Raw genomic sequence first — 56,744 nt, forward strand, 5'->3', positions numbered from 1 at the left:
TCCGAGCGCATGCCCTCGCTCAGCGGCGGGACGCTCCCGCGCGAAGCGTGCACGATCCCCATCGAGTCCTCGACGGTGACGAACTGTTCGCGTCCCCCGGGGGCGTCGATGTCAGTGCGGCCGAGCGCCGGCAGGATGAGCGCCCGCGCCCCCGTCACCACGTGCGACCGGTTGAGCTTGGTCGAGACGTGCACCGTCAGGCGGCAGCCGCGCATGGCCGCCTCAGTCGCGGCGGTGTCGGGCGTCGCCGCGACGAAGTTGCCGCCCATCGCGAAGAACACCCGCACCCGGCCGTCGCGCATCGCTCGGATCGTCCCCACGGTGTCGAGGCCGTGGTCGCGGGGCGGCGCGAAGTCGAACTCCGTGCCGAGGGCGTCGAGGAACCGGTCGGGCATGCGTTCCCAGATGCCCATCGTCCGGTCGCCCTGCACGTTCGAGTGCCCGCGCACCGGGCACACGCCAGCGCCCGGGCGCCCGATGTTGCCGCGCAGGAGCAGGAACGCGACGATCTCGCGGATCGTGGGCACGGCGTGCTTGTGCTGCGTCAGGCCCATCGCCCAGCACACCACGATCTTGTCCGCGGCCAGGACCATCGCGAGGAGCCGCCGGATCTCGGCCGCCGGGAGGCCGGTGCGCTCGACCGCGTCGGCCAGCGCGGCGTCGTCGCCCGTGGGGTCGTCGATGCCGTGGTGGGCGGCGAACGCCGCGAAACCGTGCGTGTGCGCGTCGATGAAGTCGCGGTCGATGGCGGCGGGGTCACTGGCGGCGGCGCGCAGGAGCATGCGGTTGAGGATGCTGAAGAGGGCGAGGTCGCCGCCGACCTTGATCTGCAGGAACAGGTCGGTGAGCGGGGTGCCGCGTCCGGTGAGGCCGCGGGCGGTCTGGGGGTTCTTGAAGCGCTGCATGCCGGCTTCGGGGAGGGGGTTGACGGTGGCGATGCGTGCGCCGGCGCGTTTGGCCTTCTCGAGGGCGGTGAGCATGCGGGGATGGTTGGTGCCGGGGTTCTGGCCGGCCACGATGATGAGGTCGGCTTGGTGGAGGTCGTCGAGGGTGACGCTGCCTTTGCCGATGCCGATGGTCTCCGCGAGGGCGGAGCCGGAGGACTCATGGCACATGTTGGAGCAGTCGGGGAGGTTGTTGGTGCCGAGTCGGCGGGCGAAGAGCTGGTAGAGGAACGCGGCTTCGTTGCTGGTGCGGCCGGAGGTGTAGAACGCGGCGGCGTCGGGGGTGTCGAGGTCGGCGAGTTCGGCGGCGATGAGGGCGAAGGCGTCGTCCCAGGTGATGGGCTCGTAGTGGGTGCCGTGCTCGGCGAGGTGGACGGGCTGGGTGAGGCGGCCCTGCTGGCCGAGCCAGTAGCCGGATTTCTCGGCGAGGTCGGCGACTGCGTGGGTGGCGAAGAAGTCGGGGTCGACGCGGCGGCGGGTGCCTTCTTCGGCGACGGCTTTGGCGCCGTTCTCGCAGAATTCGGCGGGGTGGCGGTGGAGGGGTTCGGGCCAGGCGCAGCCGGGGCAGTCGAAGCCGCCGGTCTGGTTGACGTCGCGCAGGAGGGGCAGGCCGCGTTTGGCGCCGGCTTGGGCGCCGACGACGCGGATCGAGTTGGCCACGGCGGGCAGGCCGACGGCGTGCTGCTGGGGGCGGCGGACGTCGGGTGCGTCCTGGGCGGGGTCGAGTTCGGGCGCCTTGCTCATTGCTGCAGTGTAGGGCGGCGCGATGCAGTGCCGGGCCGGGAACACTCGGTTGCGGGCGGGGTGCGGGATTCGTTCCCGGCGGGTGGGTTTTCCGGATGAAATGCCAGCTCTTGGTGGCAGAGCAGGGGGTATCGGGGCGAATCGGCGCGGACCGTTCGGGCGGGTCGGTCCGGGTACGCTGGACGACGCGGACCGGTGCGGGTCCACCGTCCCGGTCCCGCGGCGCGGTCCTGTGCGGAAGGCGGTGGTGATGGACGATGCTGGTGGCGCGCTTGGCGATTCGCCGGGTCGGCGTGGTCGTCTCCACGGCCGCCTGCTGCAGGTCCTGGGCGCGGTGTCGGTGTTCGCGGCGCTGATCGCCTTGTGGCAGTGGGGGGTGTTCGGCGACGATCCCGACCGTGATCCGGTGAGCGTCCTCGAAGGCCTGGAAACACTGTCCATTCCGGACGGTCCAAGTCCGTCGGGCACGGTCGCTTCGGTCCATGCTTCGAGTTCGGCGATCGAGTCGCCTTCGGAGCCGAGTGCTTCGGCGACCAGCGATGCGCCGACGAGTGCGAGCCCGTCGCCGTCGCCTTCGGAGGCCGCCACTTCGAGTGCGGAGGAGTCCTCCTCGGCGTCGTGCACGGCGAGCCTCACCGTCAATCAGGAGTGGGACGACTCGGTCGAGGTCCAGATCGAAGTGGTCAACACTGGCAGCGTCACGTTGGGGGCGTGGGAGATCGACCTCGGTCTGCGGGATGTGGAGATCTACAACCACTGGAACATGCGCGAGCTCGACCACGGCTGGTACGGCAGTGAGGACTGGAACGGCCGCCTCGATCCGGAGGAGGACGCGGTCGCGGGCTTCCAGGCGGAGATCGATGACCGCGCCGAGATTCCCGGCTCGGTGACCTGCACGGCCGTGGTCTGAGAGCGGGCCGGCCTGAGCGCGGGCCGGCCTGAGAACGGGTCTCAGGCAGTGAGGAGTTTCGCGGCGGTGGCGGCACCGTCGGTGCGGATCATCGCAGCAGTTGCGGTCGCGCGTTCGCGGGTTTCGGCGGTGAGGGCGGTGGCGATCGCGGCGGCGAGTGATCGGGTGGTGAGGCTCGGGCCCGGGTGGGCCGCACCGATGCCGAGTTCGGCGACGCGGCGGGCCCAGTAGGGCTGGTCGACGATCTGCGGGACCACCACTTGGGGCGTGCCGGCGATCGCGGCGGTGGCGGTGGTGCCGGCGCCGCCGTGGTGTACGACGGCGGACACTCGCGGGAACAGCGCCTGCTGGTTGACATCGTCGACGGCGAGGCAGTCCTCAAGATCATCGACGGGGGCGAGGCCTGCCCAGCCGCTGGCGAGGATCACGCGGAGGCCGTGCCTGCGGGCGGCACCGATGGCCACGCGGGCGAAGTTTTCCCTGGGGCGCAAGGGGATACTGCCGAATCCGATATAGACCGGTGTTGGCCCGGCGTCGAGGAAGGCCTCCAGTTCGGGGGTGAGCGCGCGTTTGTCGGGGAGGATCCACGCGCCGGTCTGCACGACCTCGAAATCATCGGGGCCACGGGGGCTGAGCACGGGGTCGGTCGCGAGCCAGGGTTGCGCGGTGTGGACATGGTCGCGCACGTTCACCAAGGGCGCCAGGCCGTTCGCGGCCCTGAGCCGGTTGACCGACTCGCCGTAGAGGGCGTGCATGCTGGCGGCGTCATGGGCCCAGAGCTCCCGGTTGCCGGTGACGCCGGGCGGGAGCGGTCGGCCGGGCCGCTCGGGCGGCGGGTGGTGCAGTGACGGCAGGAGCGTCGGCTGGAGGCTGACGTGGTGGTAGCGGAGGCCGAGCACGTCGGCGGCGGTCCGCGCAGCGGCGGCGACGGGGAACATCCCCGTGGCGACGATCGCATCGCATCCCGCTGCGGCCGTATAGATTCGGTCGAACTGTCCGGTGAGGACCGCGACAGTGCGCGCCGTGAAGTCCGTCAACTGCGGAGGCCCGGTGCCGGTGACCAGCGGTCGCACGGCGTCCCCGGCGGGGACCATCGGCACGTCGGCGTCCGCGAGCAGCCGCGCGAACTCGGGGTCGGGCGGCGCGCACACCGACGCCGTCGCGCCCAGTGCGCGCAGGCGCACCGCCAGGGCCGCCATGGGCTCGACGTCGCCGCGCGAACCGTAGGTCGAGAGCAGGACGCGCATCGGTACCCCGTTCGGACGGTTGAACGGACCATTCTGCGGCGCGGATGCAAGGGACCGGTGCCCAGGCGCACAAGCGGATGCGAGAAGATCGCCTGAGCCGCCCTCTCGGTGGGCGGCTTCGAGGGTCGGGAGGCCGCCGATGCACGACGAGAACGCTTCGAAACCGCAGGTCATCGTGTTCACCGGCTTGCCGGGGACCGGCAAGTCGACGCTCTCAGAACGACTCAGCCGCGCGACCGGCGTCCCGGTGTTCGCCGCGGACTGGCTGATGGGCTCGCTGGTACCGCACGGGGTCCTGAACGACCTGGCATTCGAGAAGTACCTGGCGCTCCACGACGGCCTCATGGAGACGCTGATCGTGCGCCAGCTCCGGCTCGAGCAGTCGGCGATCACCGACTGCGTCGTCGACGACGCGACCGCCAAGCGGTGGGAGGGCATCGCCGCCGAGTACGGGGCGCGGCTGCGCGTCGTCGAGTGCACCTGCAGCGACACAGCACTGCACCGCAGCCGGGTCGAGGGCCGCGTTCGCGGCATCCCCGGCTGGCACGAGATCGACTGGGCGCACGTCGAGCACATGCGCACCGAACTGCCGCCCTTCACGCTGGAGCGGCTCACGGTCGACGCCGTCGACCCGCTCGAGGCCAATATGGACAAGATCCGCGACTACTTGTCGCGCTGATTCGGCGGCAGGTCGCAGCGAGCGGCACCGCCTGGGAACAGTACGCTCGCAGTCCTCTGCGGACGAGGACTCGTCGCCGAGCAGCGCGGAAAGGGAACATGATGGCCGGCAGCCGGATCGCGATCGTATGGAATCCATCGAAGACATCCCGAGAAGACCTCGAGCGGGCACTGCCCGCGAGCGCCGCTGACGCGGAGGTCTCATGGCACGAGACCAGCCCGGACGACCCCGGACAGGGCGCGGCGGGCGAAGCGCTCGCGGCGGGGGCCGCAGTGGTGGTCGCGGCCGGAGGCGACGGGACCGTGCGGGCGGTCGCCGAGCGCCTGGCGCAGGATGACGCCGCCGAGCTCGCAATCGTGCCGCTGGGCACGGGCAACCTCCTCGCGCGCAACCTGGGCGTGCCGATCAACGACCTCCGGGGCGCGCTCACCCGGGCGTTCGAAGGACCGTCGCGCGCACTGGACCTCGGCTGGATCACCACCGAAGTGGACGGTGCGGCCACGCGTCAGGCCTTCGCCGTCCTCGCGGGCATCGGCATCGATGCGCACATGATCGTGGAGACCGACGACGACCTCAAGAGCAAGGTCGGTTGGCTGGCCTATGTGGAGTCGCTCGGGCGAGCGCTGCGCGCCACCGAGGTCGTGCAGATGGCGATCGCCCTCGACGGCGCGACACCCGAACAAGCGGAGGGGCACACGCTCATCGTCGGCAATTGCGGCACGCTCCAGGGCGGTATCGCGCTCCTGCCGGACGCGGACCCGTCGGACGGCGAACTGGACCTGCTCCTGCTCAGCGCGGAAGGAATCGGCCAGTGGCTCGACACGCTCCGGTCGTTCATATGGGACAACGGCATCCGGCGGCTCTTCAGCCGGCACGAGCGCGCTGAGAGCGCCGACACCGCGACCCACGCCAGGGTCGGCCGCGTCTCGGTCGAACTGTCAGAGCCGCGCGTGCTGGAAGTCGACGGCGACGACCTGGGCGAGACGTCGAGTTTCACGGTCGAAGTCCAGCCCGCCGCCGTGCGGGTGCGCTGAGTTCAATACGTCGCGGTGACGGTCCGCGCCTCGCCGTCGACTCGGACCGTGCCGCCGTAGGGAATCACGAACTGCGGGTCGGTATGTCCGAAGTCGACACCGAGGACCGCGGGCGTGCCGGGCGCATACTCGTGGAGCACGCGGAGCACCGATTCCCGCTGCTCCGAACGGAACCGGTCGGCGTCGGACGCGTCCAGGCGCCGGTCCTCGCTCGAGGACTTGGGCCGCCCCATCAGGAACGCGGCGCACCGTTCCAGCCATCCGCGTTCACCGATCGAACGCAGGATCCGGTACACGTCGGCCGCGCTCGGCATCTCCTCGGAGGTCTCGAAGAACAGCACGGCGCCATCGATCCGCTCGGTTGAGGGAATGCACCGGTCGGCCATGAGCAGCCAGGACACCACCTCGAGGCAGCCGCCCCAGGCCATGCCCTCCACCGCCGGTCCCGGGTTGCGCCATTCCCAGGGTGCGGCGTCGCGCATGGCGGGCGGGCGCTCGAACGTGGCCGGGTCCGCCCAGTCCCCTGAGGACTCACCGAACTCACCGGGTTCGGCCAGCACGAACGGGCCCGGTGTGAAGAGCGCCGCCCGCAGTGACGCTGCAGTCGCCGGATGCATCGCGCCGGGCCGGCCGAACGCCGTCATGACCGCGCCGCCGTGGTAGCCGACGATGCCGCTCTCGGCGAGGAACGCGAGCAGATTCGTGCAGTCGCTGAACCCGAAGAACGGCTTGGGATTCGCGGCGATCAGCTCACGGTCGAGATACGGGAGCACCGTGATCTGGTCGTCCCCGCCGATGCTGGAGATGACGGCCTTCACCGACGGGTCGGCGAACGCCGCATGCAGGTCCGCCGCACGATCGGCAGGGCTCGCATGCATCCTCCGCGTGGTCGGGTATTCGACCGGGACAAGCCCGAACGACTCGGTCAGGCGATGCAGCCCGAGCTCGAACGGCAGCGGCAGCACTGCGGGCAGTCCAGAGGACGGCGAGACGATCGCGACCCGGTCGCCCGGCACCGGCTTCGGCGGATACAGCGGCATCACGACAGGCTACCGATGCCGCGGCGCGGTGCGCCGCGCAATCGGTATGGCCAAGGGCGGCGATCGTGCAGTAGATTGACGCCCATGATGTTCAACGAAACGAGCACCCAAGGTTCATGACGCGGTCCGGCGAGCGCAATGCGCTCGAACCCGACCTCGTCCCTGTCCTCCAGCGCGTCCGCGACCTCTGCGGCCGCTTCCCCGAAGGCCCGCTTCCCGCAGCGGAACTCAAGGCCCTTCGGGACTCCATTGAGGAGCTCCGGCCGGGCACTCGTGAACTGCTGCCAAGGCGGCGCCCGCGGATTCGCGAGAGCTTCGAAGAGCGCAAACGCAACTACAAGGCCGCCGTGGCGGTGCTGGCCGATGTCGTGCGGTCCGCCTCCTCATGCTCCGACGCCGATCTCGAGCGGCTGAGCGAACAGCTCCGCGGGTTCCGGGACGACCAGCGCCTGCGGCTCGATCCGAAGTCGGTCGACCTCGGGCTGCCCGCCGAGCGGGTCCGCGGGATCGCACTCCACCTGCTGCACACCGGTGTCACCAGCACCGAAGTCCTCATGGGCCTCCAACTCATGGAGCGAGCGGCAGTACCGGAAGACATCGACCTCGTCACCACCTTCGCGCTCATCGGCGGGAACTTCGGGTTCAGCGCCTTCATGTCGCTCAAACAGCTTGAGCTGCCCGCACCAGGACTGTTCGCGATCGCCAAGCGGGTGCCCCGCGAGGGGCGGTCTACATTCTCCGCGGCGCTGGGCGCATCACCGGGTGGCGAGATCGACGCGCTCCTGGCGACGCTCTCAGTCGGCGAAGCGATCGTGCTGTTGCGCACGGTCGACGACTACCGGGGCACGCCGAAGTGGATCGAGGGGAACGAACGGCTCGCCGCCGCGGTGGTGGCCGCCGCTGAGAACCCGCTCCTTATGGGCGACGGCGCGGACACGCCGTTCTCGATGGCGTGGCTGCGCGACGAAATCCGGTACGGCCCCGCCGCGCTCCTCGGCTACTCCCCCGGCCAGCGCATGAAAGCAGTCGAGAAGCTCAACGCGTGGCTCGGCTCGCCGCGAGCGCTGCAGGCGGTCGAGAACGTGCTGGCGCGGCGTCCGCAGGACAGCCGGGAGATCTGGCTGCACCGTCAGGTCCTCGATGCGCAGCTGGATCGCTCCGCGGGCTTCCCTGCGGGGCTGGCGATCCGCATCGCGGTCCCGCCACCGGGTTCGGGCGACGTGCGCACGCACCTGCTCGTCGACGGCGTGCCGCTCCTACCGCGTGTGTTCGGCCCCGATGAGCCCCGCAATCCTGGACGGCTCCTCCACTACGAGGACGGGCTGCGGGCGACCTCGCAAGCGCGAGAAGTCGTGCTAGCGGAGCCCGAGTGCACCGAAGGCTGCTGCGGCGCGCTGCGGGTCGACATCAGGCGCGATGACGCCAACGGTCGCGTCGCGTGGGAGATCTGGCGGAGCTCCGGCGACGAGCATCGGGAGCGGTTCGAGTTCGATGCCGCTGCCTATGACGCCGAAATCGCCCGCGCCGAAGCCGATTTCGGGTGGGAGTGGCCTGCGCGGCGCGCAGCCAGGCTCCTGCAGGGACGGTTCAAGGCCGAACCGGACCTCCTCTCCCGGTGGGAGTGTCGATTCGGTTCGGTCAGTTCGTGGAACTTCGCGCGGTCCCTGGTGTCGCTGCATTTCACCTATCCGGCGGCGCGCGCCCCCGGATCGGGGGAGCCTGGGCTCATCTTCACGTACGAGGTCGAGGTGCCCGATGCGGCGACTGTCGATGACGAGGCGGTCGATGCGCTGGTCGAGCAGACGGTGCAGCGGTTCAGGGACGAGGACCCGAAGCGGTGCTCCCGATTGCTGGGCGGCTCACGGGAACTCGCGGACTCCCTCGGGATCCCCTGGCCGAAACAGTGAACTAGTCCGGTTCGGGCACGAACCGCGGGCGCCGGCCGGTGTACGCACCGCTGGCGTCCGCCGGGCCGATCACTCGCCGTTCCACCAGGTCGACGGCCTGGTAGGCGCGGTAGTCCGCCCATTCGCCGAGCCCGTCGGCGGCCCAGTCGGGGGTGCCTTCCTCGATCTCGCCGGTCTCGCCTTTGAACTCGACGAGCGCCGTCTTGTCGTCCAGGTACCGGCCGTCCCATAGGAAGATCGTCTCGATCTGGTCGGTCTCGAGGTCGAACCCGAAGTCCTCCAAGGGGATCTGCCATTGCACGGCCCCGGAGGGGAAGTCGAGGAAGGTGACCGCGGTGAGGGCGACCGACATGTCTTCGTGCTCGAAGGCCATGACCTGGCGGCCGTCAGGTGAGAGGGCCACGATGCGCTGGTCGCTCTGGTTGGGGTCCTCGGCGACCGGCCACGGGGCCCATTCCATGGCGCCCTGGGAAATCCGCCCCTTGAAGAGGTAGCAGCCGTCCTGGCCGCAGCCGACTTCGAGGAGGACGTGCTCGCCGTCAGGGTGCACGACGTGGTGGCCGCCGTGGCCGCCGACCGTGGGCAGGGCCGCGTCGCCGAGGACCGCGCCGGTCGCGGCGTCGAGCGCGAACCAGCGGTCGGACTCGCCGTGCCCGGAGTACATGTCGGGGCGGTAGAGCCACACGACCGTGCCGTCGAACGAGAAGCGGCAGTTGGTCCGGGCGCTGCCCGGCGCGTCCTCGCGCGGCCCGAAGTCGAAGCGCCACAGTTCGGTCCCGGCCCGGTCGAGGCAGACGAGGAAGTCGCCGGTGGATATCGCGATGCGGTCGCCGGACGCGTCCCGCGACTGCGCGTCGAAGCCGAAATCCGGTCGCTCCACTGTGTCTGCCATAGCTCCTCTTCACTGCCGTCGGACGGCCCGATCGTAGTCGGCGCAGGCAAACTCAGGCGGGTTCGGGGCGGCCGAAGCGCACCGCGACGCCCGGCGAGCAGAGGACGCTCATCGGCTCGCCGGTGACGTGCAGGCCCGCCGCGGCGAGCAGGTTCTCGTCGCACTCGAGGAGCTCCGCGCGATGCAGGGGCCAGCGCGGGTGGGCGTTCGGGAGGTATTGGAGCCGCCCCGCGACCGAGTGGTGGAGGCCCCAGCGGGCGGTCAGGAAGTGCTCGAGCGGCGTTGGGGCCGTGAGGGGTTCACCGACGCGGAGGGTGATGCGGCAGTGGGCCGGGCGGGGGCCGGGCCAGCGGCGGCTGCTGGTGTAGGCGAGGGTGCCGCGGTCGGCGCGCAGGGACATGCGGGACCAGACGTAGGGAATGCGGAAGCCGATGCGGGCGGTGAGCACGGGGACGAGTCGGGAGGCGTCGAGGGAGCGGAAGACGACGCCGCGGCGGCCGTGCTGGTCCACCGAGTAGAGGCGGACGTTGATCTCGGGGAAGGTGCCGAGGTAGGGGATGCCGGGGAGGCCGAACCATCCGACGCGGTGCATGCGGAAGGGGACGAGGCCGACGTAGGTCCTGCCGTCGAACGTGTCGGGCACGGTTCCGGCCGGGAGGAGGCCGGCCGCGGTCTCCGGGGGGACTTCCCAGTGGAGGAAGGCGAGGTCGAGCCAGGACTGGGTGAGCAGCGGGCGCGTGATGCGTGCGCGCGGCTCGGGCGTGACGGGTTCCGGCGTCGGGTGCATGGTCTCAGCATCGCAGGGCCGGGCGGGTGTTCGCTGGGGGTTGGCGCTTCGACCCGCTGGTACCTCAAGGGGCGGGCCGCGATCGCCTACAAGGAGGCGGTCAGCGGCAGCCCGCTCAAGTTCTTCCGGTCGCGCCGTGCCATCCCGGCCCGCCTGACCGGTCGGACCGGCGGGCGCCGCAACCGCCTTGCGGCATAACGCCTTCGCCCGACCTTCGCTCACATGGAGCACGGCGTCGGCGCCTTCGATGATCACTCGGTTGAGCGGGGACGGGCCCTGCGGCGAGGTGATGTCGGTCCGCTCGGCCGCGTCGGGAACGTCGGCGGCGGCGGTCAGGCCCCACGTGTCGAACCGCTCCTGGAGCCGGCCCTCGTACGTGCCCGGTTCGGGCGCGGGCAGCCCGATGCCCGCGCTGCGGCCGAGGCTGCCGACGATGCACGCGTACCGGGGGCCGAGGAGGGACGCGAGGATCGCGCCGGTGCCGGACCAGGTGAGGTCCATGCCGCCCATGGACATCCGGCTCGGGTTCCGTTGGAGGTGGAGGTTGTGTCCGGAGAGGAGGGTCGGGCCGCGGTCGGCTTCACGGTTGCGAATGTCGAGCACGTTCTGGGCCATGATCGCGTCGCGGACGCCGCCGAGGCGGCTCCACCGCCGGCCGTCCTCGCCGGGCCGGGCGGCCTCGCGGTGGTAGCGCAGGAGGCCCAGCGCGGTGGTGACGTGGATGCGGGCCCGGTCCCACCGGGCGCGTGCGGCTCCGGCGGCGAGTTCGGGAGCGCGGGCGTACAACTCGGTGAGCAGGTCGTCGGCCATCGCGCGCAGCCGCATGGCCTCCGGGGAGTCGCCGGGCGAGCGGGCCGGGTCGGTGACGGCCTCCATGCTCGCCCACTGCTCGTCATCGCCCGCGATGGCCCGTACGTCGAGGTCGAGACCGAGGTAGTCGACGGCGTGCTCGAGGTAGCGGCGCGGGCTCTCCGCGGTGAACTCGAGCGGCGCGTCGATGCCGTGGAACGCGAGGCGGTCCGCCATGGGGCGCTCGGCGTTGTACTCGCGCATCCAGGCGACGAGCGCGCGGTTGGCGGCGAAGGCGCCGAAGCCGTGCGAGAAGCCCTGGGCCATGGCCGCGTCGAGGGTGCCGACCCCGTGCCGGACGTAGTCGTCCACCGCCAGGGCGGCCACCCGGTCGGATTCGAGGGCGAAGGAGCGGAAGCCGCGCTCGGCAAGGTGGGCGAACAGCTCGTTGCGGATCTCTCCGAACGCGGGCTCCCGGTGGTCGGGCTCACCGAGGGCCAGGAGGTCGTGGGAGTCGGTGACGAAGTCGCGAATGTCCTGAGTCATGGCCGCAAACGTATCCTTGAAAGATCGGTTGATACTTTCAATGGGTCAGACCTTGCAGCCAGCCTGCAGAGTCTCAATCATCGTTGCGTCCTGACTCTGGCGCGTTCGAACATCGGGCGCGGTTTTTCGTCGGACGTCTGCTTTAGGGTCGGGGGATGACAGTGCAATGGCCTGAGGCGATCCTCGGGCAACTCGAGTTCTACTGGGATTTCCACCTGCGGCCGCGGCTGGAGGGGCTCCACGACGACGAGTACCTGTGGGAGCCGGCCGACGACTGCTGGAGCCTGCGGCCCGGCGCTGACGGCGCGCTCGAGATGGAGACCGCCGACCCCGCCCCCGAACCGCCGCCGGTGACGACGATCGCGTGGCGGATGGTCCACATCGGACGTGACGTGCTCGGCGTCCGCGCCCGCGCGTTCTTCGGACCCCATGAGGGCCTTGAGGACGCGGACATGTGGGACCTGCGGCTGTGGCCCGACGCGCTGCCCGGCACCGCCGATGAAGCGGTCGCGATGCTCGAGGCCGCCTACGCGCACTGGCGCGACGGCGTGCGCGCCCTCGACGCCGAGGCGATCGAGCGGCCGCTCGGACCCAAGGGCGCGTGGTTCGCGGACGACTCGATGGCCGCCCTCGTCCTCCACCTCAACCGCGAGGTCATGGCCCACGGCGCGGAGATCTGCCTCCTTCGCGACCTCTACCGCGCCTCGGGCTTCCGGGCCCGCTGAGCCTCAGACGGCGGTCTGGAGGCCGAACCCGAAGGGGTACAACGGGTCGTAGGCGGCATCGCCGACGTTCATCGGCTCCTGGTCGTTCGCGCGCGGCCAAGTGACCGGGAGGCGGCCGCCGTACGGCGTCAGGCCGAAGAGCGGGTCGGCGACGCCCGCGCCTTCGCTGCCCGGCAGCCAGGCCGCGACGAGCGCGTCGACCTCGGCGAGGTGCGAGGTGATCTCGATCGGGCGGCCCGAGACGACGATGACCACGCAGTCGACTGCGGCGCAGACCGTGGCGATGGCGGCGGCGTCCGCATCGGACACCCGCATGTCGTGCTCCCCCGCGCCCGCGTCGCCGACGCCCTCGGCGTACGGGTCCTCCGCGACCACGACGACCCCGACGGAGGCGTCGCCGATCGGCTCGGAGGCGTTCTCGCTGTAGGTGATCGCCGCATCGGGCGCGACCTCCTGCATCCCGGCGAGGATGCTGGTGCCCTTGGTGACCGCCTCGATGGAGCCCTGCCAGGAGGCGGTCCAGCCGCCCATCTGGCGCCCGAGCGAGTCCGCGCCCGAACCGGCGACGTAGATCGACTCGTCGCCGGCGAGCGGCAGGATCGCGTTGTCGTTGCGCAGCAGCGTCTGCGACGCGGCGGCGGCCCGGCGGGCCGCCTCGCGGTGCTCGGCCGAGCCGATGTCGGCGGCGCCGGTCGTGTCGGCGAACGGCCGCTCGAACAGGCCGAGCGCGAACTTCTGCGTGAGGATGCGGCCGACCGCGTCGTCGATGCGCTCCTCGCTCACCCCGCCCGAGTCCACTTCGGCCACGAGCGTGTCGATGAACCGGCGGTACTCGAACGGCACCATGACCATGTCGATGCCGGCGTTGATCGAGAGGCGCACCGCCTCGGCGTAGTCGTCGCTCACCTGGTCGACGCCCTGCCAGTCGGAGACGACGAAGCCGTCGAAGCCGAGCTCGCCCTTGAGGACGTCATTGATGAGGTACCCGTCGGCGTGGGCCTTCAGCGGGCCGTCGCCGAGGTCGGTCGAGGAGAACGAGGCCATGACCGAGCCGACGCCCGCGTCCACCGCGGCCTTGAAGGGCGCCAAGTGGATCGCGCGCAGCTCCTCCTCGGTGATGGTCATGACGCCCTGGTCGATCAGGTACGTGGAGCCGGGCGGGAGCAGGTCGTTCGGGGTGGTCGAGGTGCCGAAGGCGGTGCCGCCGTCGCCCACGAAGTGCTTGGCCGTGGCCAGGACGCTCGTGTTCGCGGCCAGGTCCTGGCCCTGGAGTCCCTGCACGACGGGCCCGGCGTACTCGACGGCCAGGCCCGGGTCCTCGCCGAACGACTCGTAGGTGCGGCCCCAGCGGCTGTCGCGGGCGACGCACACGCACGGCGCGAAGGTCCAGTGCACGCCCGCGGCGCGGGTCTCGGCCGCGGTGATCGCGGCGGCCTGCGCGGCGAGGTCGGGGTCGTGCGCGGCGCCGAGGCCGATGTTGTGCGGGAAGATCACGGCCCCGGGGAGGGCGCCGTTGCCGTGGACGGCGTCGATGCCGTAGACGAGGGGGATGCTCAGGCGCGAGTCCATCGCCTCGGCCTGGAAGCCGTCGATCATCGCGGCCCAGCCCTCGGGCGTGTCGTGGAGGGCGTCGGCGCCGCCGTTGAGGAGCGAGCCTATGCCGAGCTCGGCGATGTCCTCCGGGGCGCCCTCGATGGCGGGCACGGCGACCTGCGTCATCTGGCCGACCTTCTCCGCGACGGTCATGCGGCCGAGGAGGTCGGCGACGCGGTCTGCGACCGGCGCGTCGGGGTCGAGGTAGGAGGCCTCGCTCGCGTCGTCGGGGACGACCACGAGCACGGTGACCACCGCGGCGGCGAGCGCCGCGATCAGGGCGGTCCAGAGGACGGCGGGACGACGGAGAACTGCGGGCAGGTGTGCGCCCATGCGGCGGGCTCCTTGAGGCGTGCGCGATCGACTACGGCCCCAACCTGGTTCGACCCTAGTGGAAGAGCGCTCCCATGTCCAGGGGCCGACCCGGCGGAGCGTGACGCCGCTCAGTCGCCATAGGCGGATGGAAATATTTTCGGTCCCGTGTTGCCTGCGCGACCCGCCCCTGTTATGTTGGGTCTCCCAACTAACGCTTCGGCCGCCCTTACGCCGAATCCCTGCCCCTAGGAGCACCAGTGCGACGACGCACTTTCGCCGCCTCCCTCGGCGCGGCCGCCGTGGCCGCCACCGCCGTGCCCGCGGCCGCCCACGCGAAGACCTCCGGCCGCTGCGACGACGCCTACACCTGGCGCACCGCCGTGGTCAACGGCGGCGGCTACGTCCCCGGCATCGTCTTCAACGAGACCGAAGCCGACCTCGCCTACGCCCGCACCGACATCGGCGGCCTCTACCGCTGGCAGGAGGCCACCCAGACCTGGCTGCCGCTCCTCGACTGGCTCGGCTGGGACCAGTGGGGCTGGACCGGCGTCGTCTCCGTCGCCACCGACCCCGTCGAGACCAACCGGGTCTACGCCGCCGTCGGCACTTACACGAACGACTGGGACCCGAGCCCCGGCGCGGTGCTCCACTCCGACGACTACGGCGCGACCTGGGGCATCGCCGAACTGCCGTTCAAGCAGGGCGGCAACATGCCCGGCCGCGGCATGGGCGAGCGGCTCGCCGTCGACCCCGCCGACAACGCGGTCGTCTACCTCGGCACCCCGAACGGCAACGGCCTCTGGCGCTCCGGCGACCACGGCCGCACCTGGGCGAAGGTCGAGGCGTTCCCGAACCCCGGCAACTTCGTGCAGGACCCCTCCAGCGACTACTCCGACGACAACCAGGGCGTCATCTGGGTCGAGTTCGACCAGGCCGGCCGGATCTTCGTCGGCGTCGCCGACCCCGACGACCCCCTCTACGTCTCCGAGGACCGCGGGCAGAGCTGGTCCCCCGTGCCCGGCGCCACCGCCATCGGCACCGTGGACGGCAACCGCACCATCCCCAAGCAGGCCGCGATCGACCACGTCAACGGCCACCTCTTCATCGTCACCAGCTGGGACCCGGGCCCCTACAACGGCGCCCCGGCCTCCGGCAAGGGCGGCGCGATCTGGCGGCTCGACCTCGCGAGCGGCGCATGGACCGACGTCACCCCGACCTACAGCCCGGTCGGCAAGACCCCCGGCTTCGGCGGCATCACCGTCGACCGCCAGCGCCCCGGCACCCTCATGGCCGCGACGCAGAACAACTGGTACCCGGACGAGGTCATCTACCGCTCCCGGGACTCGGGCGCGACCTGGGAGACCAGCTGGGACTACGCCTTCGACGCGAACTGGTCGTGGCCGCCCGAGCGCGCCGACCGGTTCACCATGGACGCGTCCGGCAGCGAGTGGCTGTCGTTCGGCGGCACCGACGACGGCCCGGCCTACGCGGTCAAGCACGGGTGGATGATCGACGCGCTCGCGATCGACCCGCACAACTCGGACCGCATCATGTGGGGCACCGGCGCGACGATCTGGGGCACCGAGCGGCTGACGGCCTGGGACGAGCAGGGGCCGCTCGTCGGCTGGGACGAGGCGGCGGGCCACCAGGTGGCGCTGCCGGTGGAGCAGTTCACCGTCGCGGTGCGCGTGGAAGGCCTGGAAGAGACCGCGGTGCAGGACATCGCGGCGCTCGGCGGCACGCTGGTGCAGGCGACGGGCGACCTCGGCGGGTTCGTGCAGAACGATCTGGGCAAGGCGGGCACGCAGATCCGGCGCCCGGACTGGTCGTCGGGGCGGAGCGTGGACTTCGCGGGGCTGCGGCCGGAGGTCGTGGTCGGCTCCGGTGACGTGCACGGCGACGTGGACGGCCATGTGGCCGTCTCGGTGGACCGGGGCGCGACCTGGCTGACGACGAAGCGGCTCGAAGGCGTTGCCGGCGGTGCGAACGGCGGCACCGTGGCGGTGAGCGCGGACGGCGAGGTGATCGTGTGGACGCCGGGCGACGGCGCGACCGCGCCGGTGTTCAGCACCGACCTGGGCCAGTCGTGGACCCCGGTCGAGGGCCTGCCGGCCGGGGCGAAGGTGCGCGCCGACCGCGTGGACCCGAACCGGCTGTACGCGTTCGCCGCAGGGAAGGTGTACGCGAGCGTGAACGGCGGACTGTCGTTCGCGGCGACGCGCGCCTCGGGGCTGCCGACCGAGGGCGACGTGGACCTGCGGGCGGTGCCGGGCAAGCGCAGGCAGCTGTGGCTCGTCGGCGGCAAGGCCGATGCGGTGTACGGGATGTGGCGCTCGACGGACGGCGGTTCGTCGTGGAAGCGGATCCGGGACTTCGAGGAGGCCGACGCGGTCGGGTTCGGCAAGGGACGCGGGCGGCGCGGCTACCCGGCGATCTACACGTCCGCGAAGGCGGGCGGGCAGCGCGGGATCTGGCGTTCGACCGATGAGGGCCTGAGCTGGCAGCGGATCAACGACGACGCGCACCAGTGGGCGTGGACCGGGAAGTCGATCACGGGCGACCCGCAGGTGTACGGCCGCGTCTACATCGCGACGAACGGCCGCGGACTGATCTACGGCGACATCGCGGACTGAGGTTCGCTCAACCCCCTGTGAAGCGCTCTGGAGAGCGGCCGCGCCGGCCGCGGGACCACCGTTCGGTCCCGCGGCCGGCGCGCTGTCGTTGTCGCGGTGCCGTCGTTTGCGGTGATCTCGTGTCGCGGTGCGCTCGGGGCGGATGGTCTGGGTCGAACGCGAATACCTCCATTTTGGACTCCAGCGGGGCGGTGTCGAGGCGGGGCGAGTCGGACGGTGACGCCGGGGCGGCGGCCGGGACGGCGGCGACGGCGAGCGCCAGGGCGGCCGCGGTGAGGATTCGGGTGCGCACGTGCCGACATTGAGGCCGCATTGACCTGGGGCGCAATGCGAAAGGCCGGATGCGGCGCAAGAAGTGCGCAGGCGGGAACGCCTCCGGCACCGGCAGCCGTACCCCGCGGCCGATGCGCGAGGGCGCGCTTCCACGGTGAGACCCGTTCGCCGGCATGAACTGTCGGTAATGCCCAATACGAACGCCTGAATGGCAACGGTATGGTAATCGCGTGAATCGCCCTGTATAGGAAGGACTACCCCTGGTGCCCGACGCGCCTTCCACTCGTCTGGTCTACGACGCCCTCCTGATCACCTCGCTCGACGACGCGTACAAGCCCGCCACCGGCCCTCGCGTGACCGGTCTGGGGATCGGCGCGGCGCTCCTGGCCGAGCTCGTGCTCTCGCAGCACCTGGTCGTCTGGGCCACCAAGGGCGTCGACCTCCTGTGCTTCGACGAGCGGTTCCGGCCGCCGCAGGACTCCCTGGCCCTGTGGCTGGTCGAGCACATCCGCGCCGAGCCCACCAGCCTCAGCGTGCGCGACTGGCTCGAGTTCCTCTCCGCCGCAGACGTGTACACCAAGACCGCCGAGCACATGGCGATGCTCGGCCTCATGGTCCGCCACGAGTACCGCTCGCGGTGGACCCGGCGCGTGGAGTCCGGCTACGAGCCGAGCGACGCGCTCTTCGCGAACGCCGTGTTCTCGCGGCTGCGCCGCCAACTGTCCCTTTCGGAGCAACAGATCTCCGTCCAGGACGTCTACCTGCTCGGCCTCACTGAAGCGGTCGGCCTCTCCAAGCCGCTCTACTACCAGCTTCCCTCCGGCGCACGCGTGTACGCCGGGAAGCAGCGGCAGTCGCTGCCCGCGCCGCTCCGCGCCCTCCTGGCGCACCTCGCGGCGGCGGTGGCGGACATCGCCATCACCGGCGGCCGCTGACACCACTCGCCACCCGAAGAAGGAGACACCGCCCCCATGTCCACTCCGCCCTCCACTCCGAGCGCGGTGCAGGCCGCACTGGCCCGCAACCGGCTCGGCACCCTCAGCCTGCTGCACTTCTCGCTCACCGCCGCGACACCGCTGACGGTGATCGCCGGCGGCGTCGTCGTCATGTTCGCCCTGGCCGGGCAGATCGGCATCCCGCTGGGGTACCTCATCATCGCCGCCTGCCTGTGGCTCTTCAGCGTCGGCTACACGACGATGTCGCGGCACATCACGAACGCCGGCGCGTTCTACGCGTTCATCGCCCGGGGCATCGGCCGCATCCCCGGGGTCGGCGCCGCGTGGGTCGCCGCGACCGCCTACTGCGCCATGCAGATCAGCCTCTTCGGCCTGCTCGGACTCACGGCCGAGAGCGTCATGGCCCGCATGGGCTTCGACGCGTCGTGGTGGGCCTGCGCACTCGTCGCGTGGCTCCTCATCGGACTCCTCGGCACGCGCGCGGTCGACATCAACGCGAAGGTGCTCGCGATCCTCCTGGCCGTCGAGATCGCCGTGATCCTGCTGTTCAGCGCCTCGAACTTCGTGCACGCCACCGATGGCCTCCCGCTCGCGGCCATGTCGCCGTCCACACTCGGCGGCGAGGCGGCCGGGGCCATGCTGGCGCTGGCGGTCACCGGCTTCATCGGGTTCGAATCGCCCACCGTCTACGGCGAGGAGGCGAAGGACCGGCGCCGCACGGTCGCCCGGGCCACCCTCGCCACCGTCGGCATCCTCGCGTTCATCTACATCGCCTCGTCGTGGTCGATCATCGCCGCCGTCGGCGCGGACGACGTCGTGGCGGCCGCGGTCGCGGACCCCTCGCTCATGTTCACCCTCGCCGGCGACCAGCTCGGCGCCCCGTGGGCGGTCATCGGCGAGGTCATGCTGCTGACCTCGGTCACCGCCGCCGCCCTGAGCTTCCACAACACGACCGCGCGCTACCTGTTCGCGCTCGGCCGCGAGCGCGTCGCACCCGCGTGGCTGGGCCGCACCTCGCCGCGAACGTCCTCCCCCGCGGCCGCCTCGCTCACCCAGACCGTCGTCAGCGGCGTGGTCATCATCGCCTGGGCGGTCATGGACCTCGACCCGCTCGTGCACCTCTTCTACTACATGAGCACGTCGGCCGGGATCGGCCTGCTCGCCCTGATCGCCACGTGCGCCGTCGCGGTCGTCGTGTACTTCGCGCGCGACCAGCGCGGCGAATCGGTCTGGGCCACGCGCATCGCGCCGACGCTCTCGGTGATCGCGCTGCTGTGGGTGCTGTACTTGTCGGTCATGCACTTCCACACCCTGCTGGGTGTCGAGAAGGGATCGACGATGCCGGTGCTCGTCCCGATCCTGTTCGCGGCCTTGTTCGTGCTCGGCGCGGGCTGGGGCGCCTACCTCAAGTGGGGCCGCCCGGAGGTGTACGCCGGGATCGGCCACGGCGCGAAGGCCGCGCTCGTAACCGAGGAGGCCGAGCCGGTCGGGGTGGCCGGTGTCCGCTAGCACCGCACACGTGGCGGGGCTGCTCGGCGAGGCGTTCCTCGACGTGCCGACCGCGGTCTGGCTCGTCGAGGACCCGGCCGAACGCCTTGCGGCCGTTGCGGGTCAGTTCGCGATCCTCGTGGAGCACGCCGCAGCCCACGGCGGTGTGCTCACCGCCGAGCGGGACGGCGCAGGGTTGGACGGTGCCCTCGTCTGGTTCGACCGGACCAAGGAGGAGCCGCCGATCCCCGACTACGAGGAGCGGCTGCGCGAGGCCTGCGGCAAGCACTACGAAGGCTTCGCCGAGCTCGACCGGATCATGGACGAGCACCACCCGGCCGAGCCGCACAACTACGTAGCCCTCGTCGGCGTGCGCGCCGACGCTCGCGGTCGCGGCTTCGCGAGCGACCTGCTCCGCCGCCACCATGAGCGGCTCGACGCGACCGGCACGCCCGCGTACCTGGAGGCGGTCTCGCTGCAGACCGCGAGACTGTATGCGTCCCTGGGCTACCGGCCGCACGGCGAACCGTTCCGCATCGGCGAGGGCGGCCCGCCGCTGCACCCGATGTGGCGGCCGGCCGGGGCCGCGTGACGCACCTCCGATAGACGCCCGGTCCACCGTATACCTAGAGTCGGACGCGATGCGCACGCCGCAGCGAGGCGGCGCGACCACCGCTGAGGGGAACGCTCGATGACCGACTGGTGGTGGGTGGACCTGCTGCTGGCGACCGCCGCGGGCTTGGCGCTGATCTGGATCGCGCTGATCGTCGCCCTGGCGGTCGCCGGCCCGCGCGGGCCGCTCCTGCGCGAGGCGCTCCGCGTGCTCCCGGACCTGCTCCGGCTGCTGCGGCGCCTCGCGGCGGACGGCGGCCTGCCGCGCGGCGTGCGCTTCCGGTTGGTCCTGCTGTTCGCGTACCTGGCGCTGCCGTTCGACCTGGTCCCGGATTTCATCCCGGTCCTCGGCTACGCCGACGACGCGATCATCGTGGCCCTGGTCCTGCGGTCGGTCGTCCGCCGCGCCGGCATCGACGCGATCCGGGGCCACTGGCCCGGCAGTGACGACGGCTTCGCGGTGCTCTGCCGCCTCACCCGACTCCCGTTGCCGCGCAACGAGACCTGACCGGTCAGCGGCCGGCGCTCCAGTCGTCCGGCGGATCGGCGCAGGCGACCGGCTCGGCCGGGCCGAGCCGGTGCAGACGCGCCCGCACGGCGCCGCAGACGCACCGGGTCCAGACCACGACGCCTTCGGAGGTGTGGTGGCGGGAGACGATCTCCGCACCGTCGTCGTCGGTCCACCCGCACGCCGAGCAGGTCGTCGTTTCGCTTGGGCCGCTCCGCCATCCGTCGCTTGTGCGGCCGGGCGGGCGGGGGCGGTCACGCATGGCTGCTCCCTTCGAGAGCGCCGCCTTCCGCGGCGAGCCTTCCGGCTTGGGTGACGGGGCAGGACGCGCCTTCGCGGATGCAGGCCGCCCGGTCGCACAGGCGGCACAGCAGTTCGCCGAGGGCGTCGTCCGGTACGCGTTCGGCGCGGCCCGTCTTGGCGTAGACGGCGTGCAGCAGTTTCTCCAGGAGCGCTTCCAGCGCAACGCGTTCCTCGGCGTCGAGGCCTGCGACGAGCGGCCCCAGGACGCCGCCGCGGTCCTCCAGCAGCCGGTCGACCGTGCGCCTGCCCTGCGCCGTGAGATGGACGGCGACGGCGCGGCCGAGGCCGGCGCGCCGCTCGACCAGCCCGCGCTGGACCAGGCCGTCCACCATCCGGGCCGCCGCGGGCTGACTCAGTCCGATGTACCGCCCGAGCGTCGTCACCGCCGAGCCGGGGAACTCGTGCAGCGTCAGCAGCGCGGCACTGGCGCTGTCGCCCAGGTCAGAGGCCCTGCGCTGCTCCTCGGCGACGAGGTCGGCCACGTTCAGCGCGGTCGCACCGAGCAGGTTCGCCAAACGATCATGCATGACTCATGCATAACACTCCTCGGGGTCGGGCGCAAGCGGTTCTGAAGAACGCGCTGCACACGGAGGGCGAAGCAGCGCCGCCCCAGTTCGATCTGCAGGCCGGTCCGCGGGACCGTTATTCGGCCTCGAGGACGAGGAAGAGGAAGCACAGGAACGCCGAGTCGGGTGTCTTGACCTGGTCGGGGAACCGCTCGTGCGCGCCGGGCGCCGGAGCCGGCTCGTCGATGACCGCGATCCGGAACCCGGCTTGGGTGAAGGCGCTGGTGATCGCGGGCAGCGGCCGGTGCCAGAGCGCCAGCTCGACGCTCTGCCCGCTGAAGGTGTACTCCTCGGCGTACGCGTGAGTCGTGAAGTAGCTGCGGTCGGGGTAGGAGAGCTTGTAGACGATGGGGTGGTTGACGGCCACGATGAGCCGCCCGCCCGGCACCAGCACGCGCCGCAGTTCCGCGAGCGGCGCCGACCAGTCCTCCAGGTAGTGCAGGACCAGGCACGCGACGGCGTCGTCGAACGAGTCGTCAGGGAACGGAAGGGGGTCGTTGAGGTCCGCCTGCCGCAGCGCCGCATCGTCGCCGAGCCGCCTCCTGGCGAGCTCGAGCATCTTGGCGCTGGGGTCGACGCCGGTGACGAGGGCTCCCCGGTCGCGGAGGGACTCGAAGAGCGGCCCCGCACCGCAGCCGACGTCGAGGATGCGCCGCCCGGCCACGTCCCCGGCCAGGTCGAGGACCGCGGGCCGCGCGTAGTAGGCGTTAAGGAGGCTCGATTCCGTCTCGGCGGCATACGCCTCGGCGAAACCGTCGTAGTCGGCGGTCGGGGCCTGGCCGGTGATCCCGGTGCGGTGCTCGTGATCGGACATCGGTCCATCCTGACACGGCTCGCCTGCCCGAAGGCACACGGCCGCAAGGAAGTCCGCGAAAAACCTACGCGGCACCCCTGAGGTCTGCAGCGGTGGCGAGCGCGCTCGCGGCGGCCTCCCGTTCGGCGTCCGTCAGTTCGGTGTCGCCGACCTGCTTGAGCAAGGCGGCGGCTCTGGCGCGGTCGCCCGTGCGCAGCGCGAGTTCGGCGCGGTAGACGAGGGCGTCGAGGAGTTCGGGCTTCGGGGCCTCGTCGCCGCTGCGGGCGAGTGTCGAGTCGAGGAGCTTGGCCGCCTGCTCGGCGTCGCCTTTGGACTCGCCGAGGACGATCGCCTTGACGAGCGTGCGGCCCAGTCTGCTCTGCGGCGCTTCGGATCGCGCGGTGTCCTCCTGCTGCGGGAAGAACCGGATGACGTTGCCGCTCGGGTCGGTCAGGGAGAACCCGGCCCGGTTGCCGGTGTTGGCGCGCTTGCGGGGGCGGGTCACGCGCGGAATCCCCTCGACGAGGACCTTGCCGTGGGCCGCGCGCATCCCGGCCGCGAACTCGTCCCAGAGCGCGCCGGTGTCGGGCACGAAGACCAGGCAGGTGCCGTAGGTGTTCTCGGGGTCGAGCTGGTCGACGCCGAAGAAGTGGAGCTCCCAGCCGTCGCGGGCCATCACGATGTACGGATTCGGGCGGGTCTGGTGGTGGGTCCGCTCGAAGCCGAGCATCCGGTAGAACTCGCTCGCCTCGTCGATGGACCTGCACGGCAGCAGGGGGACGGTGACAACAGTGCCGCTCAACGGCTTCCTTCCGGTTCGAGTGCGTTGGTGAGTGCGCGCAGGGCCGCGGTGGCGGCCTCGATCTGGGACGGGTCGAGCGCCGCCGCGAGGGCGTCGGCCCAGACGGCATGGGCCCGTTCGACTTCGGCGAGGGCGCGCCGCCCCGCCTCGGTCGGGTCGAGGAGTTTCGCGCGGCGGTGGCGCGGATTGTCCACAAAGACGGCGAGGCCGTCGGAGGTCAGCGCGTCGGCGGTCTGCTGCACGCTCTGGCGGCGCAGTCCCATCGTGCGGGCGACCTCCGCGACCGTGGCCGGGGCGTGGTCGATGACGCCGAGGACCTGCCAGCGCGCGCTGGTGAGCCCGGCGGGCCGGGCGAGGGCGTCGCCGGCGGCGAGGAGGGCGCCGTTGGCCCGGAAGACCTCGATCGCGAGTTCGGAGACGGCGAGGCCGCGGCGACTGAGCTGTTCCACGTTCCTGAGGCTACCGAGTTTGACAGGTACCTGTCAAACCTGCTCTCGCGTGAGGGGCGTCACCGGATTGCGAGCGGGTCGCGCCTTGTAGTTCGCAATACGAACTATTATGGTTCGTAGTACGAACTAGATTTCCGTGAAAGGGAACGACATGACGCAGCAGGGGAAGACCGTGGCGATCGTCGGCGGCGGATACGGCGGGGCCGCGCTCGCCAAGGCATTGGACGAGCACGCCGACGTGGTCCTGATCGAACCCAAGGACGCCTTCGTCCACGCCGCCGCCACGCTCCGCGCGCTGACGCAGCCCGAGCAGTGGGCCGAGCGCATCTTCTACCCGTACGACGCGTTCATCAAGCGCGGCAAGCACCTCCGCGCGTACGCCGCCGGCGTGGACGCGCAGGGCGTCACCCTCACCTCGGGCGAGCGGGTCGAGGCGGACTACATCGTGCTGGCGAGCGGCTCGGGGTACCCGTACCCGGCCAAGACCCGCACCGACTCGACCGACGAGGCCCTCGCGCACTTCAAGGAGACGCACCTCGAGCTGGCCGGGGCCGAGCGGGTGCTCATCGCCGGCGCCGGACCGGTGGGCCTGGAACTGGCCGGCGAGATCAAAGCCGTCTGGCCCGAGAAGCAGGTCACCATTGTGGACCCGGGCGAGGAGCTGATGCCCGGATACGAGGCGGCACTGCGCGCGGAGCTCCACGCGCAGTTGGACAAGCTCGGCGTCGAGGTGCGCCTCGGCGTCACTCTCGACGACGAGCCGGCCGTCGAGCCCGGCCGGGCCGGCACGGTGCAGGTCACCGCGAACGGCGAGCCCATCGAGGCCGACATCTGGTTCCGCGCCTTCGGGATCAGCACCAACTCCGGCTACCTGAAGGACGGCATCGCGCCGCTCAACCGGCGCGGCCAGCTGCCCGTCACCCCGCAGCTCAATGTGGAGGGACACGGGCACGTGTACGCCATCGGCGACATCACGAACGTGAACGAGGAGAAGCGCGCCGCCGCGGCCGGGCAGCACGCCGGCGTAGTGGCCGCCAACATCATCGCGCAGATCAGCGGCGACCGGCCCGAGTCGGTGTACGAGACCTCGCCCGTGCGCGCGGTGATCGTGCCGCTCGGTCCCGAACTCGGGGTCGGCCAGATGCCCTCCGAGAACGGCCCGGTGCAGCTGCCGCTCGAGTCGGTCATCGAATGGAAGGGCCGCGACCTCATGCTCGGCTACTTCGACCAGGCGTTCCGTCCCGTCTAGCAGGACTCCCCCGTCCGCCTGATCGTCATAGGACGGGGAAGGCCCCCGCCGCGCCGCGGCGGGGGTTTCGTCGTTCGGGTGAAAGCGCTGCGCGCCTTCAGTTCTCGCCGCAGCCCTGCGAGGACGGGCAGCCCGAGTCGGTGAAGACCACGGGCACGTGGTTGTCCGCGACCACCCGGGTGAGCAGGCCGACCAGGACCTGCTGCTCGGCGGCGCTCAGGCCGAGCGGGAGGTCGGCCACCCGCTTCGTGGTCTCGTCGTGGAACTCCTCGGCGAGCTGGGCGCCCTTCTCGGTGAGCGCCACGCGGAACGCGCGGCCGTCGCCGGGGTCGGCCTCGCGGCGCACGAGGCCGCGCTTCTCGCAGCGGTCGACCAGGCCCGAGATGCTCGACTTGGCCAGGCCGAGGGTCTTCGCGAGCTCGAACATGCCGAAGGGCCGGGCGATGATGACGCAGAGGAGCTGCGCCTGCTGCACCGTGAGGTCGAATTGGCGCACTGCGTCCGCGTACACGGTGTCGACGAGGAACGCGGTCCGTACCAGAGCAGTGCCCATGCTCATCGGCTCGTCCGCGTGCTCCTCCATGGAATCAAGCTTACCCGCAGGCCACGGCCGGTGCCCGGTGTCATCGGCCACGCGGCCGCCGCATCGAACCGCGACCGCGAAGCCCCCGGCGACCGCTTCCCCGGCGGCGCTCGCTCGACGCCTGAAAAAGCATCGGAACGCTGTGTCACGCACCTCGTGACAGGGAGTTTTTTTGTTGCGATAGGCGATCAAAGGGTTGACATGCGCCGATGCCGCTGGAATCATTGCCGATGCGTTTCGACCCCGCAATACGGGATCTTCCCGGCAATTTTTCCGTACCACGCGCCCGCAGTGGAGGCCGACCCGGCATGCCCTCCCCCGGCGCAGAGAAAGAGTGATCACCCTTGCGACGCAAACCGATCAGGTTCATAGCGGCCCTGGTGGCGGTGGCGGCGGCAGCCGCCGCCGCGCTCACCGTCCGGACGGCCTTCGCCGAATCCGAGACCGCTCCGCCGGAAGCCGGCGCCGCCCAGCTCAGCGCCGAGCAGACCGTCGCGGCCATGCAGCCGGGCTGGAACCTCGGCAACTCGCTCGACGCCGTCGGCGACGACGAGACCGCCTGGGGCAACCCGCGCATCACCCCCGAGCTGCTCGACTCGGTTCGGGCCCAGGGCTTCAACTCGATCCGCCTCCCCGTCACGTGGTCGGCCCACCAGGCCGAGAGCGGCGACTACGCGATCGACGCCGCGTACATGGCCCGCGTGAAGGAGGTCGTCGACCTCGCGCTCGAAGACGGCTTCTACGTGCTCATCAACATCCACCACGACTCGTGGCAGTGGGTGAACCAGATGCCGACGCAGCACGACGAGGTCCTCGCGCGCTACAACGCGGCCTGGACGCAGATCGCGGCGACCTTCGCCGACGCCCCGCCGGAGCTCGTGTTCGAGAACATCAACGAGCCCCAGTTCGCCGATGTGAGCGAAGAAGAGGGCGAGGTGCTCCTCAACGAGCTCAACGAGTCCTTCCACGCGATCGTGCGCGGCTCGGGCGGTGTGAACGCCGAACGGCTCCTGGTGATCCCGACGCTGCACACCAGCAGCGAGCAGGCGCGCCTCGACGCGACCGCCGCGAGCATCGCGGCCCTGGACGACCCGATGATCGCGGCCACCGTGCACTACTACGGCTACTGGCCCTTCAGCGTCAACATCGCCGGCTACACCACGTTCAACGAGGAGGTGCGCGCCGACATCGTGGCGGCCTTCGGCCGGGTCGAGGCCACGTTCATCGACAAGGGCGTGCCGGTGATCCTCGGCGAATGGGGGCTCCTCGGCTTCGACAAGCACACCGGCGTCATCGAGCAGGGCGAGAAGCTCAAGTTCTTCGAGTACCTCGGCCACTACGCGAACGAGGTCGGCATGACCACCATGTGGTGGGACAACGGCCAGCACTTCGACCGCGAGACCCACACCTGGAAGGACCCCGACCTGTTCGCGCACGTCGCGGGCGCGTGGGAGGGCCGCTCCGGCACCGCCGCCTCCGACCAGGTGTACGTCCCGGTGGGCGAGGCCCCGGCCGCGGCGACCGTGCCGCTGCACTTGAACGGCCTGGAGTTCGCCGGAGTCTTCAACGGCGGCACCGCACTCGCCGAAGGCACCGACTACACCCTGGACGCCGAGCAGCGGCTGACCCTCAGCGCCGAGCTCCTCGCGGGGCTCGCCGGCGGCGGCGACACGGGCGAGCGGGCCGTGCTCGAGGTCCGGTTCTCCTCGGGCGTGCCGTGGAAGCTCCACATCATCGCCTCGGCGGCGCCGACCATGCAGGACGCGAGCGGCACGACGACCGAGCTCGCGGTGCCGGTGGCGTTCAACGGGGACCAGCTCGCGACGATGGAGGCGGTCTACCCGGACGGCACCGCCGCGGGCCCGCAGGACTGGACGGCCTACAAGGAGTTCGCGGTCGCGTTCAAGCCCGACTACGAGGCCGGCACGATCGTGCTCCCCGAGGCGTTCTTCGCCGCCGTGGACGACAATACGACCGTGCACCTCACCTTCCACTTCTGGAGCGGCACCACGGTCGAGTACACGGTGGAGCGGTCCGGCACCACCGTGACGGGAAGCGCCGCATAGCGACCCGCCCTATATAAACAACAGCGCGCGCGGGGCGCCCGGTTGCCGGGCGCCCCGCTCACCACCCGGAATGGGAGCGTTTCCCCAGGCCGTGGGGCTGCAATTGGCCGCCACGACCGGTGTGCGTCGACTCGTGTTCAAGCACCCGATGGGCTAGTCTGGAGCGACGTCTTGCACCGGTGAAGGACCCGCTCGCACTCGCCGGCGCCGAGCGCGACGCGACTGCCCGCCGCGACGCCTCGCCTCCCCTGCCACCTGCCCATTCAGTGCCGATTGGATAGTTTTGAACGACGCAGCACCATGGCCGCCGCCGGGGATCGACCCCAACGTCCCCACCACCGCGCGCGTCTACGACGCCGCCCTGGGCGGCAAGAACAACTTCAAAGCCGACCGCGAGGCCGTCGAGGTCTTCGCGAGCAAGATCCCGCAGGTCCGCGAAGCCACCCGGCTCAACCGCGACGCGCTCATCCGCGGCGTCCAGTACCTGGTGCGCGGGGCCGGCATCGACCAGATCCTCGACATCGGATGCGGCCTGCCGACCGAGCAGAACACCCACGAGGCCGCGCAGGAGATCAACCCGGACACGCGCGTCGTCTACGTGGACAACGACCCGATGGTACTCTCCCACGGCCGCGCGCTCCTCGCCGACAACCGCACCACCACTGTGGTCACCGCCGACCTGCGCGACCCGGCCGGCATCCTCGCCAATCCCGAAGTGCGCGGGCACCTCGACTTCGACCGGCCGATCGCCGTGGTCATCGTCGGCATGATCATGCAGATCCACGAGAACGAGAAGCCCGACGAGATCATCGCCACCCTCATGGAGCCGCTCGTCTCCGGCTCGCACCTGTTCCTCACCGCCTGGCCCGACACCGGCGACCCCGCGCAGCGCGGGCTCTCCCAGGGCTGCCTCGAGACGCTCGGGAACGGCTGGATCAGGCCGATCGAACGCCTTGAGCAGCACTTCCAGGGCATGCCGCTGGTGCCGCCGGGGCTCGAATACGTCTCGCGCTGGTATCCCGAGGAGCCCGACCGGAAGGTCCCGGTGTTCGAGGACCTCGAACCGTACGAGCGCACGCAGATGGCCGGTATCGCGGTCAAACCCTGACGAGGAGGCGGCGGCGGCCGAGCCGTAGATTGGTACCGCGCAGCGTGTTCGAGAAGAGAAGAGACCGCCAATGCCCATGCTCGAGATCCGCCGCCACAGCAAGCGCAACGGAGACGAGGCCGTCCACCTCTCCCAGGAGGGCGTCGAGCTGGCCCGCTGGTCGGGAACGCTCACGGGGCCCTTCGAGGTCGTCGCCACCAGCGTCGCCCCCCGGGCCCGCGAGACGGCGATCGCCATGGGGTTCGCGGTGACACTGGAGTTGCCCACCCTCCCCAACGTCAATGGCTTCCTGCAGGAGTCGCAGGCGGCGACGTACGACGTCGGCGCCCCGTTCACCCGGCTCGCGCGGCTGGTGAACCGGCGCGGCAGCACCGCGTCGGACTACGCGCACGCCCTGGCCAGGCAGTGGTCGGACCTGATGGCGCCCCTCGGCCCCGGTGACGCGGCCCTGGTCATCGGTCACGGCGGCCACATCGAATGCGGGCTCGTGACGCTGTTCCCGGAGGCGAACCACGACGAGTGGGGCTCGCTGTTCGGGTACATGGAAGGCGCACGGCTGCACTACGACGCGGTCGCCCGCCGCTTCCACGACATCGAGTTCGTCCGCAGCTAGACCACAACGCAGTGGAGGGGCCGGCATTGCACCGGCCCCTCCACTGCGTTCAGTCCTTGCCGACCTTGATCGCCACCCGCGGCAGGTACCCGACCGCTGCGACCACCGCGGCGAGCGCGGCGAAGACCAGGAGCGGGATCGGGAAGCCCAGGGCCACACCGGAATGCTCGAACTCGAGGTTCTCCAGGGCCGAGATCATCGGGCCCGAGGACAGCATGTCCTGAAAGGTCAGCTGCTGCCAGAACAGGTCCTGGCCGTTGACGAGGAGCAGCGCCAGCCCCATGAGCGCGGTCATGGGCCAGGCCGCCTTGAGGAACGCCCGGCGCGCCTCGCCGGGCTCGGCGCCGTCGATGAGGGCCGCGCGGCGGCGGTCCTCCAGGCCCCAGAACAGGGCCGTGAAAACGAACAGCAGCGGGACGGCGATCCAGGCGCGGGCCGGGAACGACCCGATGACCATGTACTCCCCTTCGCCCGCAACGACCTCGAGGTTCGCGACCCCCAGCGGCCCGGACCCGGTGAACAGCCACGGCGCGAACGGCAGCAGCAGCCAGCGCGAGGCGCTCCCCAAGGGCCGCAGGGCGCCGACGGCGTAGCCACCGATGATCGACACCGGCAGTGCGACGGCGGTGGTGATGAGCGGCGGTCCCCAGGTGCGGCGGATCGCGAGCCAGAGGTCGGCGCCTTCGCGGGTGTCCTCGCCCATGCGGGCGAGCCAGGGCAGGAGGTAGGAGCCGGCGGCGGCGAGCAGGAGCACGAGTGCGGCGATGCCGAGGACGGCGGCGGTCCGGGTCGGTGTCGGGTCGATCCGGTCGGGGCTGACGTCGATCCGGACCCGGGCGGCGGTGAAGACGAGTGCGGCGCCGATGCCGAGGGCGGCGAGGATCGCCATGAGCAGCACCGATTTCGCGCTGGACAGACCCGGGGAGATCCCTGAGTACAGGCCCCTGAAGATCTGGGTGACCGGGGTTTCGGCACCTTGCGGCAGGCCGGTGACGACGCTGTAGGCGAAGGTCTGGAGTCCGGCCCCGGCGATGGCGAACGCGGCGAGGCCGGCCGTGACGAGCAGTGCGGAGTTCCGGCCGGTCGCGTTGCCGCGCATGGCGGCGAGTCCGGCGAGGATGCCGAGGCCGAGCACGACGCCGGCGATGAGGCCGGGCCAGTCGTACAGGCTCGCTTCGCGGTCGCTCCCGGAGACGGCGCGGTCGATGAGCCAGGCGACGGTGAGTGCGGCCGGGGCGAAAGTGATCGCGGCGAGGGCACAAGCGACAGTGGCGGTGGTGCGCAGGCGGCGGCCGCCGCGGTGGAGGAGCCAGGCGGCGAGCGGGGCGAGGACCGCTCCGGTGGCGATCATGGCGGCGATCGGCCCGGCGAGGCCCGCGAGGCCTTGGGCGAAGGCGCCTTCGGTGAAGACTTCGTCGTAGTTGGCGGGGCCGATGGTCTCCGCGGAGCCGAAGACGCTGAGGCCTTCGATGCGGCTGAGTTGGATCGTGCGGACCGTGGGGAGCAGGTAGGCGCTGACGGCGGCGATCAGCGGCACCGCGAGGAGGACGAAGCCGAGGATCGTGCGGGCGGCGTCGCTCTGGGTCTGGAGGAGCGTTGCGTACGACCGGTCGAGCTCGGCCTGCGTCGGCCGGGGCCGCTCGGGGGCGGGCGGGGCTTCGGGGGGTGGGGCGGCGGGTCGCGCGGGGGTGGTGCGGCCTGGCGCGGGCAGGTATTGGGGGGCGATGCGGACGGGGGCGGAGCGGGACGACGGGGGCGGTCCGCCAGCTCGGGGCGGGTGGTCCATGAACACTCCTGTGTGGATAAGGGGTGGGAGGTCATGAAAATTATGCGCCACGTCACCTGCCGGAAATGAAGCGGGCACTGGCACCGGCATCGTGACCATTCGACAGCGCGCAGTGGCACATCACATGTCACGCGTGACGCGCCATGAGCGGGGTCGGAGAGGCAGCGCGCGCGTCGCGCCATGAATTGCCATCGTGACCGTCCACAGGGCAGTGGCACATCACATGTCACACATGACGCGCCATCCGCGACTCCCGCGAAGCAGGCGCGCCGCGTAATGGGTTGCCGCGGTGCGGCCCGGGTGCTTTGATCGAGTCATGCCAAGCACCGCGCAGTACCTGGGGTTCATCGTCGCCTCGCTCATCCTGATCCTCATCCCCGGACCGTCGGTCATGTTCACCGTCAGCCGCGCCCTCGCCTACGGCCGCACCCAGGCGGTGCTCACGGCGTGGGGCAACGCGATCGGCACGTTCGCCGCCGCAACGCTCGCGGCGGTCGGGCTGGGGGCGCTCATCCAGGAGTCGGCGCTGGCGTTCGCGATCGTGAAGTACGCGGGCGCGGCGTACCTGGTGTTCCTGGGCGTCAAGGCGCTCCGGGACCGCAAGGGCCTCATGGCGGGGCCGGAGGACGAGGCGGGGAGTCCGAAGCGGGCGCTGGCGACCATGGCGGAGGGGTTCGTCGTGGGGATGCTCAACCCGAAGACGATCCTGTTCTTCCTGGCGATCCTCCCCCAGTTCATCAATGCCGAGGGAGGCTCGGCCACGGTGCAGATGCTGCTGCTGGGCGCGACGTTCGCGGTGCTCGCGGCGGCGTGCGACACGGTCTGGGGCCTGGTGGCCTCGGCCGCCCGGGACGTCCTGCGCCGGCCGCGTCCGAAGCTGATCCTCAGCCGCACCGGCGGCACGGCCCTGATCGGCCTCGGTATCGCTGCGGCGGCGGGCGAGCGGGCCTGACGGGCCGCATTGGGAGCGCTTGCATATCGATGCTCATAGATATATAGTGTGTGGACCTCACGGCGATCCCCATCGTTTCTCGGCTGTGCGGCCCCGTTCCCCGGGCCGTCACGACGCCCCCGGCAGCGTCAAGAGAGGACCCCATGCCAGCCTTCACCCGCCCCCGCGTGCGCAGAGGACTGATGGCCGCGGCGGCCGCGGTGCTCGTGGCCGCGGCAGCGCTCGTCGCGGTCATGATCCCCCAGCCCGCCAGCGCCGCGTCGCTCACGCGGATCACGAACTTCGGGAACAACCCGAGCAACCTCGAGATGTACCTGTACGTGCCCGACAACGTGGCCCCCGAGCCGGCCATGGTCCTCGGCATCCACTGGTGCACGGGTTCGGCGAACGACTTCTACAACGGCACCGAGTGGGCGCGCCTGGCCGACCGGTACGGCTTCATCGTGGTCTACCCCTCGGTGACGCGCTCGAGCAAGTGCTGGGACGTGGCCTCCGCGGCCTCCTTGAGCGGCACCGGTTCCGACTCGGTCGGCATCAAGTCCATGATGGACTGGACGATCGCCGAGCATAATGTGGACACGGATCGGGTCTTCTCGACCGGCATCTCCTCGGGCGCGATGATGACCAACGTGATGCTCGGCGTCTACCCCGAGGTCTTCGCGGCGGGCGCGGCGTTCTCCGGCGTCCCGTACACCTGCTTCAGGACCGCCGACGGCTCCGAATGGAACTCGCAGTGCTCGCAGGGGCAGCTGAACCGCACCCCGCAGCAGTGGGGCGGCGAGGTCCGGGCCACCAACCCCGGCTACAGCGGGCCGTGGCCGCGCATGCAGATCTGGCACGGCACCAATGACGACGTGCTGTTCTACCAGAACTTCCAGGAGCAGATCGACCAGTGGACGAACGTCCACGGCACCGACCAGACGCCCGAGCTCTCGGACACGCCGCAGGCCAACTGGAACCGGACCCGCTACGGCGGCACCGGGGCCCAGGCGCCCGTGGAGGCGATCAGCCTCCAGGGAGTCGGCCACAACCTGATGGCGAACGGCATGGCGGCCAAGGCGCTCGAGTTCTTCGGCCTCGACAGGCCGGTGGACCCGACCTCGCCGACGACCGGCCCGACCGACCCGGCCACGACCCCCACGGGCGGCCCGACGGGCGGGTGCTCGGCGGCGGTCAAGGTGGTCAGCACCTGGAACTCCGGCTGGCAGGCCAATGTGGACGTGACAGCGGGCAGCAGCGCGATCTCCGGCTGGACGCTGCACTGGACCTGGCCCGGCGGCCAGCAGATCACGAGCTCCTGGAACGCGGGCGTCATCACCTTGGGCTCGTCGGTGACGGCCGAGGACGTGGGCTGGAACGGCTCGGTCGCGGCGGGCCAGACCCGCACATCGGCATGGGGCTTCATCGGCACGGGATCAGCGGTCGCACCCGCGGTGACGTGCACACCGGCTTAACCCGCCCACCCCAGCGGGGCTGCAGGCGCCAGAACGCCTGCAGCCCCGTCGGCGTTCCCACCGCAGCATTCGCGCCTGGCGGTCCCGAAGCCTTCGGCACGTGCCGGGCCCGACCTAGACTGGGCTCACCGAGTGCGCCTGAAGGCGCCGCACACCGACGTGCAGGACATGAACGGAGCCGCCTGAGATGACCGAGTTTCCCGCCGAGGTCCGCGACCGGTTCGCCGGTGCGGGCATGGACCTCGACAAGCTGTTCTCCGCCGGCGAACTGGGCAACCGTATGGGGATCGACGTGCTGGAGGCCGCCCCGGAGCGGGTCGTGGCGCGGATGGCGGTCGAGGGGAACCGGCAGCCGTACGGGCTGCTGCACGGCGGGGCCTCGGCGGTCCTGGCCGAGACGCTGGGGTCGGTCGGGGCGATGCTGCACGGCGGCCCCGAGAAGATCGCGGTCGGCGTGGACCTCAACGTGACCCATCACCGGGCTGTCCGGTCGGGCACCGTCACCGCAGTCGCGACCCCGATCCACCTTGGACGGTCGACGGCGACGTACGAGATCGTCGTCAGCGACGAGGAGGGCCGGCGCGTCTGCACCGGACGCCTCACCTGCCTGATCCGGGACGCGCCCGGAGCATGAAACGCCAAGCGCCGCAGGCGCTTACCGCTGCCGTTCCAGGAAGTCGGCGATGAGCGGTGCGATCTCCCCCACGTGCGTCTCCAAGGCGAAGTGCCCGGCGTCGAAGAGGTGCAGTTCAGCCTCCGGCAGGTCGCGGAGGTAGGCGCGGGCGCCCGCTTCGGTGAAGAACGGGTCGCCGGTGCCCCAGACGATGAGGGCGGGCGGCGTGTGCTTGCGCAGCCACGCCTGCCAGCCGGCGTACCGCTCCACATTCGACTTGTAGTCGAAGGCCAGCGCGACCTGGGCCTCCTTGCGGCCGGGCAGGTCGAGGTAGTGCTGGTCGAGCGTCCAGTGGTCGGGCGAGAGCAGCTCGGGGTGCCGCGCGCCCGTCTCGTACTGGAACCGGGTGCCTTCGAGCGTGAGCAGGTCCCGGATCCGGCCTTCGGCGCCGGTCTGCTCCGGGGCGAGCGCGATGAAGCCGCGTGCGGCGTCAGAGAGGCCTTCGGTGTAGGCGTTGCCGTTCTGGACTACGAGGCCGGTGACGAGCTCGGGCCGGCGCTCGGCGAGGCGGAGGCCGACGGGCGCGCCGAAGTCGAAGAGGTACATGGCGAAGCGCTGCAGGCCGAGATGCTCCACGAAGCCTTCGACGATGTCGGCGAGGCGGTCGAAGGTGTAGGTGAAGTCGGCGGGGGCGGCGGTCTGGCCGAACCCGGGGTAGTCGGGGGCGATGAGCCGGTGGTCGGCGCCGAGGGCGTCGATGAGGCGGTCGAACTGGTGCGAGGCGGTGGGGAAGCCGTGCAGGAGGAGCAGGACGGGCGCGTCGGCGCGGTCGGGCACGGATTCGCGGTAGTGGACGGCGACACCGTCGATGTCGACGTCGGCGTGGCGGACCAAGGGGAGACGATTCATGATTCACATGCTTTCTCAAGACGATGATGCATTAGACAACGACGACCAACACTAACGCATAAAACAAGCGATGTAGCATTAGGGTCATGAACGCGATGACACCGCTGGTCGGCGAGCCCTTGGCGATCGATCTGGTGAACACCCTGACCGCCGAGGGCGACCTGCTCGCCGACCCCGAGGCGCTGGACGCGTGGCTCGCCTTGGAGGCGGACCGGCTGCCGAAGTTCGACGCTCCCGCCGATCGCACTGCGCTCCAAGAAGTCCGGTCGGTGCGCGAGCACGCGGCCGCCGCGTTCGGCGCGCTGGCCGAAGGGCGGCGGCCGCCGGAGTCGAGCCTGCGGGGCCTCGCGGCGGCGGTGAACGCCGCGCCCGGGCGCACCAGGCTCACGTGGGACGGCACGGCGGTGGCCGTGACCGTGCAGCGCCAAGGCAGTGCGGCCGACCGCCTTGCCGCCGAGCTCGCGCAGGCCGCGGTCGACCTGCTCACCGACCCGGCCGTGGCGAAACTGCGCCGGTGCGGCGCAGAAGACTGCGTGATGCTGTTCGTGCCCGCGCACCCGCGCCGCCAGTGGTGCTCCCCCGAACGGTGCGGCAACCGCGTCCGCGTCGCCCGCCACTACGAGCGCCGCAAAGCGGGCAGCTGAAGCAGCGAACGCGCATCAAGCCGCTCGTGCGGCTCATGCGTCCCAGCACCGCGCAGGTCATAGTCGGCGGCGCGACCGCGAGAGTGTGGCCTCGCCATGCAATCCCTAGTGGACAGGATCAATCAGGTAGAGGGAACTGGTCCCCCAGTCGCAAACGGCGAGTCGTCCGTCAGGCGCGACCGTGATGCCGGTGGGGCTGTCGAAGCCGTCGGCGACGGTGGTGCGGGTGCCGTCCGGCTCGATCATGTCCACAGTCGAGCCGCCGTAGTCGACGACGTAGACCGCGTCGCCGCCCGCGGGGGCGATGCCGGGTCCGGGGCTGGCGAGTTCGGTGTTGACGTGCTCGGCCTCGGTGCCGCCCGAGACGAGTGAGACGCCGCCGTTGATGTTGCTGACCATGAGGTCGCCGTTCGCGAGTTCCACGGCGCCGACCGGGGTCTGGAGGCCGGTCGCGACCACGCGGGTCTGGCCCTCTGCGTCGGCCGCGAGGATCTCGTCGGTCTGGCGGTTGGCGATCAGCAGTTCGCCCGCGGCGTTGAAGGAGAGCCCGGCCGGGGTCGCGAGCCCTTCGACGAAGACTTCGGGTTCGCCCTCCTCGCTGAAGCGCCACACCACATCCCCGCTGTAGGAGGCGGCGTAGACCACGCCTTCGGCATCGATCGCCAGGCCCGAGGGGCCGTCGAGGTCGCTCGCGAAGGTGCTGCGCTCGCCTGCGGCGGTGAACCGCTCGATGGTGCCGCCGGACCAGTTCGCGACGTACAGCGCGCCGTCGGCGTCGTAGGCCATGCCCACGGGCGAGGAGAGGCCGTCCCAGACGGCGTCGCCGGGGCCCTGGGTCGAGCCCGAGCCCGCATCGCTGCTGGCCGAGTTCGATTCGGCCGCGGTGCAAGCGGTCGCGGCCACGATCGCCGCCATCGCCGGGACGACGAGGAGACGGTGTGCACGGCCGCGAGTGGTGCCCGCCTTGTCGTTGTGCTGCAGTGGATTCGCGCGCATGGTCTGCTCACTCCGTAATGGTTGGTCGTACATTGCGTCGGTGGTGATCGGTGGGCATGAGCACGTCAGGCGAGGCGGGTTCTGATGCGGCGCGCCGCGAAAGCGAGCAGCGCCCCGGCGGCGAGCAGCATTCCGGCCGCAGCGCACACGCCGATGAAACCTGCGCCGTCCGCGGCGGCGGCCAGCTGGGGTCCGAGGCTGGCGCCGACGAACAGGACGAACGTGTAGAGCGCGGTCGCGGCGGCCCGGGCCGCGCCCGCGACCTCGCCGACCGCTTCGATGAGTCCCGGCGCCGAGAGCCCGATGCCTCCGACGAACACGAAGAGGCACAACGCGATCGCCCACGTGCCGAACCCGGAGGCGGCGGCTGTGAGGAGCGCGCCGGTTGCGGCGGTCGCGAGCGCCCCGACGACGCGGGCGGTCGGCGGGAAGCGCCGCAGCCGTCCCGCGATCCAGGGCGCGGCGATGAACGCCGGCAGCGCGGAGGCCCGCAGAGCGAGCATGGCGGCCGGGTCGCCCGACAGGCCTTCGGGACCGACCGTCTCGAGTCCTGTGTAGACGGCGACGAAGGAGGAGAGGACGGTGGCAGTCGCGAGGTAGAGCAGGAGCGTGTCGCGGCGGCGCAGCAGTGCGCCCATGGCGCGCACCGGGTTGACGCGCTCGGCGCCCTGGCGTTCCGGGTCCGGTTCGAGCACGAACGCGAGGATGACCGCGAGCGCGAGGACGCAGGCCGCGCCGCCGAAGAACGGTGATGCCAACCCGAATGCGGGCAGCAGCACGGTGGCCGCAGCTTGAGCGATGATCGCGGAGCCGATGAAGCCGCTGGTCATTGCCGTGATCGCGATCGCCCGGCGCGGTGGGGCGATCCGCTCGGCGACGTAGGCGAGGGCGGCTGGGGTGAAGAACGCCGAGGCGAAGCCCTGCACGACGCGCAGGGTCAGGCCGGTGGCGAGCCCGTCGGCGAGGCCGACCGCCGCAGTGGCGAGGGCGGCGGCTACGAGCCCAGTGAGCAGGACCCGGCGGCGGCCGAAGCGGTCGGCGGCCGGGCCTGAGAAGAGGAGCCCGGTGGCGTAGGCGAAGCCGAACGCGGTGACCATCCAGGCGGTCTGCTCGCTGCCGGCGCCCCAGCCTGAGGCGAACTCGCCGAGGAGCGGGATGACGACGTACAGCTGCCCGACGATGAACACGGCCGCGGCGGCGAGCGGCACGACCGTGCGTCCCGTTGGGACCCATGGCAAAGCGGTGCCGCTATCGACCGTGGTCGGCACGGCGGATCGGGTCGGGACTGGCGGCCTCATGGCCCCATTACACCACCAACTCATTTGTTGGTCAACATCAGAGTTGGAGTATTATCGGGTTCATGTCGGATTCACAACTTCGCAATCAAGACAAAAGCGATGCGTCGCCGTTGACGACCCGCGAGAAGCTCTTGCGCGCCGCACGCGACGTGTTCGCCGAGCACGGGCTGGCCCACACCCGCATCTCCGACATCGCCGCGCGCTCCGGCGTCAACCGCGAGCGGGTGTACGGGTACTTCGGCAGCAAGGAGGGGCTGTTCGACGCCGTCATCAACGACGCGCTCGACGAACTGGCCGAGGCCGTGCCCCTCACCCCCGGCGAGGACCTCGTCGGGTACGTGGACCGGGTGCACGAGTTCCACCGCCTCCACCCGCAGCTGCTCCGCCTGCTCCTGTGGGAGGCGCTGCACTACCGGTCCGAGCCGCTGCCCGGCGAGGAGGAGCGGAAGGTCCGGTACCGGGAGAAGGTGAGCGCGCTCGAGCAATCACTCGGGGCGGCCGAAGGCCGCCTCCAGGCCGCCCCGACCCTGTTCATCCTCATCGGCCTCGCGGCCTGGCCGAGCGTCGTGCCGCAACTCGCACGCCTCATCACGGGCACCGACACGAGCGAGAACCCCGAGCTCATGCGCGAACACGTCCTCTCGTTCGCACGCGCGGCGCTGCAGCCGGAAGAGCGAGCAGCGCAAGCGAAGGACTGAGAGACACGCGCCCGGCGCACGAAGTTATCCACAGGCCGTCGCCTACGAGCCACGGCAAGTTATCCACAGGCGAAAACTTTCCGTTGCCACTCGACTACAACACATGTCAGCCTTGATCTAAAAAGCCATCCGGCTCCTGCGGGATGGCGGCGACAGAGGGAATTCGCGAACGTCGCCATACCGAGGCCGCGCGCGGGAAGCCACCCGCGCGCGGTCCCCGCAGGAGCCGCCTCCTCCACGGAGACGCGGGCGGCCGGGCCTGGGCCCGGCCGCCCGCACGAACAGGAACAGGGCGCTGTAGCTCACGCAGCCACAGCTCAGAACCGAGCAAACGGGACCTTGCAACTCGCAAAGTCCCGCAATCCGAAGCCGAGGAGCGGTACCCGCACCTTATTCAAGATTCAAGCTGGACTCGCAATCTGCCCCGCACTTAGGCCAGGAGCTCGTTCATCGTGCCGTAGCCGATGCCGTCCACGATCGCGTCGTAGGAATCCTCTTCAAGGAAGCCCACCACCGCCTTGCGGGCCAATTCGTATGCGGCCGTGGCCAGCCCCGGGCCGAGGCTGATGCGGGACACCCCGAGGCGCTCGAGCTCGGACGGCGCGGGCGCGCCCGGGCCCGCCATCACGTTGAGCGGCAGCCGGATCGCCTGCACGAGCGCGGCGATCACGGTCGGGTCCGTAACGCCCGGCACGAAGATGCCGTCCGCCCCGGCCCGCGCGTACGCTTCCGCCCGGGCGATCGTCGCATCGAGACGCTCGGACTCCTCGCCGATGCCGGCCAGGTACATGTCGATGCGCGCGTTGATGAACAGGTCGGGCCCGGCGCCCTCGCGGGCAGCGCCCAGGCGCTCCACCTGGTCGGCGAGGTCGCGCAGCGACCCGGGCGACTCCGCGGTGGTGTCCTCGATGTTCACGCCGACCGCGCCCGCCTCGGCCACCGCCGTGAGCGTCACGGCAACCTCCTTCGGGGTTGCGCCGAAACCGGACTCGATGTCGGCGGTCACCGGCACGTCCACGACCCGCACGATCCTCGCGATCGCCTCCACGGCCGCGTCGCGGTCGAGCGCGTCGCCGTCGGGCCGGCCGAGACTCCACGCGATCCCGGCGCTCGTCGTGGCGATCGCGGGTGCACCCGCAGCGGCGATGACCGCGGCGCTGGCGGCGTCCCAGCAGTTCGGAAGGCGCAGGGCCGGAGTGGTGTGGAGCGAGCGGAAGCGGGCGGCGGTCTGATTCGTCATGCCCACAATGTAAGCCGCGATGTCGCTTCACGTCTGGCCACGAAGCGACATCACCGTCGTTGCGGGTGAGGCGCGACCGATAGCCTCGGAGCACCCTCGTCTACCGGGTCAGGCGCGCCCGACCGCCGAGACGAGGGCGTCAGCCAGCTCGGCGGGTTTGGTGATCTGGGGCCAGTGGCCGGTGGGCAGGTCGATGTAGGAGACGTCCTTGACCGCGGCGATCTCCCTCACGAACGGCACGCCCTGCTCGATCCACGCGAGCACCATGGCGCTGCCGAATTCGCAGCAGATGAGCGTGATCGGCACATCGAAACGGCGCTCGTCGCCGAGCACCTGCTTGTCGAAGGCGACGCCCTGCGGGGTCGGGATCGCCTTGGCGCGGAAGGCCTCGCGCAGTTCGTCGTCGAGGTCGACCAGGTCCTCGTCCTCGAATACATTCCAGTCGGGCAGCGGGATCTCGCCGTCCATGACCGGCAGCTCGTCGTTGATGACGCCGCCGGGGCCAAGGGGCGCCGAGTCCACGTAAACGACTCGCGCGATGCGATCGGGCCGGGCGTCGGCGACCGCGTGCGCGACCGCGCCGCCTCCTGAGTGGCCCACGAGCACGACCGGGCCCTCGATCGCGTCGACGGCGGCGACCACCGCGTCGATGTGGTCGCGAAGGCCGATGCCGCTGCGGTCGGCGTCGCGAGACTCCATGCCGGGCAAGGTGAGTGGGTGCGTGCGGTGTCCGACTTTCTCGAGCGCGGGCGTGATCTCGCTCCACGAGGAGGCGTCGAGCCAGAAACCGGGGATGAGGATGATGTCCATCGCCCGACCATAGCGGCCCCCACCGACAACTTTCCCAAGTTCGGGCGGCCACCGGCACTTCCCCGGGGCCGGATGGCGAGGCGCTGACCGGGAGGCGATCCTGGACCGGGAAGTGGTCCTGGCGCGGCCTTGTCGGAGCGGGGGATGAGCCGAGGCGGGGCGGATCGGGCAGCAGGTCTGAGCGGGCACGCGGCGGTGCGAACCGCAGGATGGATGTGGGCCGGGCGGAGAGCGAGCCGGGGCGGGATACAAGCCAGCGCGGTCGGCGGCCAGGGGCCGGCACTTTCCGGTCTACATGCCCGGCGCGCGCCTCCCGGCCGGACGTGATGCCGCCGACGCTGGCGATCGGGGTCCGACCACGGACCGGTGGCCGGACCGGGTCCATGCACGGGACCGTGGCCGGACCGGAGTCCGAGGACGGGCCCCTTGACGCGACCGGAGTTCAAGCGCGGGCTCTTGACCGGGTTCTCTCAGTCGGTTGCGCCCGGGCGCACCAGGCCGTGCTCGAAGGCGAAGACCGCCGCGTGGATGCGGTCGCGGAGCTCGAGCTTCGCGAGCACCCGCTGCACATGGGTCTTGACCGTGGCCTCGCTGACGGGCGCGTTCCGGGCGAACTCGCCGAGCAGGCGGCGGGTCACCGACGGCCCCAGCAGCGCGTCGCACATCCGCAGGCCGACGCGCCTCAGCTCGTCGTCATCGGCGATCACCACGCGGATCATGCGGGGCCACGCTCGGGGCGGCGTATGCGGCCGAGTACCCGTCGCGGGTCGAGCAGCTCGTGTTCACTTCGCCTGGGGCGCTGTGGGCGCCCGAGTGGGAGGGCCGGGAGAAACGCGACTTGTGGAACCTGCTCACGCCGGAGCAGTCGCGTGCGATGGCGGCGCTGGAATCCGAAGGCGGCGTTCGGCTTCTGACCTGGTCGCTGCTGATGGAGGAGAACCCGGCCGCGGCCCCGGGCGCTGGTGCCGGATGCGGAGATCGACGCGGTGTTCGCGCGGCTGCTGGCCATCGTGGGCCCGGCGGCGAACTGCGATCCCTATCAGCCGATGGCGATCCCGGAGTCGGTGCCGGGCTTCTACGCGAACCAGCTCATCGCGATGGACCAGGCGACGACGTCCGATCCCCGTCCGGCCCTCACGGGACTGGAGGTGCCGGTGCTGGTGCTGCGCGGGGAGTGCGATTACAAGCGTTGGGAGATCACGCGCGAGTACCGGGAGGTCTTCGGGGCCGACCTGGTGTACTTCCCGGACGCCGGGCACGCGATCGAGTTCGATCAGCCGGAGCTGTACGTGGACACGGTGGTCGGCTTCCTCACCGGGGCCGGGATGCCGCTCTATACCTGTGAGGCGGATCCGGCACTGTAGGACGGTGCCGGCGGCCGGGTGCGCATTGCGTGCCCGGCCGTGTCGTTGCCGGTCAGCTTGATGCGCGGAGGGTCATGACCGTGATGTCGGCGTCGGCGCCCACCCGGATCGGCGGGCCGTTCGTGCCGGCGCCGTTGGTGACGTACACCTGCGTGTCCCCGTGCCGCTCGAGGCCGCTGAGCTGGCCGCTGCGGATGAGCGAGGCGTAGTGGACGGGCCACATCTGCCCGCCGTGGGTGTGGCCGGAGAGCTGGAGGTCCACGCCGTAGTCGGCGATCCGGTCGACGGCGTTCGGCTGGTGGGCCAGCAGGATCACGGGGCGCGACGGGTCGCGGTCGCCAAGGGCCGCTTCGAAGTCCGGGCCGGTCTCGTCGGTGAGGTGGCGCTGCTCCACGATGAGGTCGTTGACGCCCGCGAGGTCGAAGCCGGGCAGTTCGACACGTGTGTTCGGCAGGCCGGTCATGCCGAGTTCCGCGACGCGGTCGTACCACTCGTCGGCCCCGACGTAGTGCTCGGCATTGCCGGCGACGAAGAAGGCGCCGTCGCGCGCTTGGAGGCCGGCGAGGGGGTCGGTGGCGTCGCGGACCTGGTCGGCCTCGTTGCCGGCGAGGTCGCCGACGAACGCGATGAGGTCGGCTTGCGCGCGGTTGATCTGGTCGACGACGCGCTGGCAGTAGCCGCGGCCGCGGATCGCCGAGAAGTGGGTGTCGCCGACGACGGCGATCCGGTAGCCGTCGAAGCGGGACGCGAGCCGCTCGAGGTTCACCGTGACCGGTTTGAGCGGCGGGGTCCGGTACCCCTCGTACAGGCCGTGGCCGACGGTGGCGACGGCCAGCGCCGAGGCGCTGAGTCCGATCGCCCGCGACATGACGCGTCGTCGTGGGTGGCCGGTGGCATGTGATGCATTACCGGCCTTGGTGGTTGCGGCTTCGCCGGTTGTGGGGGTGGCGTGTGACGTGCTACTGGTGTCGGCGTGGGGGTGCGCGTCGGACGCAGTTGGCTCGGGGGTCGCGGCTGCGATTTCACCGGCCTGGGTGGTGGTGTGTGATGTGCTATTGGTTTCGGCGTCGGGGTTGGCGTCGGACGCTGCCAGCAAGGGGGTCGCGGCTGCGATCTCGCCGGCCTCGGTGGTGGCGTGTGACGTATTACTGGTGCCTGTCTTGGCGACGCGTCCCGATGCCGTCGCTTTCGAGGTCGGGTCGATGGGCGGTAGTGCGGATCGCGGCCACAGCCGGAGTCTGACGAGGATCGAGCGGAGGTGGTGCCAGAAGCCGTCTGCGCGGTCGGCGGCGATCTCGGCCTCGGTCATGTCGCGGCGGGCGCGGCGGATGAGGGCGAACCGGAGCGCCTCCCCGACGACGAGCAGGCCGAAGAGGTAGAGGAAGAGGCCGAACCAGATCAGGCCGGGATATCCCGCGGCGGCTTGGACGGCCATCGGCGCGTCCGATGGCGTGAGGAACCGGGCGAGGAGCCCGAACAGTGCGAGGACGGCGAGGACGGCCGCGCCGATCGGGCGCCACCGCGAACCGGCCTCGGTGGTGTCGCGGCAGAGTCGCCACCACAGGTAGTAGTGCAGCGCGGCGAATCCCGCGGTGACTGCGAGGAGCCGGACGATGAACCAGGCGAACGCCATCAGCGGCCGACGACGGCGCCGCCGTTGGACTGGATGATCTGGGCCGTGACGTTCCCGGCCTCGGGCGCGGCGAGCCAGTGCGCGAGGGCGGCGATGTCGGCGGGGGTGCCGGCGTGCTTCGTATGGGTCAGGTCGATGTTCCTGGCGCGGCGCTGCGGGCTGATCCCTTCGCCGAAGAACTCGGTGTCCTGGATGTACCCGGGGGCGATCACGTTCGCGGTGATGCCCTTGGGGCCCAGTTCGACCGAGAGGTCGATCGCGTACGGGTGCAGGGCGGCCTTCGAGGCGGCGTAGCTGCCCGAACCGCTGCCGCGGTAGGCGGCGAGGGAGCTGAACAGGAGGATGCGGCCGTGGTCGGCGAGGAGCGGTTTGAGCCCTTCGACGAGGTGGACGGCGGTCATGACGTTGAGCCGCAGGTTCTCCGACCACAGCCAGGAGACGCCGGCGAGTCCCTCGGGTTTGCGTTCGGGTGCTTGGACGCCGATGTTGCCGCCCGCGTTGGCGACGATGACGTCCACAGTCGCCGAACGGTCGGCGACGTGCTTCGCCACGCGTTCGGCGCCTTCGACTTCGGTGAGATCGGCGGTCACGAAGGAGGCTCGGTCGCCGAGCTTTTCCGCGGCTTGGGCGAGTACTGCTTCGCGGCGTCCGGTGAGGATGACGTCGTCGCCGCCGGCGGCGAGTCGTTCGGCGATCGCGTAGCCGATGCCGGTGCCGCCGCCGCTGATGACTGCCGTGCGGGTCATGGGGTCTCCTCGACTCGGTGGGGTCCTGGGCGACCTTATCGTGGTTGCTTCGGCGGCGTCCACTCAACGCCAACACAGCGGGCCGATGCGTGTTCTGGCAGTTGAGGAGTCTTGTTGTACCGGCTGGGTGCGTGGGCTGAGAGCTTGTCTCAGCCCGCGAGCAGCAGGTGCCTGGGCATCTAAGCGCATTCGCGGGGCTGTGCCGGCGGCCCGGATGGCGTGGGGCTGATCGAGGAGGTCGGTGTTGTCCGAGCACCGGTCGACCGCCCCGCTCGGCGGTAGTGACCGCAGGCGTTCGTCGGTGATCGACTCGAACAGTGCCAGGGCGAACCGGTCGGCGCCGATGACGTCGAGCAAGCAGTCGAAGAAGCGGAGGCGAGTGGTGTCGATCGGCTCGGTCAGGCCGAGCGAGTGGTGTCGGCGCGTCGGCTCCTCGTAGGCGTCGCAGAGGCGGGCCTCGCGTTCGGCGGCACCGGTGGCGGTCACGGCGGCCCGCAAGGGCTCGGCGAGAGCGGCGGATCGGGGCGCCTGGCGGGTGACGAGCGCTTGGTTCATCGGCGGTGGAGACGGGAGCCTCGCTGACCACTTTTGTCGCCGGTCAGGGGCGGGCGATCTGCACGAGGTCGGGGGTCTGGCCTCTACGGGCGAGCAGGGCCCGTCCGGGTGGGAGTTGGCGGCTGGCGGTGCCGTTGATGAGGCGGCCTTCGAGGCGGTCGCCGGAGAAGAGGAGGCCGGGGCTGGACATGTCGCACAGCTGGCGCAGGAGCGGTTCGTAGACGGCGCGGCTGGCGCCGCCGGTGCGGCGGGCGAGGATGACGTGGAGGCCGAGGTCGGCGCCGTGGGCGGCGAGTTCGGTCAGCGGCGCGAGGGGGTTGCCGGCGGTGGTGACGACGAGGTCGTAGTCGTCGACGACGACGAAGACCTCGGGGCCGGTCCACCAGTCGCGGTCGCGCAGCTGCTGCGGGGTGACGTCGGGCCCGGGGAGGCGCTTCTTGAGGGCTTCGGCGAGTTCGGCGGCGTTCTGGGCGGCGTGGGCGGCCGTGTTGCAGTAGGTGATGAGGTGGTCCTCGGGGACTTCTTCGAGGTGGGAGCGGCGGTAGTCGACGAGGAAGATGCCCGCTTCGGTGCCGGGGCGGCGCACGATCTGGCGCATGATGGCGCGCAGGAGCGTGGTCTTGCCGGTCTGGGTGTCGCCGAATACGACGAGGTGCGGGTCGGCCGCGAAGTCGATCGCGGCCGGGCCGAGGTCGCTCTCGGCGACGCCGACGACGGGCGCGAGCGCGTACGGGTCGCCGGTGGGAGCCGCGGCGGTCGGGACGAGTTCGTGCAGGCCGACGTCGACCGGGAGGGCCTTGACGGCGGCGACGCCGGGTCCGGGCCACCGGCGGCGGGCTTCGCGGGCGAGGTCCGCGAACCCCTCGGCAAGGTCCTCTGTGGAGTCGCGGTCGTCGATGCGGGGCAGGGCGATGTGGCCGAAGCGCTTCGCTGCGGTGAGGACCCGGCCGGGGATCTCCTTGGGGAGGTCTTCGATGAGTTTGCGGTCGATGCCGGAGTCGAAGGCGTCGGCGAGGCGCAGTTCGATGCGGCCCGAGAAGGACGCGGCGAGGCGGGAGCGCACCTGCGTGGAGTTGACGGCGGTGAGGACGACATGGACGCCGAGCGCGGGGCCGCGGGAGGCGATCTCCATGAGCAGGTCGTTCGCGTCGTCGTTGGCTTCGGTGAGGCCGCCCCAGCCGTCGATGGCGAGGACAAGGTCGCCGGGGACGTCCACAGTGCCTTCGGCGGCGGCCCGGCGCAGTCCTGCGGCCGAGTCGATGCCGTTGCGGCGCATCAGGTTCTCGCGGGCGTCCAGGAGCGACCGGACTTCGGCGAGGGTGCGGGCGACGAGTTCGGGTTCGGCCCGGCCGGCGGTGACGGCGACGTGCGGGAGCGCGGTGAGGCCGCCGAGCGCGCCGCCGCCGTAGTCGATGACGTAGGCGGCCACGAGGTGCGGCGGGTAGCGGAGGGCGAGGCTCGCGACGAGGGTGCGCAGGAGCGTGGACTTGCCGGAGCCGGGTGCGCCGAGGACGACGAGGTTGGCGTCGGCGCCCGAGAGGTCCCATTGCAGCGGGCCCTGGCGCTGCTCGCGGGGGTGGTCGAGGAGGCCGAGGAAGGCGGTGACGGTGCCGTCGGGTGCGGCGGGGGCCGTGTCGACCCGGTTGAGCGGCAGCGCTTCAGGGAGGGGCGGGAGCCAGACGGGGCGGACGCGGTCGATGCCCTCGGTGTCGGCGGCGCTCGCGAGGGAGGCGACGAGGACGCGCAGCACGCTGTGCTCGGCGTCCGGCAGCTCCCCCGCGCCGCGCTCGGCCGCTTGGCCCGCAAGGGATTCGAGGATGTTGACGACGGGCGGCACGGGCCACGGCAGCACGGGCAACGTGTGCTCGGCCTCTTCGCGGGGCGGCGTGTACCGGCCGGAGACCATGGCGGCCTTGAACCTCGTGAAGATCGTGGTGTCGACTTTGAGGTAGCCGGAGCCGGGTTCGGGCGGCAGCCGGTAGGCGTCGGGGACGCCGATGGCCTCGCGGCTCTCGGCTTCGGAGAAGGTGCGCAGGCCGATCCGGTAGGACAGGTGGGATTCGAGCCCGCGCAGGTGCGCGGATTCGAGCCGCTGCGTGGCGAGCAGGAGGTGCACGCCGATGGAGCGCCCGATCCGGCCCACGGCCACGAACAGGTCCGAGAAGTCGGGCTTGGCGGTGAGCAGTTCGGAGAACTCGTCGATGATGACGAGCAGGTGCGGCAGCGGCTCGAGCTCGGGCCGCTGCTGGCGCACTTTGGCGTAGGCGTGGACGTTCGGGAGGTTTCCGGCGTCCTTGAGCAGCTGCTGGCGGCGGCTCATCTCCCCGTAGAGCGCCTCGGCGAAGCGTTCGACGAGACCGAGGTCGTCGGCGAGGTTGGTGATGGCCCCGGCGCTGTGCGGCAGGGCGTCGCAGTCGGCGAACGTCGCACCGCCCTTGAAGTCCACAGTGAGCAGTGCGAGCCGCTCGGGCGGGTGGCGCACCGCGAGCGCGGCGACGAGGGTGCGCAGGGCCTCGGACTTGCCGGAGCCGGTGGCGCCCACGATGAGGCCGTGCGGGCCCATGCCGCCGAGCGCGGACTCCTTGAGGTCGAGTTCGACGGGTCGGCCCTCGGCGTCGACGGCGAAGGGGACGCGCAGCAGCGCGGACTCCTCGCGCGGCGCCCACGTCCGCCGCCAGTCCACTTCGGCCGGATCGGCGACGCCGAGGATGTCCGCGAGGCCGTGCACGCCCGAGAGGGCGCGGGAGACGTCGTCGAGGGCGAGCCGCCACGGGCTCAGCGCCCGCGCGATGGCCGCGAGGTCGGCCGGGTCGAGCCGGTCGGGCCGGCCGGTGCTCGTGGTCTCGGTGATGCCGCCTTCAGTGCGCGCGATACGGGTGATCGTGATGCTCTCCGCGTCCACCTCAAGGCGCGCGGCCGTGTGCTCGGGTTCCTGGCGCTGCTCGGCCACGAGGGTCCACAGGTGCACGCCGAGCAGTTGCGGCGCTTCGAAGTCGTTCATCAGGCCCGGCAGGGAGACCTGGTGCTCGCCGTCGACGATGACGAGCAGGCGGCGCGAGCCGGGCCCGGGCGGGCCGCCGCGACGGCGGCGCAGCTCCGCGGCGCGGACCGCGAGGTCCTCGGCGAGGAGTTCGGCGAGCTCGGCCGTGGTCGGGCAGATGAGCGGGACGGGCGCGTCGCCGTCCCCGGCGTCCGCGAGGAGGTGCGGCAGCCACGCCAGCGCCGTCCACTCCGGAGCGACGCGGGGGTGGGCGACGACCGCCATCCGCAGGTCCTCGGGGGCGACGAGCACCGCCAGCTGGGCGAGCATCGCCTGCGCGGCGGCCCGGGTGCGGGCGTACTCGCCGACGATCGCGGTGTCGCCGACCTCGCCGAGGTCGAGGGTGAGCGGCTGGTCGGCGAGGCGCGCGTACTGCTCCACCAGCTCCTCCGCGCCCGACTGGCACACCGGGTCGTAGACGGTGAGCGGGTGCTGCTCGTCGATCTTCAAGGACAGGGCGCGGCTCAGCGGCACCGCCGCGAGTCCGCATCGGACGGTGAGCAGGTCCTTGTCGGTGCCGCGGCGCTCCCACCACCGGTTCGGGTCGCACGCGAGCCCGAGCAGCAGGCCCGGGTGCGGGTGGCGGCGGGCCGCGCGGTCGCGCTGGGCCTTCACCGCCTCCCTGATGGTGTGCCGGGCGTCCTCGAGGTAGTCGAGGTACCGTTCGCGCTCCTGCCGGAGCTTGCGCCTGGGCCCCGAGCGCATCGCGGCGAACAGGACGACGCCCATCACGACGCTCGCGACGAGCATGAGCAGGCCCGCTGTCGCGTAGAGGGGCCGCTCGAGGTTCGACAGGACCATGATCATCGCGCCCGAACCGGACATGAGCGGCATCATCAGCATCGGCGCGCCCATCGCCGCCGACGGCGGATCGCCGAGGGCCGGAGGCGAAGCGAGCGCGATCGGCTCGGTGGAGACCTCGGGTGCGGGGCGCCGCGCGGGGCGGCGGACGACGTCGGTGCCCATGTCAGACCCCGGCGACCATCGCGTACAGGCCCGCCAGGTGCCCGGCCAGGACGATCATGCCCGCCACCAGGATCGTCTCCGCGACCGCCACGACCCGCCGCCACCACGCCGCCGACACCGCCGATCGCGACACCGACGCCACGGACACGTACGCGAGCCCGGCCAGCACCGCCAGCGCCGGCAGCCAGGCGAGCAGCGGCTCGGACTGGCCGGTCCACCGCCAGGCGGCCCAGGCGAGGGCGGCCATGCCGGCGAGGCGCAGCGGGGCGACGTGCCGGACGAGGTCGAAGATCCGCGAGCGGGTCAGCAGGGCGAGGACGGCGCCGGTGCCCATGAGCGCGGTCCACGTGTCCGCTTGGGCGGCAAGGAGGACGGCGGCCCCTGCGGTGGTGGCGGCGATGCCGCAGACCGCGCCGGTGAGGCGGGCGTCGGTGGCTTCGAGGCGGCGTGCGAGGTGCACGTCGGTGGTGGGGTCGCCGGCGCGGACGTCGCGGTCGAGGGCGAAGAGTCCGGCGGAGGCCATGGCGAGGCGGGGCGCGAGGGCGAGCGCGAAGAGTCCGATGAGGATGATGAGGGTCTGGGCGCGGACGGCGTCGAGTCCCATGTGGGCCCAAAGTGCCCAGGCCGTGGCGGTCAGGGCGAGTGCGGCGGCGAGGGCGACGGCGTAGGCGGTGGCGAGGCGGGCGCCGGCGCGGGCGGCGACGATGAGGAGGAGTGCGGCGATCCCGGCGCCGAGGAGGCGGGTGGCGGGGTGGGCGGCGCCGTCGGGGGCGAGGACGTCGACGGCGGTGTGGCCGACGCGGCCGGCCCAGAGGACGCCGCCGGTGAGCGCGAGGTGGGTCATGAGGTCGTGCTGGCGGGCCGACCACCAGGCCATGAGCACGGCGAGGAGGCAGACGAGGCCGCCGGTGAGGAGGACCGCGGTGTCGGCGCCGGGGCTGAACGCGGCGGCGGCGACGAGGAGGCCGGCGGTGCCGATGGCGAGGAGGCGGCCGGTGCCGGGTTCCCAGCGGGCGCCGGCGGCGTCCACGGCGTCCTCGACGGCGTCGCGCACGTCTTCGACGGTGTCGGGGAGTGCGGCGGCGGTGGCGTCGTGGAGGAGGAGCATGCCGCCGTCGGGCACCGCCCGTGCGGCGAGGGTGTCGGCGGGTGCGAACGTCGTGCCGTCGATGGTGGACAGTGCCCAGCCGGTGCCGTCCTCGTCGGGTTCCTCGGGTCCGGTGTGCCGCAGGAGTTCCGGGAGGAGTTCGGCGACGGGGAGGTCGTCGGGGAGCGCGAGGTCGCGGGTGGCGCGGGGGCCGACGACGGTAACGGTGCTGTATCGACCGGGCAAGGGGAGCCTTTTCGGTGGGGCTAGGGGGTGTGGAGGAGGGCGGCGGCGGGCGGGGCGTGCAGGGCGTTGCGTTCGGCCTCTGCTTCGGCGTCGCGCTGGCGCTGCTGTTCGAAGGCGTTGGCGACGGCGAATGCGGCGACTACGAGGGCCACGCAGATCGCGCCGATGAGGGCGGCGGGCCACAGCGGCTGGCGCTGGCGCCAGCTCCGCGCGGAGCCGTAGAGGACGGCGGCGCGGAGCTGGCGGCGGCGCAGGGCGGCGGCCTGGAGCACGTAGCGTTCGCTCTGGCCGGTGCGCCGCATGGCCATCGGGGCGAGGTCGGTGCCGGCGCCCGGGTTGGTGCCGGCGGGGGTCTCGGTGGTCGCCGAGGTCACCCGCCCCACCGGGAGTTGATGCGGGTCATGGTGCCCGACCAGTTGGTGGCGGAGTCGTCGGTGGCGGTGGCGAGCTTGTTGAAGGCCGCCTGGATCTCGGCGAACTCGCCTTCGGCGGTGGTGTTGAAGGTGCCGAAGCCGTCGGTGCCCGCGCCGACCCACTGGCCTTGGACGGTGCTGACGTGGCTCTTGATCTCGCCGAGGATGGCTTCGAAGCGGCCGCGGTAGGTGTGCTGGACGCCGGCGAGGTCCTGCAGGTTGCCGACGTTGCCGTACAGCTCGAATCCTGAACCAGGCATAGTGGAGGGTCCCTTCTAGATCTGGATCGTGATCGGCTTGATGCCGGGCAGGTTGCCTTCGGCGCCGGTGTAGCCGCCGACGTTCTGGTCGTCGGTGGTGAAGCCGTCGTCGCTGGTCGCGCCCTGTGCGAGGCCGCTGATGCCGTACTTGGCGGCCATGTCGTTGTACGAGGTGATGAACGCGGCCTTGGCCCGCTGGAAGGCGGCGAGCGACTCGCCCTGCTGGGCGTCGACGTCGGCCTCCATCTCGTTGATGAGCGCTTGGAGGTCGCCGGTGAGGCTCTCGACGGAGATGCCGTGGTTGTTGGCGCTGGTGGTGAGGGCGTTGGCGGTGGTGAGCCCGAATTCCGTGCCGATTCCGGCCATGGGGGTGCCTCCTAAGGAGCTGTGGACGGCCCGTGCGGGGGATCGTATCGGTTCTTGTTGACACGGCGGTGAAGTCGAAGTGAAGGCCTGGAATCACCACTCCGGACACTCGCGGGGACTTCCCGCCACACCCGTATCTGGCGTCACTTTCGTTGGGGTGCAAGGAGAACAGTTCACCTGATGTTCCTTCAATCCTCATTGGCGCTCGGTACGCTGTCCGCACCAAGCGTCCGCACCCCCCTGGAGGACCCATGGATCGCATCGGCATGAACCCGAACGAGGCCAATGCCAAAGGCGGCCAGACCATCGCCTCGGCCGAGTCGTTCGGCGCACTGCAGGGCGAGCTGCTGAGCATCGTCGACAAGTGCGTGACCGCCGCCGGGGAGCCCGAGGTCGCCACCGGCTACGACGAGTTCGGCGCGACCTGGTCGACCGACCTCGCCAAGACCGCCGAGCACGGCCGGAGCGTCGGCACCACCACCCACCTGACCGTGGGCGACAGCGTGGGCACCGACGCCGCCAACGCCGGGCTGCAGAGCGTCCCGGCGCCCGCGCCCAGCGCGCCCGGCATCAACCTGGTCTGAATCCGCGCGAAGGAGCACCCCCATGCCGAGCATTCCCACCGCGGCCAGCCTCAACGTCCCCGAGTCCAAAGCGGACGTCGGGTCCCTGCGCGAAGGCGCGACCGAGCTCGAGGCCAAGTCCGGCGCCATCATCGGCCTCGGCGGCGAGGTCATGACCCGCATGAACACCACCGCCGTCGAGTTCACCGAACTCGTCTCCGAGCAGCTCAAAACCCGCGGCACCGAGTCGATCGAAGCGGCCCGCACCGCCATGCAGGGCTCCCTGTGGGGCAGTGCCGTCACCGCGAAGTGGGCCGAGGCCGCCGACACGTACCAGCAGCTCGCCGCGAACTACACGACCATGTGGAACGAGGCGGTGAGCAGCGGCTTCGGCGTCACCGCCGCGTCAGCCGGGGTCACCGGCGGCATGCCGAGCGACGTCGCCGCCAAGGTCATGGACAACGCCATGGCCGACGCCGGCGCCGAACGGCTCGCCGCCATGCAGGGCATCGTCAACGCCGCGTACGAGAAGTACAAGGACGAGGCCAAGACCGCCGGGACCCGGCTCCAGCAGGGCCCGACCCCCGCGAACCTCAAGGCCCTCGCCGCCGGAGGCGGCACCACCTGGGCCCTGTTCAACGCCTTCGGCGCGGCCGCCGGCGTCCCGCCCCTCACCGGCCAGGCCGGCGAGGACTTCGCCGCATGGCTGCGCGACTTCATCAACGAGGACGAAGCGCTCCCCGGCGACAAGCGCAAGATGCTCGAAGCGATCCTCGCGCTCGCCGCCGAGGCGCAGGCCAAGCAGCAGAACGGCGGGACGCTCAAAGCCGACGAGCTCGACTTCCTCGAGCAGTTCTTCAAGGGCATGGACCAGCCGTGGACCGAGCAGAACCCCGTCCAGACCGGCGTCCTGTACCTCATCCCGGACATCCTGGAAGGCTCCAAGACCCCTGCGGCCGACCAGCAGCTCATCCTCGCCGCCATGGGCGGCGGCATGCTCGCCCTCTCCGACCCGCGCGTCGGCGGCGGCGGGACCCGCATGCCCGACAGCATGAAGACCCTTGTGGACCACTTCTTCGGCAAGGGCGGGAAGCCCCCGTACTCCCGCGAGACCGCCGCCGAGCTGACCGGCCTCGGCAAGTTCTTCGGCGCAATGCAGGGCCGCGGCCTCGACGACCTCGAAGGCGGCAAGGAGTACTCGGCGGCGCTGACCCTCGCCGTCGCCGACGCACAGTCCTCGTTCCGCCTCGGCGCCGAAGACGAACTCATCGACATCCTCGGCGTGAGCACCCGCAACCGCGACGCCAACGCCGCCTTGCTCACCGGCGCCCTCCAGCACCCCGACCACGGCAAGGACAGCCCCGAGCACGTCCTCCGCGGCATCTTCGGTCCCCAGTGGAAGGACGACGGGGCCGCCGCGTCCGGCCTCATCGACTGGATCGGCGACGACGCCGGATCCAACGACAAGGCCGAGCGCGACCGCGCCGCCGCATCCGCGTACGCCCTCTTCACGGAGATGACCGACCGCAAGGCCTCAGGCGACTGGAACGAATCCGCCTACGACTTCTTCTCCGACTCCTACGGCAGGATCGGCAACTTCGAGAACGCCCCCATCGGGCAGGGCAACCCCGCGATCGCCATGTCCATGGGCAAGGCCGCCGCCGGATACCTCGACTACTTCAGCGCCGCCAACAACGGCGGCGACAGCACGCCGAGCTTCGGCAACCCCGCCTCGCAGATGTACCTGTCGATGGACACCCGCCGCGACTTCGTCGAACTCGTCATGGGCAGCGGCGCCGCCGGCGAGGAGTTCGGCAAGGCCGCCTACAAGCACGTCCTCGCCGAAGCCGCCTACGCCGACCAGTGGCCGGACCCCGAGGCCGCCAAGAGCCAGGCCGCGGAGTCGGGCATGCTCATGGGCCTGCTCGACCACGGCTTCAACCAGGTCTTCACCGAAGCCCAGGTCGACGCCGACCGCGCCACCGCCCTCGCCACCGAACACGCCAACTGGTCCCGCGCCGGAGCCGCCGCCGCCAAGGAGCTCATCCTCGAACTCCCCGGCGTCAAATCCCTCGGCACCCTCGCCAACCAGGCGATCCGGCAGATCACCGAGAGCTTCAAGTGGACGCCGGGCGTCGCCCAGGCCAACGACTTCATCTGGGACAAGGGCGTCATGCCCGAACCCGAGGACTTCGACCAGACCTGGGACCGCAGCAAGGAGGAGTACGACCTCGCGGTCAACCACGCCGTCATGCAGCAGCTCGTCAAAGACCCCAAGTCCGGCATCACCATCGCCGACATCGAGGCCGTCGACCCGCGGCTCGTCGAGAACGGGAAGCTCCGCCCCGCGGAAGACCTCCTCGCCGCCAACGAACCCCCCGTCAAGGGCAGCGTCGCCAAGAACCTCGACCACCGCCTCGCGACCGAGGAGCTCCACCGCCTCTTCAAGGACAAGCTCAGCGACAAGCTCGACATGTACCTGCGGGAATTCAACGCCCAACGCAAAGACCAGTGACCCCGGGGCGGGCCGCTGCCCGCCCCTACCCCTCCCCTGAGGAATCGAACCCTGTGACGCAGACCGATCCGCGCAGCAAGCCCGCCGACCACCCCGGCCGGCGCGACCTGCCCGACCGCCTCCAGCACGGCCTCGAAGGACTCCGCGACCGGATCGGCGCCAACAGGGCCGTCGCCGCGACGGCCGCCGTCGTCGCGGTCGTCCTCCTCATCGCGATCGTCGCAGCCGTCATCGCCTCCGGCGGTGAGGCCGAAACACCCGCCGCGGCCGAGTCCTCCTCTGCTGCAACGGAAGGCGACCCGGCGCCGACCCTCCCGGCGGACGGCGCGTACCTCGCCCGCCAGGAGGCCACGGGACTGTGCATCACCAACGGCCCCGAACCGGGCAACCCCGAGCGCAGCGTCATGGTCCTCGGCGACTGCACCGCGACCTACCCGGCGAGCCTCGCGTTCGCCCCCGAGGGCGGCGGCGTGTACACCGTCGGCCTCGACTTCACCGCGGACGACTGGCAGGCCTGCTGGGGCGTCGACGAACCCGCCGACCAGGCCGGCTACCTCACCGCCGGGTACGACTGCGCCGACGCCGACCTCCAGCGGTTCCAGCTCACCGGAGCGGGCGCCGACTCCTACACCATCGCCGTCGTCGCCTCCGGCCTCTGCATGGGGCTCTTGGAGGACGCGGCCGCCGAAGCGGGCGCGGCCCTCGCGACCGCCCCGTGCGACCCGGACGACCACACCCAGCGGTTCGCACTGCTGGTCCCCTGAACCGAATCCCTCATCCCTCCATAAAGGAATCTCTCGTGGCACCACGTGATCCACGCGTCCCCCGGCACTCGGCCGGCACCGACCTGCCCGCACGACTCCACGAGGCCTGGGAGCAGGCCCGGGCACGCCTGGGCACCGGCCGGGCCATGGCCGGCGTCGCCGCCGTCGTCGCCCTCGTCCTGGCGATCGCCGTCGTCGCCGCGGTCATGGCCGCCGGCGGCGCGGACGACCCCGGGCCCGCCGCGGCCACCGAACCGGCGACCTCCGTCGCCGCGACCCCGGCCCCGTCCGCCTCACCCGCCTTGAGCCCCAGCCCCTCCGAGTCGCCTACGACCGCTGCGTCCGAAGAGGACGAAGCGGAGCCGCCGCAGGACACCGCCGAGCAGGAGACCGAGGCCGCCCCGCCCGCGCCGAGCTACCCCGCCGACGGCTGGTACCAGGTGCAGCAGGAGGCCAGCGGCCTGTGCCTGAGCACCGGGCCCGAACCGGGCAACGAGGGCCGCACGGTCGTCGTGCTCGCCGACTGCGGCGCGGCGAACCCGTCCACGATCCAGGTCGTCGCCTGGGACGAGGGCGTGTACGTCTTCAACCTGCACTTCCCGGACTGGAGCGCCTGCATGGGCTCCGACGCCCCGGCCGACCAGGAGGGGTACCTCATGGCCGCCTACGGGTGCGAGTTCACCGAGCACCAGTTCTGGGAGCTCGAACCGCAGGGCGGCGGGGTCTACACGATCGCCACCAGCGCCTCGGGCCTGTGCGTGGGCATCCTCGAAGGCCGCTCCTCCAGCTCGGGCGAGCCGACCGCCACCGACTCCTGCGACGCGGGGGACGCGACGCAGCGCTTCACGCTCTCCTGAACCGCCCTCAGAAAGCCTTGCGAGGCGCGCGTCCGCCGACCGGCGACCCCATCAACCGATCGGTTGATCGGCGGGATCAACCGGTGCCCCAACCGCGCGGTCGATGCCGCGCCCCACAGTCCCTGCGAGTGTTGGCGTACACCAAGCAGGGAGGCCCCAAATGGCGATCATCGAAGTCGAGGACCTGGTCAAGGATTACGGCAGTTTCCGTGCCGTGGACGGGATCTCGTTCGAAGTGGACGAGGGCGAGATCTTCGGGATCCTCGGCCCCAACGGCGCCGGCAAGACCACCACCGTGGAATGCGTCGAGGGCCTGCGGTCCCGCGACGGCGGCAGCGTCAAGGTCATGGGCCTCGACCCCGAACGGGACGGCGCCGAACTCAAGCAGGTGCTCGGCATCCAGCTGCAGGAGAGCCGCCTGCCCGACCGCATCCGTGTCGGCGAGGCCCTCGACCTGTACGGCTCGTTCTACCGGCAGCGGGCCGACACCGACCGGCTGATCGAGAAGCTCGGCCTCGGCGGCAAGCGCAAGACCCCGTTCGGGAAGCTCTCCGGCGGGCAGCAGCAGCGCCTGTCGATCGCGCTCGCGCTCGTCGGCAACCCGCGCGTGGCGGTGCTCGACGAGCTCACCACCGGCCTCGACCCGCAGGCGCGCCGCGACACGTGGGACCTCATCGAGCAGGTGCGCGACTCCGGGGTCACGATCATCCTGGTCACGCACTTCATGGACGAGGCCGAGCGGCTCTGCGACCGCATCGCGGTCGTCGACTCCGGGAAGATCGTCGCCCTCGACACCCCGGCCGGGCTCACCGCGC

At 71.2% G+C, this 56,744-nt stretch carries 51 protein-coding genes and 2 pseudogenes (2 of these 53 only partly in view); 25 read left to right on the top strand and 28 right to left on the bottom strand.

Annotated features, from left to right (window positions below; all coding sequences use genetic code 11):
- A protein-coding gene (locus AB0I03_RS01455) for an FdhF/YdeP family oxidoreductase (protein ID WP_360404578.1) crosses the window boundary here: on the bottom strand, window positions 1–1,688 show its 5' portion. The gene continues 667 nt to the left of window position 1, outside the view; only the first 1,688 of its 2,355 coding nucleotides appear in the window; its start codon is at window positions 1,686–1,688; the stop codon falls past the left edge of the window.
- 250 nt (window positions 1,689–1,938) lie between these two features.
- On the opposite strand from AB0I03_RS01455, the gene AB0I03_RS01460 reads away from it, so the two are divergent.
- Window positions 1,939–2,598: a cellulose binding domain-containing protein gene (locus AB0I03_RS01460; protein ID WP_360404581.1), complete on the top strand. Its 660-nt coding sequence runs from the start codon at window positions 1,939–1,941 to the stop codon at window positions 2,596–2,598.
- 41 nt (window positions 2,599–2,639) lie between these two features.
- On the opposite strand, the gene AB0I03_RS01465 is transcribed toward AB0I03_RS01460, so the two are convergent.
- The gene (locus tag AB0I03_RS01465) at window positions 2,640–3,845 is read right to left on the bottom strand and encodes a glycosyltransferase (RefSeq protein WP_360404584.1); all 1,206 of its coding nucleotides are present in this window, start codon (window positions 3,843–3,845) and stop codon (window positions 2,640–2,642) included.
- Window positions 3,846–3,984: 139 nt separating this feature from the next.
- Here AB0I03_RS01465 and AB0I03_RS01470 point away from each other — a divergent pair, with 139 nt between their 5' ends.
- Window positions 3,985–4,524 (top strand): AAA family ATPase, encoded by a 540-nt coding sequence (locus AB0I03_RS01470; RefSeq protein WP_360404587.1) that lies wholly within the window; start codon window positions 3,985–3,987, stop codon window positions 4,522–4,524.
- A 98-nt stretch (window positions 4,525–4,622) separates the two neighbouring features.
- Entirely contained in the window at window positions 4,623–5,558 is a 936-nt protein-coding gene (locus tag AB0I03_RS01475) for a diacylglycerol kinase family protein (RefSeq protein WP_360404590.1), read from the top strand.
- A gap of 2 nt (window positions 5,559–5,560) precedes the next feature.
- Here AB0I03_RS01475 and AB0I03_RS01480 read toward each other — a convergent pair whose 3' ends face one another.
- The gene (locus tag AB0I03_RS01480) at window positions 5,561–6,598 is read right to left on the bottom strand and encodes a S66 peptidase family protein (RefSeq protein ID WP_360404593.1); all 1,038 of its coding nucleotides are present in this window, start codon (window positions 6,596–6,598) and stop codon (window positions 5,561–5,563) included.
- Window positions 6,599–6,714: 116 nt separating this feature from the next.
- Between AB0I03_RS01480 and AB0I03_RS01485 the strand changes: the two genes are divergently transcribed.
- A complete protein-coding gene (locus tag AB0I03_RS01485) occupies window positions 6,715–8,505 on the top strand; it encodes a hypothetical protein (RefSeq protein ID WP_360404596.1) in 1,791 nt (596 codons plus the stop codon).
- A 1-nt stretch (window position 8,506) separates the two neighbouring features.
- On the opposite strand, the gene AB0I03_RS01490 is transcribed toward AB0I03_RS01485, so the two are convergent.
- From AB0I03_RS01490 to AB0I03_RS01500, 3 genes and pseudogenes are all read right to left on the bottom strand, one after another.
- A complete protein-coding gene (locus tag AB0I03_RS01490; RefSeq protein WP_360404599.1) occupies window positions 8,507–9,397 on the bottom strand; it encodes a hypothetical protein in 891 nt (296 codons plus the stop codon).
- Between the two features lie 52 nt (window positions 9,398–9,449).
- Complete coding sequence (locus AB0I03_RS01495; RefSeq protein WP_360405894.1) at window positions 9,450–10,184, bottom strand: DUF2071 domain-containing protein; 735 nt, start codon at window positions 10,182–10,184, stop codon at window positions 9,450–9,452.
- 366 nt (window positions 10,185–10,550) lie between these two features.
- A pseudogene (locus AB0I03_RS01500) lies at window positions 10,551–11,519 on the bottom strand (erythromycin esterase family protein); the annotation flags it as partial.
- A 155-nt stretch (window positions 11,520–11,674) separates the two neighbouring features.
- On the opposite strand from AB0I03_RS01500, the gene AB0I03_RS01505 reads away from it, so the two are divergent.
- Entirely contained in the window at window positions 11,675–12,244 is a 570-nt protein-coding gene (locus AB0I03_RS01505; protein ID WP_360404602.1) for a DinB family protein, read from the top strand.
- A gap of 3 nt (window positions 12,245–12,247) precedes the next feature.
- Here the strand turns inward: AB0I03_RS01505 and AB0I03_RS01510 are convergent, their stop codons facing one another.
- Window positions 12,248–14,170, bottom strand: a complete 1,923-nt coding sequence (locus AB0I03_RS01510) for a glycoside hydrolase family 3 N-terminal domain-containing protein (protein ID WP_360404605.1) — start codon at window positions 14,168–14,170, stop codon at window positions 12,248–12,250.
- 239 nt (window positions 14,171–14,409) lie between these two features.
- Here AB0I03_RS01510 and AB0I03_RS01515 point away from each other — a divergent pair, with 239 nt between their 5' ends.
- The 5 genes from AB0I03_RS01515 to AB0I03_RS01535 all read left to right on the top strand — a co-directional run bounded on the left by AB0I03_RS01515 (window position 14,410) and on the right by AB0I03_RS01535 (window position 20,622).
- Window positions 14,410–16,785, top strand: a complete 2,376-nt coding sequence (locus AB0I03_RS01515) for a xyloglucanase (RefSeq protein WP_360404608.1) — start codon at window positions 14,410–14,412, stop codon at window positions 16,783–16,785.
- A 536-nt stretch (window positions 16,786–17,321) separates the two neighbouring features.
- Window positions 17,322–17,993, top strand: a complete 672-nt coding sequence (locus tag AB0I03_RS01520; protein ID WP_360404611.1) for a GPP34 family phosphoprotein — start codon at window positions 17,322–17,324, stop codon at window positions 17,991–17,993.
- 36 nt (window positions 17,994–18,029) lie between these two features.
- The gene (locus AB0I03_RS01525; protein WP_360404614.1) at window positions 18,030–19,523 is read left to right on the top strand and encodes an APC family permease; all 1,494 of its coding nucleotides are present in this window, start codon (window positions 18,030–18,032) and stop codon (window positions 19,521–19,523) included.
- Window positions 19,513–20,094: an N-acetyltransferase gene (locus AB0I03_RS01530; RefSeq protein WP_360404617.1), complete on the top strand. Its 582-nt coding sequence runs from the start codon at window positions 19,513–19,515 to the stop codon at window positions 20,092–20,094. The genes AB0I03_RS01525 and AB0I03_RS01530 overlap by 11 nt, the downstream gene beginning before the upstream one ends.
- A gap of 99 nt (window positions 20,095–20,193) precedes the next feature.
- On the top strand, window positions 20,194–20,622 hold the full coding sequence (locus tag AB0I03_RS01535) for a YkvA family protein (RefSeq protein WP_360404620.1): 429 nt from the start codon (window positions 20,194–20,196) through the stop codon (window positions 20,620–20,622).
- Between the two features lie 4 nt (window positions 20,623–20,626).
- Here AB0I03_RS01535 and AB0I03_RS01540 read toward each other — a convergent pair whose 3' ends face one another.
- The 5 genes from AB0I03_RS01540 to AB0I03_RS01560 form a co-directional block, all read right to left on the bottom strand.
- Window positions 20,627–20,884, bottom strand: coding sequence for a hypothetical protein (locus tag AB0I03_RS01540; RefSeq protein WP_360404623.1), 258 nt, complete (start codon window positions 20,882–20,884; stop codon window positions 20,627–20,629).
- Entirely contained in the window at window positions 20,877–21,452 is a 576-nt protein-coding gene (locus AB0I03_RS01545; protein WP_360404626.1) for a MarR family transcriptional regulator, read from the bottom strand. Before AB0I03_RS01545 ends, AB0I03_RS01540 begins: the two co-directional genes overlap by 8 nt.
- 115 nt (window positions 21,453–21,567) lie before the next feature.
- Window positions 21,568–22,305, bottom strand: coding sequence for a class I SAM-dependent methyltransferase (locus AB0I03_RS01550; RefSeq protein WP_360404629.1), 738 nt, complete (start codon window positions 22,303–22,305; stop codon window positions 21,568–21,570).
- 64 nt (window positions 22,306–22,369) lie between these two features.
- Window positions 22,370–23,086 carry a VOC family protein gene (locus tag AB0I03_RS01555; protein ID WP_360404632.1) on the bottom strand — a complete coding sequence of 239 codons (717 nt, stop codon included), beginning with the start codon at window positions 23,084–23,086 and terminating at the stop codon, window positions 22,370–22,372.
- Complete coding sequence (locus AB0I03_RS01560) at window positions 23,083–23,535, bottom strand: MarR family transcriptional regulator (protein WP_360404635.1); 453 nt, start codon at window positions 23,533–23,535, stop codon at window positions 23,083–23,085. The genes AB0I03_RS01555 and AB0I03_RS01560 overlap by 4 nt, the downstream gene beginning before the upstream one ends.
- Before the next feature lie 151 nt (window positions 23,536–23,686).
- Here AB0I03_RS01560 and AB0I03_RS01565 point away from each other — a divergent pair, with 151 nt between their 5' ends.
- Window positions 23,687–24,784, top strand: coding sequence for an FAD-dependent oxidoreductase (locus tag AB0I03_RS01565; protein ID WP_360404638.1), 1,098 nt, complete (start codon window positions 23,687–23,689; stop codon window positions 24,782–24,784).
- Between the two features lie 97 nt (window positions 24,785–24,881).
- On the opposite strand, the gene AB0I03_RS01570 is transcribed toward AB0I03_RS01565, so the two are convergent.
- Entirely contained in the window at window positions 24,882–25,367 is a 486-nt protein-coding gene (locus tag AB0I03_RS01570; RefSeq protein ID WP_360404641.1) for a MarR family transcriptional regulator, read from the bottom strand.
- A gap of 344 nt (window positions 25,368–25,711) precedes the next feature.
- On the opposite strand from AB0I03_RS01570, the gene AB0I03_RS01575 reads away from it, so the two are divergent.
- From AB0I03_RS01575 to AB0I03_RS01585, 3 genes are all read left to right on the top strand, one after another.
- A complete protein-coding gene (locus AB0I03_RS01575; RefSeq protein ID WP_360404644.1) occupies window positions 25,712–27,433 on the top strand; it encodes a cellulase family glycosylhydrolase in 1,722 nt (573 codons plus the stop codon).
- Window positions 27,434–27,716: 283 nt separating this feature from the next.
- Entirely contained in the window at window positions 27,717–28,541 is an 825-nt protein-coding gene (locus AB0I03_RS01580) for an SAM-dependent methyltransferase (RefSeq protein ID WP_360404648.1), read from the top strand.
- A 70-nt stretch (window positions 28,542–28,611) separates the two neighbouring features.
- A complete protein-coding gene (locus AB0I03_RS01585) occupies window positions 28,612–29,154 on the top strand; it encodes a hypothetical protein (RefSeq protein WP_360404651.1) in 543 nt (180 codons plus the stop codon).
- Window positions 29,155–29,203: 49 nt separating this feature from the next.
- Here the strand turns inward: AB0I03_RS01585 and AB0I03_RS01590 are convergent, their stop codons facing one another.
- Window positions 29,204–30,940, bottom strand: coding sequence for a hypothetical protein (locus AB0I03_RS01590; RefSeq protein ID WP_360404654.1), 1,737 nt, complete (start codon window positions 30,938–30,940; stop codon window positions 29,204–29,206).
- Window positions 30,941–31,256: 316 nt separating this feature from the next.
- Here AB0I03_RS01590 and AB0I03_RS01595 point away from each other — a divergent pair, with 316 nt between their 5' ends.
- From AB0I03_RS01595 to AB0I03_RS01605, 3 genes are all read left to right on the top strand, one after another.
- A complete protein-coding gene (locus AB0I03_RS01595; protein WP_360404657.1) occupies window positions 31,257–31,892 on the top strand; it encodes a LysE family translocator in 636 nt (211 codons plus the stop codon).
- Between the two features lie 143 nt (window positions 31,893–32,035).
- Entirely contained in the window at window positions 32,036–33,346 is a 1,311-nt protein-coding gene (locus AB0I03_RS01600; RefSeq protein WP_360404660.1) for a PHB depolymerase family esterase, read from the top strand.
- 187 nt (window positions 33,347–33,533) lie between these two features.
- Window positions 33,534–33,980 carry a hotdog fold thioesterase gene (locus AB0I03_RS01605; RefSeq protein ID WP_360404663.1) on the top strand — a complete coding sequence of 149 codons (447 nt, stop codon included), beginning with the start codon at window positions 33,534–33,536 and terminating at the stop codon, window positions 33,978–33,980.
- 21 nt (window positions 33,981–34,001) lie between these two features.
- Here the strand turns inward: AB0I03_RS01605 and AB0I03_RS01610 are convergent, their stop codons facing one another.
- Window positions 34,002–34,868, bottom strand: a complete 867-nt coding sequence (locus tag AB0I03_RS01610; RefSeq protein ID WP_360404666.1) for an alpha/beta fold hydrolase — start codon at window positions 34,866–34,868, stop codon at window positions 34,002–34,004.
- Window positions 34,869–34,954: 86 nt separating this feature from the next.
- On the opposite strand from AB0I03_RS01610, the gene AB0I03_RS01615 reads away from it, so the two are divergent.
- A complete protein-coding gene (locus AB0I03_RS01615; protein WP_360404669.1) occupies window positions 34,955–35,512 on the top strand; it encodes an ABATE domain-containing protein in 558 nt (185 codons plus the stop codon).
- 105 nt (window positions 35,513–35,617) lie between these two features.
- Here the strand turns inward: AB0I03_RS01615 and AB0I03_RS01620 are convergent, their stop codons facing one another.
- Window positions 35,618–36,508, bottom strand: coding sequence for an NHL repeat-containing protein (locus tag AB0I03_RS01620; RefSeq protein WP_360404672.1), 891 nt, complete (start codon window positions 36,506–36,508; stop codon window positions 35,618–35,620).
- 65 nt (window positions 36,509–36,573) lie between these two features.
- Window positions 36,574–37,746 carry an MFS transporter gene (locus AB0I03_RS01625; RefSeq protein WP_360404675.1) on the bottom strand — a complete coding sequence of 391 codons (1,173 nt, stop codon included), beginning with the start codon at window positions 37,744–37,746 and terminating at the stop codon, window positions 36,574–36,576.
- A gap of 170 nt (window positions 37,747–37,916) precedes the next feature.
- On the opposite strand from AB0I03_RS01625, the gene AB0I03_RS01630 reads away from it, so the two are divergent.
- Window positions 37,917–38,504, top strand: a complete 588-nt coding sequence (locus AB0I03_RS01630) for a TetR/AcrR family transcriptional regulator (protein ID WP_360404678.1) — start codon at window positions 37,917–37,919, stop codon at window positions 38,502–38,504.
- A 430-nt stretch (window positions 38,505–38,934) separates the two neighbouring features.
- Here AB0I03_RS01630 and AB0I03_RS01635 read toward each other — a convergent pair whose 3' ends face one another.
- The 3 genes and pseudogenes from AB0I03_RS01635 to AB0I03_RS01645 all read right to left on the bottom strand — a co-directional run.
- Complete coding sequence (locus tag AB0I03_RS01635; protein WP_360404681.1) at window positions 38,935–39,744, bottom strand: isocitrate lyase/phosphoenolpyruvate mutase family protein; 810 nt, start codon at window positions 39,742–39,744, stop codon at window positions 38,935–38,937.
- Between the two features lie 108 nt (window positions 39,745–39,852).
- Window positions 39,853–40,554, bottom strand: a complete 702-nt coding sequence (locus AB0I03_RS01640) for an alpha/beta hydrolase (RefSeq protein ID WP_360404684.1) — start codon at window positions 40,552–40,554, stop codon at window positions 39,853–39,855.
- Window positions 40,555–41,024: 470 nt separating this feature from the next.
- Window positions 41,025–41,213: pseudogene (locus tag AB0I03_RS01645) on the bottom strand (LuxR C-terminal-related transcriptional regulator); the annotation flags it as partial.
- Window positions 41,214–41,516: 303 nt separating this feature from the next.
- Between AB0I03_RS01645 and AB0I03_RS01650 the strand changes: the two are divergent.
- A complete protein-coding gene (locus AB0I03_RS01650; RefSeq protein WP_360404687.1) occupies window positions 41,517–41,918 on the top strand; it encodes an alpha/beta hydrolase in 402 nt (133 codons plus the stop codon).
- 52 nt (window positions 41,919–41,970) lie between these two features.
- Here AB0I03_RS01650 and AB0I03_RS01655 read toward each other — a convergent pair whose 3' ends face one another.
- From AB0I03_RS01655 to AB0I03_RS01690, 8 genes are all read right to left on the bottom strand, one after another.
- Entirely contained in the window at window positions 41,971–43,551 is a 1,581-nt protein-coding gene (locus AB0I03_RS01655) for a metallophosphoesterase (RefSeq protein ID WP_360404690.1), read from the bottom strand.
- Entirely contained in the window at window positions 43,551–44,297 is a 747-nt protein-coding gene (locus AB0I03_RS01660) for an SDR family oxidoreductase (RefSeq protein ID WP_360404693.1), read from the bottom strand. The genes AB0I03_RS01655 and AB0I03_RS01660 overlap by 1 nt, the downstream gene beginning before the upstream one ends.
- Before the next feature lie 63 nt (window positions 44,298–44,360).
- Window positions 44,361–44,852 (bottom strand): hypothetical protein, encoded by a 492-nt coding sequence (locus AB0I03_RS01665; RefSeq protein WP_360404696.1) that lies wholly within the window; start codon window positions 44,850–44,852, stop codon window positions 44,361–44,363.
- A 43-nt stretch (window positions 44,853–44,895) separates the two neighbouring features.
- The gene (gene eccCa / locus AB0I03_RS01670; protein ID WP_360404699.1) at window positions 44,896–48,858 is read right to left on the bottom strand and encodes a type VII secretion protein EccCa; all 3,963 of its coding nucleotides are present in this window, start codon (window positions 48,856–48,858) and stop codon (window positions 44,896–44,898) included.
- A 1-nt stretch (window position 48,859) separates the two neighbouring features.
- The gene (gene eccD, locus AB0I03_RS01675) at window positions 48,860–50,191 is read right to left on the bottom strand and encodes a type VII secretion integral membrane protein EccD (protein ID WP_360404702.1); all 1,332 of its coding nucleotides are present in this window, start codon (window positions 50,189–50,191) and stop codon (window positions 48,860–48,862) included.
- 20 nt (window positions 50,192–50,211) lie between these two features.
- Window positions 50,212–50,565, bottom strand: a complete 354-nt coding sequence (locus tag AB0I03_RS01680; RefSeq protein ID WP_360404705.1) for a hypothetical protein — start codon at window positions 50,563–50,565, stop codon at window positions 50,212–50,214.
- The gene (locus tag AB0I03_RS01685) at window positions 50,562–50,864 is read right to left on the bottom strand and encodes a WXG100 family type VII secretion target (RefSeq protein WP_360404708.1); all 303 of its coding nucleotides are present in this window, start codon (window positions 50,862–50,864) and stop codon (window positions 50,562–50,564) included. Before AB0I03_RS01685 ends, AB0I03_RS01680 begins: the two co-directional genes overlap by 4 nt.
- A 15-nt stretch (window positions 50,865–50,879) precedes the next feature.
- Entirely contained in the window at window positions 50,880–51,230 is a 351-nt protein-coding gene (locus AB0I03_RS01690) for a hypothetical protein (protein ID WP_360404711.1), read from the bottom strand.
- A 251-nt stretch (window positions 51,231–51,481) separates the two neighbouring features.
- Here AB0I03_RS01690 and AB0I03_RS01695 point away from each other — a divergent pair, with 251 nt between their 5' ends.
- The 5 genes from AB0I03_RS01695 to AB0I03_RS01715 form a co-directional block, all read left to right on the top strand.
- Complete coding sequence (locus AB0I03_RS01695) at window positions 51,482–51,814, top strand: hypothetical protein (protein ID WP_360404714.1); 333 nt, start codon at window positions 51,482–51,484, stop codon at window positions 51,812–51,814.
- Window positions 51,815–51,836: 22 nt separating this feature from the next.
- On the top strand, window positions 51,837–54,308 hold the full coding sequence (locus tag AB0I03_RS01700) for a hypothetical protein (protein ID WP_360404717.1): 2,472 nt from the start codon (window positions 51,837–51,839) through the stop codon (window positions 54,306–54,308).
- A 53-nt stretch (window positions 54,309–54,361) separates the two neighbouring features.
- Window positions 54,362–55,072, top strand: a complete 711-nt coding sequence (locus AB0I03_RS01705; protein WP_360404720.1) for a hypothetical protein — start codon at window positions 54,362–54,364, stop codon at window positions 55,070–55,072.
- A gap of 35 nt (window positions 55,073–55,107) precedes the next feature.
- Window positions 55,108–55,929, top strand: a complete 822-nt coding sequence (locus AB0I03_RS01710) for a ricin-type beta-trefoil lectin domain protein (protein ID WP_360404723.1) — start codon at window positions 55,108–55,110, stop codon at window positions 55,927–55,929.
- Between the two features lie 160 nt (window positions 55,930–56,089).
- On the top strand, window positions 56,090–56,744 hold the 5' portion of the coding sequence (locus AB0I03_RS01715; RefSeq protein ID WP_360404726.1) for an ABC transporter ATP-binding protein. Its footprint extends 254 nt past the window's final position; the window shows 655 of its 909 coding nt (coding positions 1–655); its start codon is at window positions 56,090–56,092; the stop codon falls past the right edge of the window.

The sequence above is a fragment of the Glycomyces sp. NPDC021274 genome, assembly GCF_040641195.1.
Lineage (GTDB): Bacteria > Actinomycetota > Actinomycetes > Mycobacteriales > Micromonosporaceae > Glycomyces.

Coding starts and splice junctions, on each gene's coding strand:
- AB0I03_RS01620 (WP_360404672.1), bottom strand. CDS start 36,508: ATGCGCGCGAATCCACTGCAGCACAACGACAAGGCGGGCACCACTCGC.
- AB0I03_RS01540 (WP_360404623.1), bottom strand. CDS start 20,884: ATGCGTGACCGCCCCCGCCCGCCCGGCCGCACAAGCGACGGATGGCGG.
- AB0I03_RS01485 (WP_360404596.1), top strand. CDS start 6,715: ATGACGCGGTCCGGCGAGCGCAATGCGCTCGAACCCGACCTCGTCCCT.
- AB0I03_RS01585 (WP_360404651.1), top strand. CDS start 28,612: ATGCCCATGCTCGAGATCCGCCGCCACAGCAAGCGCAACGGAGACGAG.
- AB0I03_RS01505 (WP_360404602.1), top strand. CDS start 11,675: ATGACAGTGCAATGGCCTGAGGCGATCCTCGGGCAACTCGAGTTCTAC.
- AB0I03_RS01535 (WP_360404620.1), top strand. CDS start 20,194: ATGACCGACTGGTGGTGGGTGGACCTGCTGCTGGCGACCGCCGCGGGC.
- AB0I03_RS01610 (WP_360404666.1), bottom strand. CDS start 34,868: ATGAATCGTCTCCCCTTGGTCCGCCACGCCGACGTCGACATCGACGGT.
- AB0I03_RS01635 (WP_360404681.1), bottom strand. CDS start 39,744: ATGACGAATCAGACCGCCGCCCGCTTCCGCTCGCTCCACACCACTCCG.
- AB0I03_RS01690 (WP_360404711.1), bottom strand. CDS start 51,230: ATGGCCGGAATCGGCACGGAATTCGGGCTCACCACCGCCAACGCCCTC.
- AB0I03_RS01605 (WP_360404663.1), top strand. CDS start 33,534: ATGACCGAGTTTCCCGCCGAGGTCCGCGACCGGTTCGCCGGTGCGGGC.
- AB0I03_RS01695 (WP_360404714.1), top strand. CDS start 51,482: ATGGATCGCATCGGCATGAACCCGAACGAGGCCAATGCCAAAGGCGGC.
- AB0I03_RS01600 (WP_360404660.1), top strand. CDS start 32,036: ATGCCAGCCTTCACCCGCCCCCGCGTGCGCAGAGGACTGATGGCCGCG.
- AB0I03_RS01660 (WP_360404693.1), bottom strand. CDS start 44,297: ATGACCCGCACGGCAGTCATCAGCGGCGGCGGCACCGGCATCGGCTAC.
- AB0I03_RS01465 (WP_360404584.1), bottom strand. CDS start 3,845: ATGCGCGTCCTGCTCTCGACCTACGGTTCGCGCGGCGACGTCGAGCCC.
- AB0I03_RS01640 (WP_360404684.1), bottom strand. CDS start 40,554: ATGGACATCATCCTCATCCCCGGTTTCTGGCTCGACGCCTCCTCGTGG.
- AB0I03_RS01595 (WP_360404657.1), top strand. CDS start 31,257: ATGCCAAGCACCGCGCAGTACCTGGGGTTCATCGTCGCCTCGCTCATC.
- AB0I03_RS01510 (WP_360404605.1), bottom strand. CDS start 14,170: ATGGGCGCACACCTGCCCGCAGTTCTCCGTCGTCCCGCCGTCCTCTGG.
- AB0I03_RS01570 (WP_360404641.1), bottom strand. CDS start 25,367: ATGGAGGAGCACGCGGACGAGCCGATGAGCATGGGCACTGCTCTGGTA.
- AB0I03_RS01590 (WP_360404654.1), bottom strand. CDS start 30,940: ATGGACCACCCGCCCCGAGCTGGCGGACCGCCCCCGTCGTCCCGCTCC.
- AB0I03_RS01495 (WP_360405894.1), bottom strand. CDS start 10,184: ATGCACCCGACGCCGGAACCCGTCACGCCCGAGCCGCGCGCACGCATC.
- AB0I03_RS01685 (WP_360404708.1), bottom strand. CDS start 50,864: ATGCCTGGTTCAGGATTCGAGCTGTACGGCAACGTCGGCAACCTGCAG.
- AB0I03_RS01470 (WP_360404587.1), top strand. CDS start 3,985: ATGCACGACGAGAACGCTTCGAAACCGCAGGTCATCGTGTTCACCGGC.
- AB0I03_RS01545 (WP_360404626.1), bottom strand. CDS start 21,452: ATGCATGATCGTTTGGCGAACCTGCTCGGTGCGACCGCGCTGAACGTG.
- AB0I03_RS01655 (WP_360404690.1), bottom strand. CDS start 43,551: ATGGCGTTCGCCTGGTTCATCGTCCGGCTCCTCGCAGTCACCGCGGGA.
- AB0I03_RS01665 (WP_360404696.1), bottom strand. CDS start 44,852: ATGAACCAAGCGCTCGTCACCCGCCAGGCGCCCCGATCCGCCGCTCTC.
- AB0I03_RS01480 (WP_360404593.1), bottom strand. CDS start 6,598: ATGCCGCTGTATCCGCCGAAGCCGGTGCCGGGCGACCGGGTCGCGATC.
- AB0I03_RS01475 (WP_360404590.1), top strand. CDS start 4,623: ATGATGGCCGGCAGCCGGATCGCGATCGTATGGAATCCATCGAAGACA.
- AB0I03_RS01550 (WP_360404629.1), bottom strand. CDS start 22,305: ATGTCCGATCACGAGCACCGCACCGGGATCACCGGCCAGGCCCCGACC.
- AB0I03_RS01490 (WP_360404599.1), bottom strand. CDS start 9,397: ATGGCAGACACAGTGGAGCGACCGGATTTCGGCTTCGACGCGCAGTCG.
- AB0I03_RS01700 (WP_360404717.1), top strand. CDS start 51,837: ATGCCGAGCATTCCCACCGCGGCCAGCCTCAACGTCCCCGAGTCCAAA.
- AB0I03_RS01525 (WP_360404614.1), top strand. CDS start 18,030: ATGTCCACTCCGCCCTCCACTCCGAGCGCGGTGCAGGCCGCACTGGCC.
- AB0I03_RS01460 (WP_360404581.1), top strand. CDS start 1,939: ATGGACGATGCTGGTGGCGCGCTTGGCGATTCGCCGGGTCGGCGTGGT.
- AB0I03_RS01565 (WP_360404638.1), top strand. CDS start 23,687: ATGACGCAGCAGGGGAAGACCGTGGCGATCGTCGGCGGCGGATACGGC.
- AB0I03_RS01615 (WP_360404669.1), top strand. CDS start 34,955: ATGAACGCGATGACACCGCTGGTCGGCGAGCCCTTGGCGATCGATCTG.
- eccCa (WP_360404699.1), bottom strand. CDS start 48,858: ATGGGCACCGACGTCGTCCGCCGCCCCGCGCGGCGCCCCGCACCCGAG.